At 68.0% G+C, this 44,128-nt stretch carries 44 protein-coding genes (1 of these 44 running past the window's edge); 19 read left to right on the top strand and 25 right to left on the bottom strand.

Annotated features, from left to right (window positions below):
- Positions 1-401 precede the first annotated feature (401 nt).
- The 13 genes from LW587_RS08765 to LW587_RS08705 all read right to left on the bottom strand — a co-directional run bounded on the left by LW587_RS08765 (position 402) and on the right by LW587_RS08705 (position 17,271).
- Complete coding sequence (locus tag LW587_RS08765) at positions 402-1,226, bottom strand: 3-keto-5-aminohexanoate cleavage protein (protein WP_232629208.1); 825 nt, start codon at positions 1,224-1,226, stop codon at positions 402-404.
- Between the two features lie 39 nt (positions 1,227-1,265).
- Positions 1,266-2,345, bottom strand: a complete 1,080-nt coding sequence (locus LW587_RS08760) for a tartrate dehydrogenase (protein ID WP_232629207.1) — start codon at positions 2,343-2,345, stop codon at positions 1,266-1,268.
- An 80-nt stretch (positions 2,346-2,425) separates the two neighbouring features.
- On the bottom strand, positions 2,426-2,866 hold the full coding sequence (locus LW587_RS08755) for a hypothetical protein (RefSeq protein ID WP_232629206.1): 441 nt from the start codon (positions 2,864-2,866) through the stop codon (positions 2,426-2,428).
- 128 nt (positions 2,867-2,994) lie between these two features.
- Positions 2,995-3,876: an aldo/keto reductase gene (locus LW587_RS08750; protein ID WP_232629205.1), complete on the bottom strand. Its 882-nt coding sequence runs from the start codon at positions 3,874-3,876 to the stop codon at positions 2,995-2,997.
- Between the two features lie 65 nt (positions 3,877-3,941).
- Positions 3,942-4,481, bottom strand: a complete 540-nt coding sequence (locus tag LW587_RS08745; protein ID WP_232629204.1) for a hypothetical protein — start codon at positions 4,479-4,481, stop codon at positions 3,942-3,944.
- A gap of 65 nt (positions 4,482-4,546) precedes the next feature.
- Complete coding sequence (locus tag LW587_RS08740; protein WP_232629203.1) at positions 4,547-5,788, bottom strand: hypothetical protein; 1,242 nt, start codon at positions 5,786-5,788, stop codon at positions 4,547-4,549.
- 15 nt (positions 5,789-5,803) lie between these two features.
- Complete coding sequence (locus LW587_RS08735) at positions 5,804-7,078, bottom strand: hypothetical protein (RefSeq protein WP_232629202.1); 1,275 nt, start codon at positions 7,076-7,078, stop codon at positions 5,804-5,806.
- 10 nt (positions 7,079-7,088) lie between these two features.
- Positions 7,089-8,054, bottom strand: coding sequence for an OmpA family protein (locus LW587_RS08730; protein ID WP_232629201.1), 966 nt, complete (start codon positions 8,052-8,054; stop codon positions 7,089-7,091).
- A 264-nt stretch (positions 8,055-8,318) separates the two neighbouring features.
- Entirely contained in the window at positions 8,319-9,833 is a 1,515-nt protein-coding gene (locus tag LW587_RS08725; RefSeq protein WP_232629200.1) for a Do family serine endopeptidase, read from the bottom strand.
- 119 nt (positions 9,834-9,952) lie between these two features.
- On the bottom strand, positions 9,953-13,051 hold the full coding sequence (locus LW587_RS08720; protein ID WP_232629199.1) for a calcium-binding protein: 3,099 nt from the start codon (positions 13,049-13,051) through the stop codon (positions 9,953-9,955).
- Between the two features lie 267 nt (positions 13,052-13,318).
- Complete coding sequence (locus LW587_RS08715) at positions 13,319-14,038, bottom strand: DUF2459 domain-containing protein (protein ID WP_232629198.1); 720 nt, start codon at positions 14,036-14,038, stop codon at positions 13,319-13,321.
- Positions 14,035-16,773 carry a valine--tRNA ligase gene (locus tag LW587_RS08710; protein WP_232629197.1) on the bottom strand — a complete coding sequence of 913 codons (2,739 nt, stop codon included), beginning with the start codon at positions 16,771-16,773 and terminating at the stop codon, positions 14,035-14,037. Before LW587_RS08710 ends, LW587_RS08715 begins: the two co-directional genes overlap by 4 nt.
- A 264-nt stretch (positions 16,774-17,037) precedes the next feature.
- Positions 17,038-17,271, bottom strand: a complete 234-nt coding sequence (locus LW587_RS08705; RefSeq protein ID WP_232629196.1) for a GcrA family cell cycle regulator — start codon at positions 17,269-17,271, stop codon at positions 17,038-17,040.
- Between the two features lie 357 nt (positions 17,272-17,628).
- On the opposite strand from LW587_RS08705, the gene LW587_RS08700 reads away from it, so the two are divergent.
- Positions 17,629-18,645 (top strand): NAD-dependent epimerase/dehydratase family protein, encoded by a 1,017-nt coding sequence (locus LW587_RS08700; protein WP_232629195.1) that lies wholly within the window; start codon positions 17,629-17,631, stop codon positions 18,643-18,645.
- A 10-nt stretch (positions 18,646-18,655) separates the two neighbouring features.
- Here LW587_RS08700 and LW587_RS08695 read toward each other — a convergent pair whose 3' ends face one another.
- Complete coding sequence (locus LW587_RS08695; protein ID WP_232629194.1) at positions 18,656-19,000, bottom strand: hypothetical protein; 345 nt, start codon at positions 18,998-19,000, stop codon at positions 18,656-18,658.
- A 239-nt stretch (positions 19,001-19,239) separates the two neighbouring features.
- On the opposite strand from LW587_RS08695, the gene LW587_RS08690 reads away from it, so the two are divergent.
- A complete protein-coding gene (locus LW587_RS08690; protein ID WP_232629193.1) occupies positions 19,240-19,434 on the top strand; it encodes a hypothetical protein in 195 nt (64 codons plus the stop codon).
- 334 nt (positions 19,435-19,768) lie between these two features.
- Positions 19,769-20,791, top strand: a complete 1,023-nt coding sequence (locus LW587_RS08685; protein WP_232629192.1) for a helix-turn-helix domain-containing protein — start codon at positions 19,769-19,771, stop codon at positions 20,789-20,791.
- Between the two features lie 289 nt (positions 20,792-21,080).
- On the opposite strand, the gene LW587_RS08680 is transcribed toward LW587_RS08685, so the two are convergent.
- The gene (locus LW587_RS08680; RefSeq protein WP_232629191.1) at positions 21,081-22,169 is read right to left on the bottom strand and encodes a hypothetical protein; all 1,089 of its coding nucleotides are present in this window, start codon (positions 22,167-22,169) and stop codon (positions 21,081-21,083) included.
- Between the two features lie 444 nt (positions 22,170-22,613).
- Here LW587_RS08680 and LW587_RS08675 point away from each other — a divergent pair, with 444 nt between their 5' ends.
- The 15 genes from LW587_RS08675 to LW587_RS08610 all read left to right on the top strand — a co-directional run bounded on the left by LW587_RS08675 (position 22,614) and on the right by LW587_RS08610 (position 29,660).
- Complete coding sequence (locus tag LW587_RS08675) at positions 22,614-23,108, top strand: GIY-YIG nuclease family protein (RefSeq protein ID WP_232629190.1); 495 nt, start codon at positions 22,614-22,616, stop codon at positions 23,106-23,108.
- A gap of 3 nt (positions 23,109-23,111) precedes the next feature.
- The gene (locus LW587_RS08670; RefSeq protein WP_232629189.1) at positions 23,112-23,528 is read left to right on the top strand and encodes a hypothetical protein; all 417 of its coding nucleotides are present in this window, start codon (positions 23,112-23,114) and stop codon (positions 23,526-23,528) included.
- Complete coding sequence (locus LW587_RS08665) at positions 23,525-24,328, top strand: hypothetical protein (RefSeq protein ID WP_232629188.1); 804 nt, start codon at positions 23,525-23,527, stop codon at positions 24,326-24,328. The genes LW587_RS08670 and LW587_RS08665 overlap by 4 nt, the downstream gene beginning before the upstream one ends.
- On the top strand, positions 24,321-24,443 hold the full coding sequence (locus tag LW587_RS24030; protein WP_269780312.1) for a hypothetical protein: 123 nt from the start codon (positions 24,321-24,323) through the stop codon (positions 24,441-24,443). Before LW587_RS08665 ends, LW587_RS24030 begins: the two co-directional genes overlap by 8 nt.
- Positions 24,440-24,718 carry a hypothetical protein gene (locus LW587_RS08660; RefSeq protein WP_232629187.1) on the top strand — a complete coding sequence of 93 codons (279 nt, stop codon included), beginning with the start codon at positions 24,440-24,442 and terminating at the stop codon, positions 24,716-24,718. Before LW587_RS24030 ends, LW587_RS08660 begins: the two co-directional genes overlap by 4 nt.
- The gene (locus LW587_RS08655) at positions 24,715-24,882 is read left to right on the top strand and encodes a hypothetical protein (protein WP_232629186.1); all 168 of its coding nucleotides are present in this window, start codon (positions 24,715-24,717) and stop codon (positions 24,880-24,882) included. Before LW587_RS08660 ends, LW587_RS08655 begins: the two co-directional genes overlap by 4 nt.
- Positions 24,872-25,417, top strand: a complete 546-nt coding sequence (locus LW587_RS08650; RefSeq protein WP_232629185.1) for a hypothetical protein — start codon at positions 24,872-24,874, stop codon at positions 25,415-25,417. Before LW587_RS08655 ends, LW587_RS08650 begins: the two co-directional genes overlap by 11 nt.
- Complete coding sequence (locus tag LW587_RS08645; protein ID WP_232629184.1) at positions 25,414-25,695, top strand: hypothetical protein; 282 nt, start codon at positions 25,414-25,416, stop codon at positions 25,693-25,695. The genes LW587_RS08650 and LW587_RS08645 overlap by 4 nt, the downstream gene beginning before the upstream one ends.
- Positions 25,692-26,243 (top strand): hypothetical protein, encoded by a 552-nt coding sequence (locus LW587_RS08640; RefSeq protein WP_232629183.1) that lies wholly within the window; start codon positions 25,692-25,694, stop codon positions 26,241-26,243. The genes LW587_RS08645 and LW587_RS08640 overlap by 4 nt, the downstream gene beginning before the upstream one ends.
- 4 nt (positions 26,244-26,247) lie before the next feature.
- Positions 26,248-26,619: a hypothetical protein gene (locus LW587_RS08635; RefSeq protein ID WP_232629182.1), complete on the top strand. Its 372-nt coding sequence runs from the start codon at positions 26,248-26,250 to the stop codon at positions 26,617-26,619.
- A gap of 3 nt (positions 26,620-26,622) precedes the next feature.
- Positions 26,623-27,396 carry a metallophosphoesterase gene (locus LW587_RS08630; RefSeq protein ID WP_232629181.1) on the top strand — a complete coding sequence of 258 codons (774 nt, stop codon included), beginning with the start codon at positions 26,623-26,625 and terminating at the stop codon, positions 27,394-27,396.
- Between the two features lie 40 nt (positions 27,397-27,436).
- Complete coding sequence (locus LW587_RS08625) at positions 27,437-27,643, top strand: hypothetical protein (RefSeq protein WP_232629180.1); 207 nt, start codon at positions 27,437-27,439, stop codon at positions 27,641-27,643.
- Positions 27,644-27,909: 266 nt separating this feature from the next.
- Positions 27,910-28,365, top strand: coding sequence for a hypothetical protein (locus LW587_RS08620; protein ID WP_232629179.1), 456 nt, complete (start codon positions 27,910-27,912; stop codon positions 28,363-28,365).
- A gap of 2 nt (positions 28,366-28,367) precedes the next feature.
- A complete protein-coding gene (locus LW587_RS08615; RefSeq protein WP_232629178.1) occupies positions 28,368-28,967 on the top strand; it encodes a hypothetical protein in 600 nt (199 codons plus the stop codon).
- Between the two features lie 186 nt (positions 28,968-29,153).
- Positions 29,154-29,660: a hypothetical protein gene (locus LW587_RS08610; RefSeq protein WP_232629177.1), complete on the top strand. Its 507-nt coding sequence runs from the start codon at positions 29,154-29,156 to the stop codon at positions 29,658-29,660.
- 123 nt (positions 29,661-29,783) lie between these two features.
- Here the strand turns inward: LW587_RS08610 and LW587_RS08605 are convergent, their stop codons facing one another.
- Genes LW587_RS08605 through LW587_RS08590 form a run of 4 tightly spaced genes read right to left on the bottom strand, consistent with a single transcriptional unit; the run spans position 29,784 to position 31,666 of the window.
- Positions 29,784-30,359, bottom strand: a complete 576-nt coding sequence (locus tag LW587_RS08605; RefSeq protein ID WP_232629176.1) for a hypothetical protein — start codon at positions 30,357-30,359, stop codon at positions 29,784-29,786.
- A complete protein-coding gene (locus tag LW587_RS08600) occupies positions 30,356-30,655 on the bottom strand; it encodes a hypothetical protein (RefSeq protein WP_232629175.1) in 300 nt (99 codons plus the stop codon). Before LW587_RS08600 ends, LW587_RS08605 begins: the two co-directional genes overlap by 4 nt.
- 14 nt (positions 30,656-30,669) lie before the next feature.
- A complete protein-coding gene (locus LW587_RS08595; protein WP_232629174.1) occupies positions 30,670-31,098 on the bottom strand; it encodes a hypothetical protein in 429 nt (142 codons plus the stop codon).
- 4 nt (positions 31,099-31,102) lie between these two features.
- Positions 31,103-31,666, bottom strand: coding sequence for a hypothetical protein (locus tag LW587_RS08590; RefSeq protein WP_232629173.1), 564 nt, complete (start codon positions 31,664-31,666; stop codon positions 31,103-31,105).
- Between the two features lie 82 nt (positions 31,667-31,748).
- On the opposite strand from LW587_RS08590, the gene LW587_RS08585 reads away from it, so the two are divergent.
- A complete protein-coding gene (locus LW587_RS08585) occupies positions 31,749-31,985 on the top strand; it encodes a hypothetical protein (RefSeq protein ID WP_232629172.1) in 237 nt (78 codons plus the stop codon).
- A 280-nt stretch (positions 31,986-32,265) separates the two neighbouring features.
- On the opposite strand, the gene LW587_RS08580 is transcribed toward LW587_RS08585, so the two are convergent.
- The 6 genes from LW587_RS08580 to LW587_RS08555 form a co-directional block, all read right to left on the bottom strand.
- A complete protein-coding gene (locus LW587_RS08580; protein WP_232629171.1) occupies positions 32,266-33,135 on the bottom strand; it encodes an N-acetylmuramidase family protein in 870 nt (289 codons plus the stop codon).
- Between the two features lie 448 nt (positions 33,136-33,583).
- Positions 33,584-34,156, bottom strand: a complete 573-nt coding sequence (locus LW587_RS08575; RefSeq protein WP_232629170.1) for a hypothetical protein — start codon at positions 34,154-34,156, stop codon at positions 33,584-33,586.
- An 11-nt stretch (positions 34,157-34,167) separates the two neighbouring features.
- Complete coding sequence (locus LW587_RS08570; protein WP_232629169.1) at positions 34,168-35,379, bottom strand: hypothetical protein; 1,212 nt, start codon at positions 35,377-35,379, stop codon at positions 34,168-34,170.
- Positions 35,379-36,242, bottom strand: a complete 864-nt coding sequence (locus tag LW587_RS08565) for a hypothetical protein (protein WP_232629168.1) — start codon at positions 36,240-36,242, stop codon at positions 35,379-35,381. The genes LW587_RS08570 and LW587_RS08565 overlap by 1 nt, the downstream gene beginning before the upstream one ends.
- Positions 36,242-37,963: a hypothetical protein gene (locus LW587_RS08560; RefSeq protein WP_232629167.1), complete on the bottom strand. Its 1,722-nt coding sequence runs from the start codon at positions 37,961-37,963 to the stop codon at positions 36,242-36,244. Before LW587_RS08560 ends, LW587_RS08565 begins: the two co-directional genes overlap by 1 nt.
- Positions 37,963-44,128: the 3' portion of a tape measure protein gene (locus LW587_RS08555; RefSeq protein WP_232629166.1), read on the bottom strand. Its footprint extends 3,791 nt past the window's final position; 6,166 of the gene's 9,957 nt are visible here — the last part of the coding sequence; the start codon falls outside the window, past its right edge — the gene reads right to left on this strand; the stop codon is at positions 37,963-37,965. The genes LW587_RS08560 and LW587_RS08555 overlap by 1 nt, the downstream gene beginning before the upstream one ends.

Here is a 44,128-nt window from a genome sequence, read left to right as displayed (position 1 = left end):
GCCCCGCCGCCGACGCCCGCTCCACTGCCGGCACCCCCTCCGGCACCGCCGCCTGCACCTCCGCCGGCGCCCCCGCCCTGGGCCAGGGCCGTCGCCGCGCCGAGAACGAGGATTGCCGCGGTGGCCGTGCTGCGCATGAATTTCGTCATGATCCGTCCCTGTCCTGTTCCCGACACCGTCGCAGCGTCGAAACCGGCCTCGCAACGGTCGGAGCGAAGAAACCGTTCCCACGGACAGTCCAGCCACGCCCTCAACGCTTGATGCGCTTGGGCTGATCTTGGCTCTTCGCTCGACCTCGCCCGGGACGGCTGGATCGGCCTCAGGTTCGGACTTTTTTCTCCGTTCAGGCGCGGTTCCTCGGCGCAGCCGCGGGGCGGGACCGCGAGTCCCCTCGCCTCCCCTCAGGCGAGGTGCAGGCGCGCCCGCGCTTCGTCGGGCGTCGCCGGACGGGCGCCGTGCTCGGCGCAGAGGGCGGCGGCGAGGCGAACCAGGGCGACGTTGCCCTGGGCGAGCTGGCCTTTCGCGAGACGGATATTGTCCTCGAGCCCGGTGCGGATGCCATCGGCGCCGCGGGCGAGCGCCCAGCCGATCACCTCGCGCTGATGCCGGCCGATGCCCAGCGCCCCCCAACTCGCCCCCGGCAACAGGCGCCGCGTCTCGGCGAGCAGCAGGTCGAGGCAGTGCGGGTCGGCGGGCATGGCGTCGCTGATGCCGAGCACGAACTGCACGTGGGGCCGCTCGTCGATCACGCCCGCCTCGACGAGGCGGCGGGCGTTGTGGATGTGGGACAGGTCGAAGATCTCGACCTCGGGGCGCACGCCGTTGGCCCGCATGCGCCCGGCGAGGCCGGTATAGAGGGCGGACGGGTTCTCGTAGATGCCGCCGGAGAAATTGGTCGAGCCCGTGGTGAGCGAGGCCATGTCCGGGCGGTGGTCGAGGCAGGCGCCGCGCAAGGCCGCGTCGCTCCCCGCCCCGCTCGTGGAGAACTGGACGATCATGCCCGGGCAATGCCGGCGGATCCCCGCCTGCACCGCGGCGAAGCGGTCGGGATCGTGGGAGGGGCTCTCGTCGTCCTCCCGGACGTGGAGATGGGCCAGGCTGGCGCCCGCCGCGTAGGCGGCCCGGGTCGATTCGATCTGCTCGGCCGGCGTGATCGGAACGGTCGGGTTGTCGGCCTTGCGGGCGACCGAGCCGGTGATCGCCACCGTGACGACGACGGGCCTCATGCGGGGGGCCTCACGATGTGGGCTTCATGGCCGGATCTCCTAACCGAGCGCCGCCTCGACCGCCCGGCCGCAGGTCTCGGTGCCGGCGCTGCCGCCGAGGTCCCGCGTACGCAGGGCCTTCTCGGGCAGCACCCGCTCGATGGCGGCGACGATTTCGGCCGCCGCCGCCCGTTCCCCGAGATGCTCCAGCATCATCGCCGCGGACCAGATCTGGCCGATCGGGTTGGCGATCCCCTGTCCGGCGATGTCGGGGGCCGAGCCGTGCACCGGCTCGAACACCGAGGGGTGGCGGCGCTCGGGGTTGATGTTGCCCGAGGGCGCGATGCCGATCGTGCCGGTGCAGGCCGGCCCGAGGTCGGACAGGATGTCGCCGAAAAGGTTGGAGGCCACCACCACGTCGAACCGGTCCGGGTTCAGCACGAAATGCGCGGTCAGGATGTCGATGTGGTACTGGTCCCAGGTTACGTCGGGGTAGTCCCGGGCAACCGCCCGCACCCGCTCGTCCCAGAAGGGCATCGTGATCGAGATGCCGTTCGATTTCGTCGCCGAAGTGAGGTGGCGCTTCGGCCGGCTCCGCGCCAGCGCGAAGGCGAAGCGCAGCACGCGGTCGGTGCCGTGGCGGGTGAAGACCGATTCCTGCACCGCGAATTCGCGCTCGGTGCCGGCGAACATGCGTCCGCCCGCGTTGGAATACTCGCCTTCCGTGTTCTCGCGGACGACCCAGAAGTCGATGTCGCCGGGCGTCCGGCCGGCCAGCGGGCTGGTCACGCCCGGCATCAGGCGCACCGGACGCAGGTTGACGTATTGGTCGAACTCGCGCCGGAACTGGATCAGCGAGCCCCAGAGCGAGACGTGATCGGGCACGCGCCCCGGCATCCCGACGGCGCCGAAAAAGATCGCGTCGTGGCCACCGATCTGCGCCTTCCAGTCCTCGGGCATCATCCGCCCGTGGGCCTCGTAATAGTCGCAGGAGGCGAAGCCGAACCAATCCAGGGTGAGGGCGAAGCCATGCCGCGCGGCCGCCCGCTCCAGCACGCGCACGCCCTCGGGCACGACCTCACGGCCGATCCCGTCACCCGGGATGACCGCGATCCTGTAGCTGCGCTCGCCCTCGGCCAAAGCGCCCTCCGCCGCTCGTGTCCTCGGCTTCCCTCGCGCCGGAGGAGGCCCGCGTCAATGGCGGCGGGCGGGAAGGGGTGTCAGTGGATCGATCCCGTCGTCTCGCCGGGGCAGGCCTCGTGGGCGCGCGAGCGCAGGACGCGCTTCAGGCGGACGGGCTGTGAGCCGGCGGCGCTGTCGATCGTGCCGACCAGGGCCTCGGGCCCGGCGGTGCCGCGGAAGCTGACGAGGCCGGCCTCGGTCTCGACCCGGAACGCCACGTCCTTGGTCGCGTCGTCGACCGTGACCGCGGTCGTGACCGGGGCCCGCAGGCCCGCGCCCTCGTAGGTCAGGCCGTCGCCGTTGGGCGACCGCCGAAGGGTGATGCTGCGGCCGATCCGGGAGCCGTCGTCGGGCATGGTGCAGAGATCGGCGTAGACCCAGGTTCCGGAGACCCAGCCTGGCCGGGCCGAAGCCGGGCCCGCGGCCGTGAGGCCGGCAGCGACGACACTGGTGAGGAGCACGCGGCACAGGATCGTCATGTCGGTCCTCTTCCCGGGGGAGCGGCGCCGGGCGCCGCGACGGAAAACCGAAGCGCGCCGGGCGCCGCAGGTTCCGCCGGCCTTGCAAGAGGCGTGCGCAATGACACCCGCCGGGCCCGGGTGCCTCCTCAGGTCGCAGCCCCCTCGTTCCAAGCGGCCCGCCCCTCCCGGTCGAGGGCCTCGAATTCCTCCGCGCTCAGGGTGAGCCCCGCGCCCGCGGCATTCTGCGCGAGATGCTCGGGATCGGCCGTGCCGGGGATCGGCAGCATCACCGGCGAGCGCTGGAGGAGCCAGGCCAGGGCCACCGCCCCCGGGGCGACGCCGAGGCGCCCGGCGATGGCGGAGAGCGCCGAATCCGGCCGGGCGAGCGTGCCCTTGTCGAGGGGCGCCCAGGGGATGAAGCCGATGCCGTGGGCCTCGCAATGGGCGAGCACCGCCTCGCTGGTGCGGTCGACGAGGTTGTAGCGGTTCTGCACGCTCGCCACGGGGAAGAACGCGCGGGCCGCCTCGATCTCCTCCACCGAGACCTCGGAGAGGCCGACATGGCGGATCAGCCCCTCCTCCCGCATCCGGGCGATGGCCTCGAACTGCGCCTCGCGCGGGCTGTCGGGGCCGATCCGGTGCAGCTGCCAGAGGTCGATGCGCGCGAGGCCGAGGCGCCTCAGGCTCATCAGCACGCATTGGCGCAGATAATCGGGATTGCCCACCGGCCGCCAGATGTCGGGCCCGTGCCGCGTCAGGCCGCCTTTCGTGGCCACGACGAGGCCCTCGTAGGGGTGGAGCGCCTCCCGGATCAGGTCCTCGCTGACGAAGGGGCCGTAGCTGTCGGCGGTGTCGATCAGGTCGATGCCGAGGCCCGGCACCGCCCGCAGGGTCGCGAGGGCCTTCTCCCGATCCGGCGGGTCGCCCCAGATGCCCGAGCCGGTGACGCGCATGGCGCCGAAGCCGAGCCGGTGAACGGTGAGATCTCCGCCGATCGCGAAGGTGCCGGATCCCTGGGCGCTCGCCATGCCTGTCTCCCTCCCGGGTCGTCCCCGATGGGGGATGAACCCGGGAGCGGGCCGCCGGGTCCCGCTCAGGCTGGCAGCCACTCGCCCTTGTCGGTGCGGCAGACCTTGGCCGGGGGCAGGTCGGCGGCGCCGCCGTCGATCGTCGCGGAGGTGTCGAGCACCCGGCACAGGCGCCCGGTCTCCGCGGTCGGCGCCGCCGCCTGCGGGCGCACGGTGATCTGGCGCGTGCGGCCGTCGCCGCCCTGATAGGTGAGGTAGCGCGGCTGGTTGGTCGCTGCCGCCGCGATCTGGGCGTTACGGATGCGCTCCTTGTCCTGGGCATCGAGGGCGGTGATCACGGCGCAGCCGACGCCGCCGACCGCGCCGCCGATGAGGGCGCCGGCCCCTGCCCCGCGATTGCCGCCCGCCGCCGCGCCGATCAGGGTGCCGACGACGGCGCCGCCGAGGGTGGCCGCGGCACAGCGCCCGATCGCCTCCGCCACCGGATCGGCGGCGATGGCCCCGGGCCCGGCCGGCCGCGAACTCACGCATCCGCCGAGGAGGCCGCCCACGAGGAGGCCTGTGCAGGCGGCGGCGCCGGCTGCGTGGAAGGAACGTCGCGCCATGTCGAGAATGCCCCCGGGCCGTGTGGTCTGGTGGGGAGCGGCCCGGCCCGTGCCGCCCCGATCCGTCAGAACTGCCCGTCCTCGACCCGCTCGATCTCGAAGCGCAGGTCGTCCCGCTTCGGCGCGTTGACGCCGCCGAAGACGACGCTCGGATCGGAGATGCGGCCGGAGGCGGTCTTGTCCTTGAGGGTCAGCTCGAGGTTGCGCGCGCCGCCGAACGGAAGCTTCGCGCGGTTCTTCGGCTCGCCCTGCGGCTCGAGGAACCAGACCTGGGCGAAGCGTCCGTCGCCGCGCACCTCGCAGGCCGTGCCCCGGCACAGCATCTTGCCGGCGACCGGCGTCGCGGTGCTCTTGGAGAAGGTCGTCTCGATCCAGCTGTTGACGAGGTCGCCCTGGGCGGTGGCGGCGAGCCGCAGCTGGAGCGGCACGCGCTGATCGACATAGTCGATGAAGCCCGCATAGGTCCGCAGCGAGACCGGCTCCGGCTGGAGGCGCGGAAGCCCGTCCGAGCGGGACGCGACCAGCACGCCCTTGGCCCCCAGGACGAGGGCGCGGGCGAAATCGAGGCTCGCCCCGTCCCCCAGCTGGGCGCCCGCGAGGTAGATCTCCGCCCGGCCGAAATCGAGGCCGCTGCGCTCGGCCAGGGCGAAGCCCTTCTCCCGGGCGCCCGCCGCCTCGGCCGCCTCGCCCTTGGCGATCACGGCAAACGGGCTGACCAGGATGAAGCGCGGCAGGCCGTGGTTCGGGTCGGCGAGGCGCCCGGCATTCTGCAGGGCGCGCAGCAGGGCGCCGGGCGGGGCCGGCACCGCCGCGATCGCCTCGGCGCGTTTGGCGATCTGGGCCATGGCCCGGGCGAGGCCGTTGGCGAAGGCCTCGCGGGTCTTCTTGTGGCGTGCGCCGCTGTCGTCGCCGGTGAAGACCTGCCATTGCGTGTCCGCCGCCCGCGCCCGCTCGATCTCCTCCGCGGGGAGGTTGGGCGAGCAGCCGACGAAGAGCGGCAGCATCTCGCTGCCGTCGCGGCGGGCGACCAGGAGGGTCAGGCGCTCGCGGGGGCTGAGGGTGCCGGTCCCGACCTCCCGGGCATCGGCCGCCTCGACGACGATGCGCTTCCACAGGGCGTTGGCCTCGGATTTCGCCTCCACGATCGCCTCGTCGAGGACGATCACGGTCTGGCGCAGGGGCTTCGGCTCCCGGTCGCGGGGGCAGGCCGCCTCCTGGCGCATGGCGTCGTAGCCGCCCGGGGCCGCCGCACAGGGGGCCGCGAGCCCCAGGGCGAGGGCGAGGATCGGGAGAAGGGGCGCACGCATGGGAGCCGTCCCGGGTCAGACGTAGCCGAGGTGGAGGCGCAGGCGCAGATAGGCCTCGCCGTCGAGTTCGCGCCGCGTGTCGACATCGCCCGAGGTCAGGTCGTGGTAGACGAAGCGGGTGTGGAGGCCGCGCTGCCGGGCGGTGGCCAGGAGGCGGCTGCGGTGGCTCTCCAGGAGCGCCTTCACCCGGTCGTCGGCCTTGAGCACCTCGGCGAAGCGGGCGCGGTGGCGGGTGTGGTTGCGCAGGCTCTTGGCTTGGTCCGCCTCGCGCCGCTCGGCCTGCTCACGGGCGCGCTGGGCCTCTTCGATGCGCTGGCGCTGCTTCGGCTCCAGCAGGGTGCGGTAGCGCTTGCGCAGCCGGGACCGCAGCACCTCCAGCCGGTGGCGCTCCTCCATGAAGTTCGGCACCGGATCGTGGAACACGATCGCCCAGGCGAGCCCGATCGCGTAGACGAACACGTTCATGATCAGCGCCAGCCCGTAGATCGAGACGGTGCTGGCCCCCTCCTCGCCGAGCGCCTCGGAGCGGGCGACGGCCTCGGCCACGAGGTAGGTGCGGCTGAACACGATGGCGGCGGCGCCGATCAGCAGCAGCAGGAGGCCGACGCCGAACAGCCGCACGCTCTCGGCCTTGAGCCGCCCGGTGACGTTCTCGCCGAAGCGCTCGCTCCACTGGCGGACCACCTGACCGATCAGGTGGCTCGAGAAGGCCAGTCCGAAGGCGATCAGCGTCACGCTGATCGTCGCGAAGGCCGGCGTCAGGAAGTCGATCTTGAGGAAGGCCGAGAGGTTGATCGGGTACTCGGCCATCACGAACAGGAACAGGCCGAAGAAGTACATGCCGGGCCGCCACGCCTGAGCGTCGCGGCCGTGCTCGGCGCGCTTGCGCTCGTACTCGGTATGGAGGCGCCCGATCTCGACGTTGAGGTCGCTGATCTCCTTGCGCTGGAAGAAGTTCGCCCGCTCCGTGGCCAGCGCGGTCTGCTTGGCCTGCTCGATGCGGTCGCGCTCGGCCTCGACGAGGAAGCCCTCGTTGCCGGAGGACGTCTTCTCGTCGGCGAAGCTGCTCAGCACCTCGCCGAGCGCCGAGCGGCGCGCCGAGGAAACGTTCTGCAGGTACCACGCGCTCATGGCGCTGGTGAGGAGCGCCGGACCCCCGGCATCGGCGCCGTGGGGCGGGGACAACGACAGGATCGGCTGATCCGCCTCGGCGTCGAGCCGAGCCGCGAGATCGCGGGCGAGCGCCCCCTCGGCGGAAAAATCCAGGGCTTGGTACTCGGCCAGACTCATCGGGTCACACTCATCGCTCAAGCGTCTCGACGAGGACGCGCTGCTCGCGCAGGTCGATCAGGACGGGGGTGTTGCGGGCGATGGTCACCTCGGCCGGCGGCGCCTGGGGCAGCTCGACCGGGCTGCGGACGACCGGGGGCGGCGCGACGGCGGCGGTCGGGGAGGCCGGCGCCGTCACCGTGCGGCGGGGCTCGATCGGCACGAAGACGCGATCCTCGATCACCACCGGAGCCCGGGCGATCGTCGGCGGCGGCAGGGGCGGCGGGGCCACCGGGGCGGCCTGCTGGACCGGCGTGGCGACGACGCCGGGCAGGCGCTCGAAGGCCGCGAGGCAGACCTCCCGCTGCGCTTCGCTCGCCCCCAGGCAGACGAGATCGCGCTGGCGCGAGAGCCAGACCCCGACGGCCTCGGCCTTGCGCCCGAACAGGAACTCGACCCGGCGGTTGCGGGCCATGCCCGCCTCCGAGGTGTTGGGCGCCAGCGGAATCGCCTCGCCGAAGCCGACCTGCCAGATCTGCGCCTGCCGGACCTTGCGGGCATGAAGCGCCAGGGCGACGCTGCGGGCGCGGCGCACCGAGAGGGCGTAGTTGTAGTCGTCCTCGGAGCGGGAATCGGTGTGCCCGGCCACGAACACGGCGGTGTCGGCGGCCTCGCCCCGCAGCACCTCGGCCACGACATCGATCACCGCCTGCCCCTCCGGACGGAGCACGTCGGACGCCGTGTCGAAGAAGACCTTCTGGTCGAACACCCAGCGGGAGATCGGGATGGCGACCGGGATCGAGCGCGGAAGCGACGACGGGTCGATGCGGTAGGTCTCGATCCGCGGAACCGCGCCGAGGCGCCGGCCGGCGAGGGAGCGCAGCCGTGCGAGGCGGTCCTCGTGCTCCATCGTGACGGTGTCGGTCCAGGACAGGATCCGATCCTGTCCGCCGGCCGGAAGCGGGCCGAGCAGCAGGGCGGCCAGGGCCGCCCCCATCGCTCGTTTTCCCCCGCGCCGCCCAGACACCACCGGATCACCCCCGACCCAACCTCAGGTCGCGAGATAGATCGTGAGTTAACTCAACGTCAACAAATCGTAAGAGATTTACCTGAGGTTAAAATCTGCCGCGCCAGGGCGTTGCATCAGGGTCACACCGGGCGGGACCGCAGGACAAAAAACGCCCGCTCGGGCGAGCGGGCGCGAAGGGGGGAGGCGAAGTCAGAGAGCGGCGGGGCCGTGGCGGCCCCGCGCGTTCGGGGATCAGCCCTCCTTCTTGGCGAGCGCCACCGCGACGAAGCGGGTCTGGCCCTTGGCGCTCTTGACGCGCATCAGCACCGCCTTGCGCCCATTGGTTTCCGCGGTGCGGATCTGCGCCTGGACCTCGGAGGGCTTCGAGACGCTGGCGCCGGCGACATCCAGGATCACGTCGCCCTGCTCGATGCCCTTGGCGGCGGCCGGGCCGGTCGGATCGACCTCCATCACCGCCACGCCCTCGCCGAGGCCGACATCGCCCGCCGGGGCGAGGCTGAGGCCGAGCCGGGCCTGTCCGCTGCCGATATCGCTGTCGCTGTCGCTGCGGCTCGCGACCCGGCTGTCGGTCGGCAGCGTGCCGAGCTCGACGGTCGCGGTGTCGCTCTTGCCGTCGCGCAGGTAGGCGAGCTTCACCGCGGTGCCGGGCTTCAGGCCGGCGATGCGGCGCGACAGCTCGCGGGCGTCGTTGACGGGGTTGCCGTTCACCGACTCGATCACGTCGCCCGATTTCAGCCCCGCCTTGGCGGCGGGCGTGCCGTTCTCGGCGTGATCGATGAGGGCGCCCTTCGCCTTGGCCAGGCCGAGGCCCTCGGCGATGTCCTTCGTCACCGGCTGGACCTGCACGCCGAGATAGCCGCGCACCACCTTGCCCTCGGAGCGGAGCTGCTCGACCACGGTCTGCACGGTCTCGGCGGGGATCGCGAAGGCGAGGCCGACCGAGCCGCCGGAGGGGGAGGCGATCGCCGTGTTCACGCCGACGACCTCGCCGTTGACGTTGAAGGTCGGCCCGCCGGAATTGCCCTTGTTGATCGGCGCGTCGATCTGCAGGAAGTCGTCATAGGGGCCGGCGCCGATGTCGCGTCCGCGGGCCGAGACGATGCCGGCCGTGACCGTGCCGCCGAGGCCGAACGGATTGCCGATCGCCACCACCCAGTCGCCGACCCGCGGTGCGCTCTTGCCGAACTGGACGTAAGGGAGGGTGCCGCTCTCGTCGATCTTGAGCAAGGCGAGGTCGGTCTTGGCGTCCTTGCCGATCACCTTGGCATCGACGGTGCGGTTGTCGTCGAGGGTCACCTGCACGGTCTTGGCCTTGTCGACGACGTGGTTGTTGGTGACCACGTAGCCGTCCGCCGAGATGATGAAGCCCGAGCCCACCGCGCCGCGCTCGCCGCGCTGCTGCGGCGCGCCGCGGCCCTGCGGGCCGTTCTGGCCGAAGCGCTTGAAGAACTCGCGCAGCTGCGGCGGCACCTGCTGGAGGTTGCCGCGGCCGGGCGTGTCGTCGTCGTCGTCGCTCGCATCCGCGTCGAGCTTCACCTTCACGGCCACCACGCCGGGCTTTACCTTGTCGACGACGTCGGCGAAGGAGCCGGGCGGATGCTGGGGGGCGGTGATCGGGGTCTGCGGCAGGGCCTGGGCATAGGCCGGGCTCGCGGTCTCGGCGAGCCCGAAGCCCGCCGCCCCGCCCGCGACCAGGGCGGCCGCGGCGACGGAGGCGAGGGCGCGGCGGCGAACGGTCAGGGTCATGGAACGGTCTCTCCGGACAATGGCTCGGGGCCGCAGGGAAGCGGCCCGTGAGCACAAGTCCTAGAGAGGAGCGCCTGACGCCCGGGTGGCGCGCAGGTTACGGTTTGGACAGATTTGGCTCACACGACGAACAGGTCCGCATGGGTGAGCGCGGCGCGGTTGTCGAGGACGGCGAAGGTGACGGCCTTCGCGCCGGTACCGCTGCCGTCCGCGTCGTAGGCGAGCGCGCCGGTGCGGGCGTCGTAGAGGATGCGGTCGTCCGCATCGACCGTGGCGCCGACCGTCGCAAGGTCCTTGAAGGCGTGCTCGGCCAGGGAGCCGACGTCCAAGGTCGCAAAGACGGCCTTCGACAACTGGATCGCGTCGTGATCCGGCAGGGAGGAGACGGTGAAATCGGCGATGCGATCGACGTTGCGCGCGCTGAGGGTGGCCTGGAACAGGAAGGTGTCCGAGCCGCCCAGCCCCTTCAGGATGTTGCTGCCGGCATTGCCAGTGAGACTCTGCCCGAACGCATTGCCCGTCAAGTTCAGAGCCGCCGTGCCGGTCAGGCTCGCCGCCGCGAGCGCCTCGACCTCCTGACCGGCCTGGAGCGCGTAGCTGATGGAGGTCAGCACCGTGTCGCGTCCCTGCCCCATGGCTTCGACGATCCGGTCGCCCGCTTCGTCGACGACATAGAGATCGTCGCCGTCGAGGCCTGCCATCGTGTCGGCCCCGCCCCGGCCGTCGAGGGTGTTGTGTCCGGCATTGCCCGTCAGGGCTTGGCCGAACTCGTTGCCGACGAGCGTCAGGGCCGCCGCATCGGCCTTGTCCGCAGCGGCGAGGGCCTCGATCTCCTGCTCGGCCTGCAAGGTGTAGCTGATCTGGGTTCGTACTGTGTCGCGCCCCTGGCCGACCGCCTCGACGACGCGGTCGCCGGCATGGTCGACGTAGTACGTGTCGTTGCCGAACAGGCCGACCAGCTTGTCGGCGCCGCCGCCGCCGTCGAGGCGGTTGTCGCCCGCGTTGCCCGTGAGGGTCTGAGCGTAGGCGTTGCCGGTGAGCGCGAGGGCGGCCGTGCTGCCTGCCTCCGCGGTGGCGAAGGCCTCGATCTCCTGATCGGCCTGCAGCGCGAAGCTGACCCGGGTCAGCACGACGTCCCAGCCCTCGCCCGCGGCCTCGACGACGCGGTCCCCAACATGGTCGACATGGTAGGTGTCGTTCCCACGGAGGCCGGCCATCGTGTCGGCGCCACTGCCGCCGTCGAGCCGATTGGCGCCGGCATTGCCCGTGAGGGTCTGAGCGTAGGCGTTGCCGGTGAGCGTCAGCGCGGTTCGGCTGGCCTGGTCCGCGGCGGCGAGCGCCTCGATCCCCTGACCGGCCTGCAGGGTGTAGCTGACGCTGGTCAGGACGGTGTCCTGCCCCTGGCCGAACGTCTCGACCACGCGGTCCCCGGCGTTGTCGACAAGGTAGGTGTCGTTGCCGCCGAGACCGGTCAGCGTGTCGGCGCCGCCGCCGCCATCGAGGCGGTTGTCGCCGGCATTGCCCCTGATGGATTGGGCATAGGCACTGCCCGTGAGGCTGAGGCCCGCCGTGCCGGCCTTGTCCGCGGCGGCGAGCGCTTCGATCTCCTGGCCGGCCTGCAAGGCGTAGCTGACGCTGGTCAGGACGGTGTCCTGCCCCTGGCCGAACGCTTCGACGACGCGGTCCCCGGCGCTGTCGACAAGGTAGGTGTCGTTGCCGCCGAGACCGGTCATCGTATCAGCGCCACCGCCGCCGTCGAGGTGATTGTCGCCCGCATTGCCCGTAAGACTTTGGGCGAAGGCATTGCCGGTGAGCGCGAGGGCGGCCGTGCCGGCCCTGTCGGTGGTGGCGAAAGTCTCGATCTCCTGGCCGTCCTGTAAGGCGTAGCTAACGCTGGTCAGGACCTTGTCGCTGCCCTTGCCCGCGGCCTCAATGACGCGGTCACCAAGGGTGTCGACATAATAGACGTCGTTGCCGCCGAGGCCCTTCATCGTGTCAGCCCCAGCCAGCCCATTGATGATGTTGGCTGTCTCGGTGCCCGTGAGGGCATCGTCGCCGCTCGTGCCATTGATTTTCGTCACGTCGGTGACGGTGAAGGAAGTTTGGAAGCCGAGCCGGATGAGGTCGTCTCTGTCGTAGATCGTGTAGTTACCGGCCTTGTCGTAGACGGTGACCGTCTCGATGCCGTAGGTGCCCGGCGCGGTGTCGCGTGTAAACACCTCAGTTGTCGATGACCGGCCATCTGAGAAAGGGTCGGTGCTGCCGGAAAAGTAGAAGGTGCTTGAGCGTCCGTAGGTGGACTGATAGCTGCTGCTCAGACGAATCGAAACAAAATCGACCCCGAGTCCTGAATCCGTCGCGCCAACGCTTGCTGTAACTTCGGTGTTGCCCTGCGAGATATCGACTGTCTTCGGCAGTACGAGCGAGGTCAAGACAGGTTTTGTTGTATCGGCCACGGCTCCCTTAACCGTGAAGGAGGTTTGAAAGCCGAGGCGGATGAGGTCGTCTTTGTCGTAGATCGTGTAGTTTCCGGCCTTGTCGTAGACGGTCACCGTCTCGATGCCATAGGTGCCCGACGCGGTGTCGCGTGTGAACACTTCGGTTGTCGATGAACGGCCATCTGAGAAAGGGTCGGTGCTGCCGGAAAAGTAGAAGGTGCTTGAGCGCCCATACGTGGACTGATAGTTGCTGTCGAGGCGTATCGATACAAAATCGACCCCGAGCCCTGCGTCCGTCGCACCCACCGTTGCCGTGACACTCACATCGGTCTTAGTCACGTCGATTGTTTTCGGCAAAGCGAGCGACGTCAGGACCGGTTTGGTTGTATCGGCCACGGCACCTTTGACCGTGAAGGAGGTCTGGAAACCGAGGCGGACAAGGTCGTCTTTGTCGTAGATCGTGTAGTTTCCGGCCTTGTCGTAGACGGTCACCGCCTCGATGCCGTAGGTGCCCGACGCAGTGTCGCGTGTGAACACTTCGGTTGTCGATGACCGGCCATCTGCGAAAGGGTCGGTGCTACCGGATAAGAAGAAGGTGCTTGAGCGCCCGTAGGTGGACTGATAGTTGCTGTCGAGGCGTATCGAGACAAAATCGACCCCGAGCCCTGCGTCCGTCGCGCCCACGGTTGCCGTGACTCTTACATCGGCCTTGGTCACGTCGATTGTTTTCGGCAGAACGAGCGACGTCAGGACCGGCTTGGTGGTGTCGGTTGTGGCCATGACTGGAACCTGCGGGACGAATAATCGCTCGTCCTATAAGGCGTCATATCTGTAGGTTGAAGTCGGGGGCGCGAAAAAGCGAGAAGGTTTCAGCGATGGCGTGAACATGCGATCAATCTGCAACAGACGGTGTCGCTAAAAAGACAATCTAACTATAATATAATCGAGTAATCAGCTTTTCCGAGGCATGTTTCTTGAGTTCGACTGTGTTTGCAAATAAAGTATCCTGAATAGATTGGACTATGGACGGGTCCCAGGTAATCGACTCTAATTCATTATAAGATGATTGGAATTAAACGCCGCCCGCCACCGCAGATCCGCCAACAACCCCAGTGGATGGGTGGCGAGCACCGGGGTCACCGGCACGCCCGCGGCGTTGAGCAGGTTCGCGGACCAGTGGTTGCAGACATTGGCGTAGGAGAAGCGTCCCTCCGCCGCGTAGAACAGGCTCGGCCCATAGAGGCCCGGCCCCACATCCACGGGCTGGCCGTCGGTGAGGCGGAAGCTCGCGTCGAGGCGTGCGATCAGCCGGGCGAGGCCGGCGCGCGACACGCGCACCGGCACGATGTCGGCGCTCGGAAAGCTCGCGCGGGCGGGGCGTTCGAGGCCGACCACCTGGATCACGCCGTCGCGGCCGCCCAGCGTGAACAGGGCCTTCAGGGCGAGGCTCGCATCGAAGGCCGCGAGCGTCGGGGTCGCGCGGTAGAAGCGGGCCTCGCCCCAGCCGACCTCGATCTCCGGGAAATCGCGGAAGCGCGTCGCGATGGTGCGCAAAGCGGCGCCGGCTCCCGCCCCGGTCAGGCTGTCGCGGCGCAGCACGAGGCCGGAATGCCAGCCATGGCTGACGAGGAGCACCGTCTCGGCGTCGGGCTCCCGCGCCGGGTAGAGCGCCGGGTCGCCGGGCTTCGCCGTCCAGACCGTGACGAGCACGAGGAGGACGGCGAGCGCGGCGATCCCGAGACCGGCGAAGCGGGCGAGCCGCCTCACGCGTCGGAGAGGCGAGCCAGCGCTTCCTCGATCTTGGCAAGGCGCGCGGCCTCGGCCTCGCGGCGCTCGCGCTGCTCGTCGACCACCTCCTCGGGGGCGCGGGCGACGAAGTCGGCGTTGTTGAGCTTGCCGTCGAGCTTGGCGATCTCGCCCCGGGCCTTGCCGGCCTCCTTCTTAAGGCGCGCGACCTCGGCGGCGAGATCGACGATGCCCTCCAACGGCAAGGCCGCCACGCTGCCGCGCACGAGGAGCTGCACCGCGTTCCGCGGGGCGGACTCGGCGAAATCGATGCCCGAGAGGCGGGCGAGGCGGGTCAGCGTCTCGCTCCAGCGCTCGGCGCGGGCCCGCACGGCCGCGTCGGCGGCGATCAGCACCAGCGGCACCTGGGCGCCGGCCGGCACGTTGGTCTCGGACCGGGCCGAGCGCACCTCGGAGATCAGCTCGACGAGCCAGCCGATCTCGGCCTCGGCCTGCGCGTCCGCGAGGCCGGACAGGTCGGGCCAGGATTCCAGCGCCAGCAGGCCGCGGGTCTCCGGCAGCGCCTCGCCCTTGATCGCCCACAGCTCCTCCGTGAGGAAGGGCATGAACGGGTGCAACAGCCGGGCGATCTGGTCGATCAGATAGGCGACCGTGGCCTGCGTCTCCGCGCGGGCGGCGGGATCGACCCCCTCCCCCTGGAGCACCGGCTTGGCCAGTTCGAGGTACCAGTCGCAGAAGACGTTCCAGACGAAGCGGTAGGCCGCGGCCGCCGCGTCGTTGAAGCGATAGACCGTGATGCCCTGCGCCACCTCGGCGACCGCCTTGGCGGCTTCGGTCAGGGCCCAGCGGTTCAGCGTCTCCGTGACGGCGTCGGGGCGGAACTCGGCCTTGAGCTCGCAGCCGTTCAGCTCGGCGAAGCGCGCGGCGTTCCAGAGCTTCGTCGCGAAGTTGCGATAGCCCTCGACCCGCTGGGGACCGAGCTTGATGTCGCGGCCGGGCGCGGCCAGCGCGGCGAGGGTGAAGCGCAGTGCGTCGGCGCCGAACCGGTCGATGAGCGCGACCGGATCGACGACGTTGCCCTTCGACTTCGACATCTTGGCACCCTTCTCGTCGCGCACGAGGGTGTGCAGGTAGACCGTGTCGAAGGGCACGCGGTCGGTGAGCTGCAGGCCCATCATCATCATCCGGGCGACCCAGAAGAAGATGATGTCCTTGCCGGTCACCAGGGTGTTGGTCGGGTAGAAGCGGGCGAGTTCGGGGGTGGCATCGGGCCAGCCGAGCGTCGAGAACGGCCAGAGGGCCGAGGAGAACCACGTGTCGAGCACGTCCGGGTCGCGGGTGAGCGCGACCGGCCGGCCGTGCTTCGCGTCGGCCTGCGCCTGGGCCTCCGCCTCGCTGTTCGCCACGAACCACTGGCCGTCGGCATCGTACCAGACCGGAATCTGGTGGCCCCACCAGAGCTGGCGCGAGATGCACCACGGCTCGATGTTCTCGAGCCACTGGAAGAAGATCTTTTCGTAGTTCTCGGGGACGAACTGGGTCTGGCCGTCGCGCACGGCCTGGAGCGCGCGCTCGGCCAGCGGCTTGACGTTCACGTACCACTGGTCGGTGAGGTAGGGCTCGATGACGACGCCCGAGCGGTCGCCATGCGGCACCGCGTGGGTGTTCGGCTCGATGGCGCGCAGGCGCTCGCGCGCCTCCATCAGGGCGACGACGGCCTTGCGCGCCGTCTCCCGGTCGAGGCCGTGCAGCGCCATCGTCTCGTCCTCCGGCGCGGCGCCGTCGAGGAAGGCGGTGTTGCCGGCGATCTGAATGCGCGCCTCGCCGTCGAGGATGTTGATGGCGGAGAGGTCGTTGCGGCGCCCGACCTCGAAATCGTTGAAGTCATGGGCGGGCGTGATCTTGACCGCGCCGGTGCCCTTCTCCGGGTCGGAATAGCTGTCGGCGACGATGGGGATCAGGCGGCCGACGAGCGGCAGACGCACGCGCTGGCCGACGAGCGCCGTGTAGCGCGCGTCGTCGGGATGGACCGCGACCGCGGTGTCGCCGAGCAGGGTCTCGGGGCGCGTGGTGGCGACGGTGATGACTGCACCGGTCTCGGCGCCGGACGCGTCCACGACCGGATAATCGAAGTGCCAGAGATGGCCCTTGGTCTCGATCTGCTGGACCTCGAGGTCCGAGATCGCGGTCTGGAACTTCGGGTCCCAGTTCACGAGGCGCTTGTCGCGGTAGATCAGTCCCTGGGCGTAGAGGTCGACGAAGGTTTTCGTCACCGCGCGGACCATGGGGTCGTCCGGTGCGCCCGTCGCGCCCATGGTGAAGCGCTCCCGCGACCAGTCGCAGGAGGCCCCGAGCCGCTTCAGCTGGCCGAGGATGGTCCCGCCCGATTCCTCCTTCCAGGCCCAGACGCGGCGCAGGAATTCCTCACGGCCCAGGGTGCGCCGGTCCGGCTGCTGCGTCTCGGCGAGGCGGCGCTCGACCACCATCTGCGTGGCGATGCCGGCATGGTCCATGCCGGGCTGCCACAGCACGTCGCGCCCGCGCATCCGCTCGAACCGGGCGAGGATGTCCTGGATCGTGTTGTTGAGGGCGTGGCCCATATGCAGCGAGCCCGTCACGTTCGGCGGCGGGATCATGATGCAGTAGGGCTCGGCGCCCGCCCGCTCGGGGCGACCGGCACGAAACGCCTCTGCCTGCTCCCAGGCCGCGGAGACGCGCGCCTCGACGGCAGCGGGGTCGAAGGTCTTGTCCATCATGGGCGGAGCAGGCTGTTCGAGCGGGCGGCAAAGCCGAAAGGGTTGCGGCCGCTATCGGCCCGCGGCCCCGCCGCCGTCAACCTCGCGCGCCCGCGATGGGCCCGGCACAGGCATCGGCGACCGCGCCCCGTGGAGAAGCGGGCGTGTTCCATCGACGAACAACGTCCGGCGCGGTCGAACCGGGCCGGACGGGCAGGGATCGTCAGGGTAGGAATCGTCGAGGGATGGACGCTGCGCACGGGCGGTCTCCCGCCCGGCAGGGTCTCAGCGGATGCGGCCGGGCCGGGTCGGCTCGAAGACGACGCGGCGGTGATAGGCGCACCAGCTCTTGCCGTCGGCCACCGGCGCGCCGCAACACACCGCCTGATCGCTCGGCTCGCCGATGATAAACTTGCAGACGAAGGCGCCGGATTGTGCGAAGGGCACCCGGAAGTCGGCAGACGGCTCCGCGATCGGAGCGGCCTCACCGATCTGCGGCAGACGGAAGAGCTGATTCATCAGGTGGACACTCGGTGTTCGGGCTCGCTCGACGTCGGTGCGAGGGGCGGCGCGGCGCCCACAGAGAAAAAGGGCGGACCGTCCCACTCCGGGGCTCCAGGCGTGGGACGAGGCCGCCAGGAGGCGGCCGCGATCAGGCTGGACGGGGGGAATCAGGTCGGCCGATGATCGGTTGTAAGTAAGCCGCTTTGCCGATCTGGCAAGCCCTTGCGCAGTCTGGCGCCCTGCGCCGAGAGCAGGGGCGCCCCGCTCCCCTGCGGTCCGCCGCGCGTCGCCCGCCGCGCCACCCTCCGAGTTGCGACGCGGTCAGGGGGGGAGTATCCGGCGAGGGCGACAGAGAAGGCCAGCGAAATCGGTATGCACGCTCTCGTCACCGGCTCGGCGGGCTTCATCGGCCATGCCCTCAGCCGCCGCCTTCTCGCGGACGGACACAGCGTGACGGGCCTCGACGGCTTCTCGCCCTACTACGACGTCGCCCTGAAGCGGGCGCGCCACCAGGATCTCGCGGCCTTCGACGGGTTCGAGGAGGTCGAGGCGCAACTGGAGACGCCCGGCCTCCTGATGGATCTCCTGGCGCGCACCCGTCCGGACGTCGTGTTCCACCTCGCCGCACAGGCGGGCGTGCGCTACAGCCTGATCAATCCGGGGGCCTATATCGCGGCCAACCTCGTCGGCTTCGCCAATCTGCTGGAGGCGGTCCGGGCCCATCCGGTCCGGCACCTGATGATGGCCTCGACCAGCTCGGCCTATGGCGGCAACACCGCGATCCCGTTCCAGGAGACCGACCGGGCGGTCACGCCGCTGACCCTCTATGCGGCCTCGAAGCTCGCTAACGAGGCGATGGCGCATTCCTACGCGCATCTGTTTTCGATCCCGACGACGGCGTTCCGGTTCTTCACCGTGTACGGCCCCTGGGGGCGGCCGGACATGGCCCTGTTCCATTTCACCCGCCGCATCCTGGCGGGCGAGCCGATCGAGATGTTCGCCGAGGGCGCGGCGGAGCGCGACTTCACCTTCATCGACGACCTGATCGACGCCATCGTCCGGCTCGCCGCGCACGCCCCGCCCCTGCCCTCCGCGGGCGGCCCGGTCTCGCCGGAGGATACGTTGAGCGGCGTGGCGCCCTACCGCCTGGTCAATATCGGCGGCGGGCGGCCCGTGCGGGTCGACGCGATGGTCGAGGCTTTGGAGGCGGCGCTCGGGCGCCGGGCCCAGCGCGTCCTCAAGCCCCTGCCGCCGGGCGACGTGGTTCGCACCCATGCCAGCACGGACCTGCTCCGGTCCCTGATCGGCCGGGTCCCCGAGACGCCGCTCGCCGAAGGGATCGAAGCCTTCGTCGCCTGGTACCGGGGCCACTACCCCGACCCATCCTGAGGGCCGCGCGTCAGCGCACCGCCCGGAGGGCGAGCACCGCGTGAACCGCCCGGGCGCCGAGCCCCCCGAGCACGGCGGCGGTGCCCTTCACCGAGAAATCGAAGACGCGCCCGTGCCGGCTCGCGGTCAGGCCCTGGGCGAGTTCGAGGAGGCCGGCCAGCGCGACCCCCGCGAGCAGCGCCGATTTCCAATGGCGCGGATAGGACAGGACGAGAAGGAAGCCGAACAGCCCATAGGCGGCGGCGCGCTCCAGATGGGGCGAGGCCACCACCGGACGGGCCTCGATCGGCGAGAGCGTCACGAAGACGAGGATCGCGGTCACGATCCACGCCGCGGAGCGAACAACAGTCAGCATCGGTCCGTCGTGGCGCAGCCGCGCCCCGCCGGTCAAGCCGGCCGCTCGCCCGGGCGCAACCGCGCCGTCGGGGCGCCACTGATCCGGGCTCCGCTTGATCAAAGCGGAGCCCGGATCAGGCAAGCCCGCGCGGCGTTTGAGCGAAGCCCACATCCGCCATCCCGAAGGGATCAACCGGATTTGGTATGACTGGCCGTCGATTGACTTGCCGTCGGCGGCGGTGGAGCAATGTAGGGGTTATGGTCCAGGCGCGCATGCAACACGCAAACCCACCGGCCGTCACGGAACCGGCCCTGGATGCCCAAACCCGTGAACGGCTCGGGCGGCAATTGCAGGCGCTCTACGATCCGGTGCTGGACGAAGCGCTCGACCCCCGGCTCGCGGCCTTGATCCGACAGCTGGAGACCGACCGTCGCGAGACGGATTCCCACTGACCTCCCTGCGGCGTTCCGGCCCGTCGCGCCGCGTCGAGGCGCTTGTGGCTGGACCGGTGTCGGAGCGGCGTGGCGGAGGCCTCGCCGCGGCCGAAGCTCCGAAACGGGGCTGGTCCCCTGAGGCCGGTCGGCCCTGGAACCCCGAGTCACGCATCGCGCCGCGGATCCGAGGTGGGCCGGCGGCCGGCGACGCCTGCGCGGGGCGCGGCTCGATCCGTGGGGATCGCGGCGCTTTCACGCAGCCCGGACCGCACCCGATCACGCGGCTTGTTCCGTCTCGGGCCGCATGGATAACATCCGTTGGCGAACACGCCGGATACGGACGATTTGGCGGTTGGGTGCGGACGACATGACGGCTGATGCGGGCCTGCCGTATTTCTACCTGACGACGTCGGGCTTGCCCCCCGGAGAGGCCTTCGAGCGGTGGCGCACCCTCATGGCCCCGATGTACGAGGTCGGACCGACCACCCCATCGGCCGTCCTGCCGTTCGGCCGCAACATCGCGTACCAAGTTGGTGACCTCGTCGCCCACCGCACGATTCTCTCGGCCCAGCGGATCCAACGGGACCGCCGGCGCGTCGAGGCCGGCCCCGACCACGTGCTGTTCCAGCTCTGGCGAACCGGCCGCTACCGGGGCACCATCGCGGGCCGTTCCGCCTCGGTCGCGTCCGGCACCGTCGCGCTCATCGCACGCCGAAACCTGCTTGATGGGATGCTGGATCGCTCCGATACGACCGGCTTCGTCGTCCCCTGCGCCCGCCTTCCCGCCCTGACGCGCGAGGGGCACGGCCTGCTCTTCGATGCAGCCCGCAACCGCCTGCTCGCCGCGCAGATCCTCAGCGTCTACCGCCGCTTGCCCACGACCTCCCCGGACGCCGCCGCGCGCCTCGCCGATGAGATCGTCGCCTTCCTGCACCGCCTGCTCGATAGCTCCCAGGCCTCGGACGTGCTGGAAGGCCAGGAACTCGACGGCGGTCTGCGCGCGCTGGCCCGGGCGATCGTGCACGAGAACCTGTCGCGGGCCGATCTGTCGCCCGAGTTCATCGCCGGGCAGATGCAGGTCTCGCGCGCCACCCTCTACCGGCTGTACGAGCCGGAGGGGGGCGTGATGCACTTCGTGCAAGGCGAGCGCCTGAAAGCGGTGCATGCCGCCCTGACGGATCCGATGGAAACCCGGACCCTCAGCCGGTTGGCGGAGGTTTTTGCCTTCAGCAGCGTCTCGCAGCTCAGTCGCAGCTTCCGCAACCGCTACGGTGCCGCACCGCGGGCCTGGCGGGCCTCCCGCCGGGTGTCCCATCCCGATGACAGCCAGGGGGCGTTGCAACAGGTCTGGACGTGGCTGCGCGAAACGCGGTGAGGATTGATTTTTTTGGGAGATTTGTTGTCAAGACCGGATCCGGGACGTTTTTCTGAGATTGAGAGTGCCTCACAAAATTTCGGGTCGCCGATCGTTCCCCTTGGGCAGTGACGGCGCAGCGGGAGTTTTGTGAGAAACACTTATGCGAGGCCGCAGCATGAGCACGGGTGATTTCCGCAACGACGCGGATCACGGCTGCCACTCCATCGCGCCGGGCTGGCTCCACCTCCACTGGACGGCACGCGAATTCATGCCGAGCTTAGCCAATCCCTCATGTGAATCGCATTTTCTATTTAACTAAGTTCTTGCCATCATGAAACGACTTGACGCGACGCCTCAGCTTCTCAATCCATGCCGAATTATCGCCATGCGCAATGGCATACTCAAGGAGTGTGCTAAGCTCCATCGTCGCCGCCTCGCTATGAGAGCGCAACTGATCGATTAAGTCTATGTTGAGCGGCTCCTTGAATGCCCCAATAGGTCCAGCGCCTACTGCGAGAAAATTCAATTGCGTTAAGATGCATTTTAAGCAGCATCCACAATTTTCAGATTTGTCCGGACCTTGCCAGCAAACCTGAAGACGATCAGTGCAAATTTTTATATGCGAGATTGCCGCTGCTTTCTCTGTGCGCGACAACGCTGCTCCATCGTGTACAAAATCAAAATTATTGCCCGATAGTAGATAGTCGAGCTGAGGCTGAGATCCGACCGAAATGACCGGGTGCGTGTAAGGATCAGTGCTCCCAATAAGTCCGAAGCCAAATTCATGTGAGAAATTATGCAGTATTCCAGCCAGTTCCGCAGCATGGCTCAGGTGCCAATTCGAAAGACCTGATCTGATAGTATGAACGACTCGGACTTCCAGGCCGAAAAATTCCGGAATGGCCCGGACGCGTTCGAAAATACGCTCGAAAGCCCGTGTTTCATTGCCAATAATATCTACATTCACAAAGGCCACAGCTTTCAAGTCATGCATATTTGCCCGCCCTTGACTGTGGCGGTAGGCAGTCAAAATTCCATCGAGTCCTCCGGAAAATAATGAGATTGCATCTGTCTTCTGCTGATCACAATCGACAATATTGATCGCCTCAACGTGTATGCGTTTGAACAATTTAGGCCTAAGAGCATGCCATGCTTCGCAATAGGCATCGATATTTCGGAAGAACTTTCGGCTCAGATTGCCATGGACTTTTATATTACTTCCTGCATGCATGGCGTCAAATATTGCAGAACAAACCGCCCCATCGAGTATTTGTGCCTCAGGCAATTGCCCACTGAAGATGCTGCTTGTTTGTGCGCTTAATGCACCCTCCAAATTGACGATTCTTGTTGTTTGACCATCGTGATAATTTTGATCAAGCCGCAAATGAATTGTCATGTCAGGCTCCGTTTCACAACGGTCTCTCACAGGTTCGTTTTGGATGAGCGGTGAGCATCGTCAGTGTTGGGGACGTGTCTGACGCTCACCCCGCATCGCCGATGCGGACAGCCACCGCCGGCGCCGAGATTGCGCGCGAGAACCGTCTTTACGCAAGCAGCCTGACTGAGGATGAGCGAACTTGCGACGCTGCATAGGGCGCCTCCGATTTCACCATCACACCCAAACCGGGTGTCCGTGAAACCGGCAGCAGGTCAGTCCGCATCATGGGATCGGAGAGCAACTTGCTTAGGACGCTGGTGGCCCCACAGGGAGGGAAATCGGCGGGAATCGGCGTGCCCAGCTTGGGACTGAAATGGCGGAAGGGGTGTCCGCTCATTTACACAGGGAGACGGGGCGCTTTTTGCGTCCTTCCCCACCACCTTCCCCACCACGAGACATTCCATGGCCTCAGCGTTGATCGGCCGTTGGGCGATAATGCCGGGAGGAGATCGACGGGACAAGCGGAAGTGCCGGCCGGGGATGGGCTGGCGGACGCCCGGGTCCGCAACCGGAGTCTCGTTCGTCTACGCCATACAATGCGGCGATTTTCACAAGATCGGCGTGTCGGACGACCCTGACGAAAGGTGCCGGTCGCTTCAAGCCTGCAACCCGTACCCGCTCTGCGTTGCCGCCCGATGGCGCGTCCCGAAAGGACTCCGGGAAGAAATCGAGAGACTTGCCCACGACCTTCTGCACACGCGGCGCGCTCGCTACGAATGGTTTCGCGTCAACCTTGAAGAGGCTCAGCTGGCCGTTGACGGAGCGATAGAACTTCACGCGCGGATGCGCGCCGATCCAAGGCTGCGGCAGGCCCTCAAGTGGCCGCTCGACCTTTTGGATGACGTGCTCGTTGAGCCCTCTCGCCCCTGCCCTCTCTCGCTCACCGGGAGGGGCTGAGCCATGGGTTGGAATCTCTACGACGTATCGGTCCAAGGCTACGGGACCGAAGTCATCACGGCTCCCAGCCGCGGGAAGGCACTGGCAGCGGCGTGGCGGAGCGATGCATTCAGCCACATCAGCTTCGGCGCATTCTTGCGGATCACCTCGTTGCGACGCCGAGAAGTCCCGCCGACCGATGATGGTTACGGCTACGTGCGCCAGCGCTATGAAGTAGATCCACAGGTCGGCCAGCGTGTGACGTACACCGGATGCGGTTCGTCCCAGGGGCAGGCCGGCACCATTCTCTATCCCGGCAAATGCACGGCGCACGTCCTCGTGCTGATCGACGGCCGCGAGCATCCCGTCGGTGTTCACCCGACCGATCTGGCTTACTCCGCCCCCGCGCCTTCCCTCCCCTCAATCGGGAGGGCGGGATGAGCACAGAGAACACAGGGCGCGTGCCTCCGGCACCGGGCTGGTCGGCTTCGCCCGAGTCCTCCGGTCTCGGCCCTGCGGGCGACCATCCCTCGCGCGGCGCCGCACCTTCAGTCCGATGGCACGATCAAACCGTGCTCCACGGCGAAGGCCGCAAGGGCAACTGCATGCAAGCGGCAGTCGCCGGACTCCTGGGCCTCCCGATGCGGGACGTGCCGAACTTCGTCGAACGACCGGACGGCAAGGCCCACCTCGGGCTCATCAATTTCGCGCAGAGCCACGGCTTCGACCTTGTGCGAGACGACGGCGCGAAGTCGTTCGACGGGCTGTATCTCGCCTGCGGCCCGACCGACCGAGGCATCCACCACATGGTCGTGATGCGCGACGGCGCGCTCTATCACGATCCGCACCCGAGCCGATCCGGGCTGCTCAGCATCGACTTCGTCTACACGCTGCTGCCGCTGGATCCGGCCATCCATGTCGCGGCCTGCGACGGGGCTCAGCGCCTCCGGCCGCTCGCCAGGAAGGCATCCGAGGGCCCGTGGAAATCTGAGAGCTTCGACACCGCAGATGGCTACGGAGCCTGCGAGTCGTCGCAGCTTGTGGGACCGCATGGGAAGGTCGTGCTGGATGCCCTGAACAGCGGCGTCGCCTGCATGGCGGAAGAGAGCGACGAGGACGGCCGCCGCCGCTGGGATGAGCAGGGCGAGGCTGACGCCGCCTACGTCGAAGCGCTGGACGCCTTCGGCCGGCGGCTGATGTCGTTCACCGCACCCAACTCACAGGAGAAGCACCATGGCTGAAACCCTTGGCATCCTCATCCTCTGCGCGTGCGGGCTTACCTGCGTGGTGATCCCGTGCCTGATCTGGCTCGCCTTCATGGTCGGGCTTCTCTGCGAAGCATGGGGGATTCGATGAGCGTTCTACCCCTCACCCTGGACGAACGGATCGACGGCGAGGGCGAAACCATCATGTACACCTGCGCGCCGCAGGCCGTGAAAGCGGAAGCGCGTAAGCGGCGCGATGTCCTCCTCCGACAGCGAGACGCTGCGAGGGCCCAGCAGATCAAGCCGCCGCGGGCAGCTAACCCGTACTGCGTCAGGTGCGGCGGCTTTGGCTACCTGATCTTCGCAGTCGATGACTGCCAGTGGGACGAATGCGGCTGCACGCCTTCAAAGGAGGCTCGCCCATGATCTGGCTCGCTCTCGCCGCAACGTGGTGGGCCGGCATCGGCCTCGTGGTTGGCGCCAATCGCGCCCGCGTCCTGCCCGGCCCCTTCGATCTGCTCTCGGCTGCCGCCTGGTGGGCCTTCGCTTGGCCCGGGCTTTTGATTGTGGAGGCGACAAATGGCGACTGACACCGACATCGCGCAGGCCGATCTGGCCGAACTCCTGACCATCCTCGGCATGGGCGACCACGCCCGGCCACAGAGCCCGCACGAGGTGTTTCAGGATGCGTTGAGCGTGCTGCGTCGGCGGTTGGGGGGAACGCAACGCCAACCTGAAAGCGCTGTGGCGGCGGACGAGGAGGACGACCGCGAGGTCGACCGCATCCTCGCCATGAGCGGCGATGATCTGCGCGCCGAGCTTGTCACCGAGGGACATGACCCCGACGCGCTGGTCCGGCAGATGAAGCAGGGGCTCGACGGCACCCTGCGCCTCGCGGCCGATCGGCAGCGCTGGCGGGAAGAAGCGGCTTCGTGGCGCCGCGTCGCCGAACGGCTTCAAGAGCGCACGAACGCGCTTGAGACTGGGCTGAAGCCGTTCGCGGCCATTCTGTCTCAGGGCGAGCCGGTGGGGCCGATACCGCGTGGCCTACTCGATAGCCGGATCACCCGAAACGACTTGCGCACCGCGACCAAGCTTCTCGCCACCCAGGGGACGCGCGGATGACAGATCTCCGCAAAGCCCTCGGTGATCCCTTCCTTGCCGGCCACTCCGGCTGCCCGGAAGGCCCGCACGTCAAACTAATCTACGAGACCGTCACCGAGGCGATGGCCGCCCATGACGCGCTTGCGGAGTTCCTGCGGACACGTCCCAAGCCCCCGCCGGAAACGCAGCTTGAAGCCCTGATCCGGCTTCGGGCGGCAGTGGTCGAGAAGGGCGGGCCGCAGTCCCGCATCGACTGGATCGACAAGGGGATTGCGCTTGAGAGAGAGGCTAACCGATGATCTTGCACCTTCCCGGCCTATCGAACGACGACTTCGTAGCCCTCGTCCGCAAGGAGGTCGCCAGCGCCGGCCTGTGCGGCTTCGACAGCCTGGACGACGCCCGCAACCTCTTGGCCGAAGCCGCGACGCGGATCGAAGAGGTGCGCGCCACCCTCCGGCGGGAGATCGGCTACAAGGTCGTCGCCCAGCGCGACGCGGCGAACGCCGAGCGCGACGTGATCGAGACGCTTCGCGCTAAAGCCGACGGCCAGATGGCCTACTGGCGCCACCGCATGGCCGCCGAGAAGTCGCCCGATGACGGGATCAGCGAGGACGGCGAGACCTACACGCCGATCGGCGACGAAGCAGCATGGTCCGGCGGCTACTGCAACGGGCGGCTCGGCGAGGCCGAGTGGTGGCAGTCCACGCTCAAGCATATGGCGCCCGCGTCAGCGACCGAAGCCCAGAGGGCCGAGACCGGCACGGGCTCGGTTCACGAGGGCGCGGTCGGCACAGCCGAGACGCCAGATCCTCTCCCCCACCCCTTACCCGCAGAGCAGGAGGCGTAGGCCCATGGGCTTCAACACGGTCGCCGTCCTTTACAACGACTACATGGCCGATCTCCGGCGCGACGGTCCGATTGGAGAACAAATCGCTGCCGCCATGCTGCAATGGTCTGTTCGGAGCCGCGATCCGCTGGCAACGCACTTCGGCGCGGGGATGGTAGTCTCTCAGGCGCACGCCGATTGGTCTCAAGTCGTGATCGTCAGCCGGAACAGCGGCGTCCGAGCGTGCGACGCGAACGACCTCGACTTCGTTGCCTTGTCCGAGATGGCCGAGTGCCTTGAGCGCCACGGCTACAAGGTCACCAAGCCTCGGAAGCGAAAGCCCTCCCCCACCGCTCCCGATCCCAGCCCCTCGGCTGGAGATGAGGGGAGGTCTTGAGACATGCGCCTCCACGTCTTCTCCGATCTGCACTTCGACGCCCGAGCGCTGTCCTGGGAGCCCTCGCTGGCGCCCGGCGCGGATGTCGTCGTGTGCGCGGGCGATGTCTGTGAGGGGATGCCGGAGGCGTTCGCCTTCCTGCGCTCCTTCTTCCCGCGCCCAACGCCGATCGTCACGGTGGCGGGCAATCACTCGTTCTACCAGCGCGAGATGCGGGAGGAGCTGGCGCGCGGGCGGGTAGCCGCCGCCGATCACGGCATCACGTTCCTCGAAAACCAGGCCGCGACGATCAGCGGGGTGCGCTTCATCGGGGCGACGCTTTGGACCGACTACTGCCTCGACCGTGGGGAACCGGGCGACGAGGTGCTGACCCAAATGGTCGCCAGTCGGCAGATGAACGACCACGCCTTGATAGCGCTCGGGCCTGATCGCCGGAGGTTCACGACCACCGACGCCTTCACCCTGCACGACGAGACGCTGGTGGCATTCGATAGCCTGTTCGCCGAGCCCTTCGACGGCCCGACCGTCGTCATAACTCACCACGCGCCGCATCCCGGCTCCATCGCCCCGCACTTCCAGGGCGATCCGCTCAACCCCGCTTTCGCCAGCGACCTGACGTGGCACATCAAGTCGTGGGCGCCCGACCTATGGATCCATGGGCACACTCACGCCTCGTGTGACTATCGGGTCGGCCGCACGCGGGTGCTCTGCAACCCCCATGGCTACGGCCGGGAGAACGTCAGCGGCTTTGATCCGGCGCTCGTGATCGAGGTCTGATCCCCTCGCCTCCCCGCCCTCCCCCAGGTAGGCTCCGGGGATGCCCGACTCTGCCGCGAGCCTCGACCTCTCCACCAAGCCGGCCGCGGCCTTCACGTCAGCCGATATCGAGGAACTGGCCCGGCGGATCGCGGCCCGACGTGACACCGGCATCGCCATCCCTGGCAGCCAGGTCGATCTCTACGCCGAAGCCATGCGGGCGCTTGCTCGCGAGAGAGCCGAGCGGGCAGCGGAACGTGAGCGATAACCCCACCGTCGCCGACTGGCTCGCCTCAGGCGATACGTCGATCGTGGTTTACTGCAACGGGCTCCACTGCCCGCACCGCGCGGTGATTCGGCTCGACACGCTCGACCCCCGCATGACCCGGGACGATCTCGGGAGGAAAGTCCGGTGCGCGGCCTGCGGTCACCGCGGCGGTCACGTCATGAAGGACATGCACGCGCATTACGAGCGGCTGCGAGCCGAGGGCTGGGATTGCTCGCCGGGGTCGTGGGGGCCGGCGCCGGGCGGGCTTGACGCGCCACAATCCGCACCTTAAACAAGGTGCATCGGAGGGCCACGGGGCCGCCGACACTCAGCCTCCGGAGGCGATCATGAACATTACCGTTTCCCCCAAAACCGCCGGCCAGAACAACGATATGATCGTCGGCTTCGCGATCGATCTGATCGACGCGCCGGCCCTGACCGGCTCCGAGAAGCAAATCGCCTGGGCGTCCGAGATCCGTGCTTCGGCGATCCAGAATGCCATTGAGATCGGCGCCCTGCGATCGGTCATGATCGACGGCAAGCCCCTCGCCAATGCGAGTTTTGCGAGCCCCGCGGTCGATGCGGCCCTTGCCCAGGTGGCGCGCGGATGCACCAGCATGGCGGCGGCGCTCGCCACGAAGACCTCGGCCAAAGCGTGGATCGACGCGACCGAGGGCGGCAAGCCCAGCGCCCGCACCATCCAGACGATCATGCGGGGCTGACGATGCCGCTCGACCTCGACTCCACAGACCCGATGTATCTCCTCGGCCGCGTCGTCGGTCGCCTTGAGGGCGCATTTTTGCGCCGCTCCGACCGCCGCGTCTCCGATACGGGGCTCCTCGACGTGCTGCTGACGCGCCCGGCCGTCGGGCTCCCGCTGCTACTCAAGGCATTCCCCGACGCGAAAGGGGACGGCATCCTGGCGATCCTGCCGGCCGGCGGCTTGCCCAAGGGCCCGGTCAAGATCGAGGACCAAGGCCCGTACTGGATGGGCTATTACCACCAGCGCGGCCAGGATCAGCGCGATCTTGCTCTGACCACGCAATTCACCCCGACGGTGCTGCGCCAGATCGGCGAGACGCTTTACGGTCCGGATCACTGGCAGGCCGAGATGGCGCGAGCGCTGGGGCTCGGAGACACGGCGCGAGTCCGAGCGTGGATGGCCGACGGCAGCTCGAGGCGGCGACGCGTCCCGCCCGGGGTCTGTCGCGATCTGCTGGCGCTCCTGCGCCAGAATGCGGCCGAGGCCAAGCAGATCGCCGACAAGCTCGACGAGGCGATCAAGAAACAGCAGGACGAGGGTGAGGGCGAGCAGATCGGATAACCGGATGGCGCCGGGCGGAATGCCCCCCCTGCGTCATCCCCGCGTCGGAACATCTGCCGGGGATCTGAGATCCCATTCGGTCGGTAGCTACCGCGTTCAGGTTGTGACAGCGAGAGCGCCGATCCGCACCCTCCACCCCCGCATGGGAGGGTGGCGTCTGTTGGCTTTGATGCGGACGGATTGCCGATGAACGATAAGCCCGATGCCAATTTGCCCGCAGCCCGCAGCCTCGACGAACTGCTCCTACGAGGCATCGCTCCGGATATTCGATCCCCCGACGGCCGAGCCCGAGTCGCCCATGAGATCAAGAACCGGCTGGAGGAGGGCGGGCACGTCATCCACGGCCGCGGCGCTTCGCGCGGGCGGATCAGCGCGGACGGCGTGACGGTCATCGCCGACGCCATCGCAGCAGCGGTGGGCGCGGCGCCCTCCGACAACCTGTGGCGCCGGCCTGACGGGTCGCCGGTCCCAGACGATGAAGCCCGGACCCTGGAGCTTGAGGCCATTGACGCTCTCAAGCGCCGCGACCTGCACGCTCGTCCCTACAGCCTGGAGGAGGAGCGCGTTGCCGCTGCGCTCCGGCGCCTCGTGCCGGAAGGCGGCTGGCCGGACGATCCGATCGGGTACGCCCTCGTCGCCTTGGACAGGTACATCCACCTCTGGAAGGCTGGGTATTTTCCATCGGCACGGTAGGTCGGGAAGAGCGCTGCTCTCGACATGAAAAAGCCCCGCCGCGGTTTCCCGGGCGGGGCTGAGTCTGTCGAGCCCTCTGGAAGGGATCACAGGGTCAACGGGTGAGCGGGGGCGGTTCGTCCCTCATGCCGGCGGCGGACCACCTAGGCTTCCTGTTTTGAACCAATCCCCGATCCAAGGCCGGGCCCGCTCGATCACCGGGGCGACGTCGGGCCTGGTCGCGATGATGGCCCCGACCATGATGACGGCGCAGCCGACGCCGAGCCCGAGAGCCACGCGGCTGCGGCGCGGCACGCCCTCCTTGATCCCGCCGGTCGCCGCGACGTGCAGGATCGCCGCCACCATCGAGACCCCGACGATGAACGGCACGACCTCGGCGTTCAGGAGCCACTTCGGCGCGTCCGCCAGCCGGTAGATGATGGCGTAGGTGGTCTGGGCGAGGTGCGAAACGAACGACAGCCAGATCCCGAGGATGAGGTAGTCGCTCTTGTCGGGCTCGGGCTTGCGCACCGCCTCCCAGGCGTCGCGGGCGTAGGCATAGACGACGGTGCTGTAGATGCCGGCGGCCAGGATGCGCGTCGAGACGATCATGTCGGCGTTCGGGACGAAGACGTTGATCGTCTGGTAGCCGACGACGAGCAGCAGCGACGTCAGGTACAGCACCTGCCGGATTCCCTCGGGTCCCTGGTTGTAAATCACCGCGCCCTCTCCTCGGCGCGCTCGGCGCGCGTCCTCATTTGTCGAACGGCGGCATCGACCACGGCGCGAGGCCCGCTGGTGGATGGCTCTTGCGTGCGGTGGCGGACCCGGGCGGCGGTGCGGGCGTTGAAGCCGCCCACGGCGGCCTCGACGTGCTCGCGATTGTCGTCGGCTGCGGCGGTGACGTCCTCGGCGGCATTGGCTGCCCTCTGCTGGGCCTGGATGTTCTGAGCCAGGATCGCGTCGAGCGCGGAGGAATCCGGCATCTCGGGCGGGCGAGGGAAGAACCACGACATGACGCGCCTCCAGATCATGGGCGCCCCCGGGCGGCCTGCGTGGCGAGGCCGTTGATGGCGGCCAGGATGTTGCCGACGGCGTGCCGGGTCTCCTGTGCCGCAAGCTCGACTTGCTTCGTGAGGTCTTCGCTGGCGTCCTTGTTGGTCTCCAGGGCGGCGGCGAGGCTGCTCTGCGCCGTCGCGGCCTTTTCCGCTGCCGAGGCCGCCGCGTTGATGGCGAGCACCACCTTCTCGCGGTCGGCGACCTGAGCAGCGAGCGCAGCAGTGTGGCTCGCCTTCAGGTCCTTGTAGAGCGCCCGGATGACGAGGCAGGCGCCAAGAAACAGCAGGATGAAGACGACGCAGGTCGTACCGAGGACGCCCTGGTTGATGTAGACGTCAGCAGCCTGGGCAGCGGCCTTGGCGGCCTCTGCCGTCTGCGCTTGGGCCTCGGCGAGAAGCACCGGATCAGCCGCGGGTCATCCGGTCCGCGTCGCGCAGATCCTCTTCGGTGGGCGGCGCGAACCCGCCGATCCGGTCGAGCGCCGGCACCAGCACGTTCGCCTCGTTGGCGTGGTCGTCGAGATCCAGCTTCCGGAACATCCGGGCCGCGATGCCGTCCGCCCCGCCGGCCGCCTTGATGACGGCGGGCGGGGCGCTATCGATGACGTACTGCGCGCCCTTGGCGATCACCGGCACCGCGACGTTGGCCGACAGTGTTTTGCCCTTGGCGGCGCCTTGGACCGCGTTGAGCCCGTAGCCGACGGCGGCCTCCAGCATCATCTCGACGCGCCGCTGCGAGAGGAACAGGGCCGCCCACGGGTACACCCGGCGGATGGCCTGGATGACGTAGCCGGCGACGATCGGCAGGAGGATCGTCAGGATCGGCTCGCGCAGGGCGACCGCCAGGGCCGCGATGTAATCGCCCCAGGGCAGGACGACGACCGGCTGGCCATTGACGGTGACGGTCTCGGCGAGCGCGGGAGAGCAGACGCAGGCGAGCGCCAGCGCCGCGAGAAGGATGCGGGTCATGGTCTCTCTCGATGTGGGAGGGGGCGCGGCTGGCCCGGCCGGCGCGGGTGCGGTAGCCTGAGCGCAATCAGGAGCCTCAGAGATGCTCGTCGATCACGCCGCACTGTTGAAGCGCTACATGGCCCATGTGCGGGCTTGCGAAGGTACGGATTTCACGGCGAAACTTCCGCAGAACTACTCGGACGATCCTCGGCTCACCGATGACGAGTGCGAAGTGCTCTACCGGCTGTCGAGGGAATTGGACGCCGAGAGCACGGCTGAAATCCAAGGTGTCAGAGGCAGGCTTGGCTTGCCGATGCTCGGCGCCAGAACGAGGTAGAAGCCCGAATAAGCGGTTGAAGTGCGCTGCTATTGCCGGCCAAAACCGACGCCAGACGCGCGCCGCGTCGGTTTGGGCCGGCCGGAGAGGGCCGACAGCGCGGGGCTATGGCTCCCGAGGCGGCTTCGGCGGCTGGCCCGGCCAGCGGCGGGGTTGGGTTAAGCGAAACCGGCTTCTGTGAGAGGCAAACCCGGTTGCGTAAGGTCCGTGAGGGACTACGCCTCGCTCACGCCCGACCGCGCTCCCGCGATCGTCGCCGGCAGCTTGTGCGGGGCGCCCATCACCCGAACCACGGGCGCGACAGCAGCGACGAGAGCCAGGCGCCGAAGGACTGCCGCGGTGCCGGCGCGACAGTCTGGGGCGGTGCCGGCGCCAGCGCGGGCGGAGAGCTGGGGTTGCGCGCCGCAGGGGCGAACGCCGGCCCAGCGGACGGCGGCGGGATGAAATCGATCGTCACGGGCGGGACAGGCACCGGCTTGCCCACCGCGTCCTGATCCGGAGACCACGGCGTGTCCTTGATCTTCCGCCACTTCGCGTAAGCCGCCGCGAGCTTCGTGTGATAGCCGTGCTGGGCGTAGGCCGATCCGTTATAGCCGCGGGCGAAGCCGGCCCAGTTGTGGGCGCGCAGCTCGTCGTCCAGCCGCTTGTCCACGATGAAGCGCATCATCGCGGCCAGGTGCTCGCTCTCGCCGCCCTCCACGAACGCCAGCACCATCTGCTGGGGGCTCTCGTAGCCGGCCGCGACGTAGTTCTCGCCGAGGATCTGTCCGAGCCCCCAGGAGGCCGCCTTCAGGGCCGCGGTCTCGCTGATCGCCATCGCCGACTTGAGGCGGGGATAGCTGTCCTTCGGGTAGCTGCCGGGCTTCCACGAGGCGTAGGCGAGGCCCGCCTGCACGGCTTGCGCCCGGGCCGAGCCGGTCAGGTTGCGGTAGAAGACATGCGGCTCGAACAGCATCTTCGGCCGGCCGAGCGCGTCGAAGCCACCGCCCGACGCCTCGACTTCGATGACAGCGTGGATCTCGTCCTCCCCGACGCCGATCGTGTGACCGATGCGGGGAAGGTCGAGGTCGCTCAGCTTGGTCGCGCGGCCCGTGAAGCCGGCAAGGCGCACGCGCGCGAACGCGTCCGCGACCGCGGATGACGAGGTCATGGTGCTCTCCAGATTGTCAGGGGTGTCGGGCTCGGGCCGGGTGGCGAGGCGCGCTGGCCCGGTCGGCGCGAGGCGTGTTACGAAGGCACTTCGCGAAAGGGGTCGTGAATTGCCCGTGGCGGATCTTGAGCTTTGGTTCCCGCCCGAGTCGGCGCCGAGAACGGGGCGCCCGTTTCTTGCCTCCTGCGTGTGGCAGGACGCGCCCGACGAGTGGGCCGGCGTCCAAGAGGTTGCCTGGTGTCGAGACCGCGGCGCCTTCGCGTATTTCGACGCTGAGGATGGCGGGCCCAGCGCGTCGCTCCATTGCGACGCAGATCCAAGCGACGGCATGACGATCTATCTGTGGCGGCACCGCACGATCGATGACCCGATCGATCCCCAGGAAATCGCTGGTCCGAAACCGTCGCTCAACGATGCTGAGCCCAGCGGCACAGCGAGCGGGTCGGGGCTACAGCGCGGCCGCGCGGCGCCAGAGGTCGTCCATCTGCGCGGATGACCAGCCGAGGGCCTGAGCGAGCGCGAGGGTGCTCGGGTGGGAGCGCTCGAACACCGTCGCGCCGCTCACCTGCATGTCGGCGGCGAAGCGGTCGGCCTCCCCGGGAATGGCGTCGATGGCGGCCTGAAGCGCCGCCGGCACGTCGCCGCGCTTCACGAAGGCCAATGCCTCGTCCCGGGTGATGATGCCGATCTCGGCGAGCCGCTGGGCGAACTGCCGGTCCGAGATGATCGGCGGGACAGGCTGATCCTCCACCCCGCCCGCGAACACCCGCCGCGGCGTTGCCGGCTCGACCCGGAACGGCTCGGCGGCGGCGAGGATGGCGGCACGATCGGGGTGCCCGTCCAGCAGGCGGAGGTTGGCGTGGTAGCCCGGCGCGTCGGGGAATTCGAAGCCGGCATCCATGGCGTGGTGGAGCCCTGCGCTCTGCCAGACGTCGCCGTGCTTGTCGTCATGGACGCGCAGCATCGGCAGCGCCGCGGCGAGGTCCGCCTCGGATGGCGCCGTGAGGTACAGGTCGAGCATGGGTGGCGTCCTCAGTAGACGGTCTGCGGCACGGCCGAGATCAGGGGGAGGTAGGTGGAGGGCAGGCGGCGCTGCGCGTAGCCGATCTGCAGGATCGACCCGTTCCAGGTCCGGGCGCCGCCCGCGCGGTCGCCGACGCGGAACACCGTCGCCAATGGCAGGGCCGTACCCGGCACGCTGAGCTGCGTGAAAAAATCTCCGTTCAGCGAAACGTTGAGCTGCCCGCCCGCGGCCACGGCGAACGCCAGCCGGAAGCGGGTGTTGTCGGGGATGAAGCTGTTCGGAGGGCTGGTCTGATAGACGGTACCGCCGATCACGACCTGAACCGAGAGTGCGCCGGTCGGCTGACGGAGGACGGAGACTCGATTGTTGGTGGTGGTGTCGCCGAACTCGAACGCGAACTGGGAGTTCACGGGGGCCTTGCCAGGTGCCGTCACCGCATCAAGATAGAAGGTGCCCTCGGTGGGGTTCCAGAAATCGGTCGGGAGCGTCCACTGGTAGGCGTCGGCCGCCCGGGTCACTGCCGCTGTGGTGGTCGGGATGTACGTCGAGCGGAACGAGCCCGTCTCAAGCTGATAGCGCGTCAGCGTGCCCGAGACCGTGACCGTGACGGAGGTCGTCGATGCGAGGGTGAAGGTGACGGGGGTAGCCGCGGTCGCCGTTCCGCTGGCCGTTCCGCCCGACAGCGCCGCCGATCCGGTTCCCTCGACCCAGAGAGTATAGGTGCCGGCCGCCAGCGAGACCGTCCGCGTCGCCGGGGTGTCGCTCTGGAGGAGAAAGTTGGTACTGGCCTCCTCGATCAACGCGCCGAGGTTTTCGCCCGTCGAGCGATCGGAGGCGAACCGGAGCGCTCCCGAGGCGCCCGTGCGCAGGATGCCGCCCGCGTCGAAATAGGTGCCGGTGGACGCTCGCGAGAAGGCGCCGCTCTCCGGCACGAAGCCAGGTCGGAACAGGCTGTTGAGCACGGGCGTGGCGAGCACCACGTCCATCGGGTCGAGGGCCACAACCCCGACCAGGGCCCGGCCGCGGCGGCGGACGCTCGCGACCGGCCCGGCCTTCATGACGTCTGCGAGCTGCCTCGCGGTTCCGACCGCCGCGATGAGGGTCTGCGCCTCGTTGACCATCTCCTCGGCGATGAGAGGGAAAGTGCCGGTATAGTTGAAGCCTTCGGTGTCGGCCTCGGTGAAAGTCTTGCCGTTGGTGAAAACGAGGGGCCAGCCCATCAGATCAACTCCTCAACTGCCAGCGTCCAGGCGTATGGCGTGTCCGCCGTCTCATTGGCGGTGACGATCTCGGACAGCTCGGTCAGCGAGCCGTAGATCGTTCGGCGCAAGATGACGTCGGCGCTGTCCTCGGGGTCGTAGATCACCAGCAGATTGCCGGAGAGGCCGACGCGCTGCTGCATATCGTAGACCGCGCCAAGGGCTTCGCCTTGGGTCGCGAAGTTGAACGAAGCACGGAAGCTGCGAAAATTCGGGCGAACATCGAACCATTTCTGGCCGCCCACGGATTTGCTGACGCGGGTTTCATCGATCCATTTCAGCGCCGCCCCATAGGCCATGTTGTAACGGGGGACGAAGGCCGCCGCCCCCATGAACCGCCCGATCTGAACGTAGCCGGCCGGGTTGTTCGGGTCGGTGATGTTGACGAGGACGTAGCGGCCGAAGACGGATTTTGAGGCCTGGAAGAAAGTCACCTGCCCGGCCGGCAGCGCGTCGTCACGGTACCCGTTCCACGGGAACTGGCCCCATGGGAGCGACCCCCATGCGATGTTGGGCGGCACCCCCGGCACGGTCACGTCGAGGATCGGATCATAGCCGTCGGCGTTGTTGGACACCCTGATCCGCACCTTGGAGGAGCGGGTCAGATTGGAGTTGATCAACGCGAAGGACGGCACCAACCACTGCGAGCCGAGGTCGATGGCGAAGCGGGTTGCCGAGGCGTCCAGCGAGGTCGAGCGGGCCACCTGCTTGGGCTGTTGGGTCTTGAGGTTGGCAAGCGGCAGGCTGGGCACCCAGTCCCCTATGCCTGGCAGGAAGGTGCCCGCGTCGCTGCGCGGGTTGGTGAGGATGTGGATGCGCGCCATCAGCCCCAGAGCCCCAACTCGACCTCGTAGGCATCCATGTCGAAGGTGACGTCGATCGCCCGCAGGGCCTTGCCGGCGGCGAGCCCGTAGCGTGGGTGCATGATCAGGGTCGTGTCCCCATTCTCGGTCGCGAGCGGCTGCACCTTGAGGCGGGCGCGGAAGTAGTCGCGGCGCGCGGCGAAGAGCGTGAGCAGCCGGGCCGCCTCGGCCTGCGCAGCGGCCGGCTCATCGAAGAGGCTGTCCACTTGCAGCGGCTTGGACAGCGGGTAGGCGGTCTGGACCGCGGCGCTCTGCGCTGTGGCCGTGCGCCACTCGGTGACGAAGGCGGTCTGGTTCGCCAGGGCCACGCCCGCGAGTTGGTCGGTGGAGAGCGGGCGCCAGTTGCGGCGGTAGCGGACCAGCACCTGCCACGACGGCTCCTCGGTCGCGAGGCGTTCGAGGGAGAGCACCTGCGACGCGTCATAGGCGGCGAGCGGCGTGCCCGGCACGTCGACCCGGCCCGCTTCGAACTGGCCGCCGCGGTCGAAGCCCCAGTAAGCGCCCGTGCCGTCGGCGATGGCGTCGAGGATCACCCCGCCCGTGCCGCCCTCGGGGATCCAGTAGCCGATGGTCGCCGGCTGGACGGTGTCGAGCGCGGCGAGCGCCGCCGTGTCGAACACGGTCACGCCCATGCCGACGGCGATGTCCCGCAGGATGCCGGCCACCGTGCCCCAGGGGCTGATCGTCCAGTCCGTATAGGTGCCGGAGCCGCGCGAGCCGTCCACCGTGACGGTCAGGCTGGTGCCGCTGTAGGCGGTGATGAGCCCGTCCATCGACGTGCCAGCGAGATCCGCCGTCCGGGCGATCCGCAGCCGCATCCCGACCGCGAGAGCGAGCCCGGTGGCAACGGCGAAGGTCTTCGATCCGGTCCCAACGGTGTTGCTCGTGCTGCTCGTCGCGGTGAGGTAGCGCCGGCCGATCACGTCCGCCGTCAGGGGCCCGTTCGCGGTGCCGCCGAGCGTGATCGTGCTGGTCGCGAGATCAACGCTCCACTGCCCCGGCGCCGGCGAGGCCGCATAGGTCAGCGGGACACCGCGGTCGTAGACGGCGAGGACGCCGACGCTCGCCCCCGTGCCGAAGGCGTATCGGTTGAGCCCAGCCGAGGCGCCGAGAAAGATCGGCTCGACGTTGCGGAGGATGCCGTAGCCGAGCGGCTTGCGCTTGCCGGTGAGGTCGCTGGAGCCCTCGGCGCCGCCCGTGCCGGCAAACTGGCTGGGCTGGATCTCGCGCTCGAAAACGTAGGCGAGGTCCCGCAGATTGACCGTGATCTCGCCGTCCGCGTAGGCGAGTCCCTGGGCGGTGCCCTCGAAGATCAGGCCGTAGTCGGCGAGGGCGAACCCGTCGCCGCCGAGATAGACCCGCACCCGCCGGCCGCCCCAGGCATAGGTCGCGAGGATGTCCAAGCCGCCGTCGCCGTTATTGAGCACCACCGCCCCGGCGCCGGGCAGGGACCGCCCCCCGAGCTTCCCCGAGGAGAACAGCGAACGAGTGAAGCTGTAGGGGCGGTTCAGGCGCGGCTCGAAGTAGGTGTTCGCGGGCGTCTCCCCCGGCTCCGTGATGAAGCCGTGGGTCGAGAGGTAGATCGTCCGCACGGTGCTGGCGGCCGGGTCGTAGGGCTCCAGGATCGCCAGAAAGCGCTTCTCGGCCTTGGGGTCGCCGAGCAGGTCCGTGAAGCGCGACATCAGCGGCGCCCCCCAGCGACGGCCATCTGGCGGGCTTCGCGCTTCTTGTCGTCGCCGCGATGCTCGGCGACCTCCTCCGTGTTCTCCTCGACGGCGGAGACGACCTTCTCGGAGCCCTCCTTCGCGATGCGGTTGCCCGCCTGGAGGAGGGCGACCGTCTGGGTCAGCAGCGCGATCTGACGCTGCATGCCCGCCACCAGCGCGCCGTTGTCGTTGGCGATCGGCACCGGCATGGCCATCGCCTGCATGGGCGCCGCCCCAAGCCGCAGCGCCTCGACCGCGGCGACGCCGCCGGCCCGTGCGATGTCCGCCTGCGACCACACGATCTCGCCGCGGTGAACCGTGCCGGCCGCCTCGTACATGCCGCCGGGGCCGGTGTAGCCGCCCGAGGCATACGACCAGGCGCCATACTTCTCGCCGCTCTTAATGGCGATGACGGTGTTCGCCGTATTGAACACGATCTTGTTCAGCGCCGTGATCATGTTGTTCTGCAGGGTCTGGTCGCCCAGGATGATTGGCTTGGTCGGGTCCAGAGTGTTCTGCGAGGTCAGCAACTCAAGCTGCTGCTTCTGGAGATCAGAGGACCCCTTCAGCTCGCCGAGGATCCTGTTCTGGCTGCCGGACAGGCTCTTGATCGCGTCGAGCGCCATCTTGGAGAGCTTGGCGTACTCATTGCCGCCCTTCACGTTGGTGTTCGTGTTGCCGGTGTTGTTCTTGACTTCGGTGATGTCCTTGGTGTTGAGCTTCACACCATGCAGCCGGCCCGCGATGGTCTCCGTCTTGGTGAGCATTCCGTCGTTGTCGGTGTCGATCAGCTTGAGCCACTCGTTCGCCGCCTTGATCTCGGCATCGGTGGACAGCCCCTTGATCGCGGCGGCCAGTTCCGTCTTGTCCAGCACGCCGTTGACCGACGTGTCGAGTGTCTTGAAGTTGTCATCGAGCGCCGTGGCGAAAGCCTGGGCGTCGTTGGCTTTCACCGCGTCGGTGATCGCGGCGTTCGCCGCCTCAATGGCGCTGATGACCAAGTTGCCGTCCGCGTCGATGCTGTCGAACACCGCCTTGAGAGCAGTCCGCTCAGCTTCCGTCTCGGGCTTCACGACATTCAGGAATTCACTCCAGTCGATGGCGGCGTTCGCGTTGAGGTCGATCTCGGTGAACGACCGGGCGATCTGGTATGCGACCTTCGACGGGCCGTTGTGCTTCAACTGTTCGACGATTTGAGCGCGAGCCGCCTCCAGCTGCGTGACCGTGCGATCGCCGTTCTTGTCGAGTTCCCGGAACAGGGTCTCGGCCTTCAGCTGCTCGGCCTGCGTCGCCTTCCCGCCCAGGGCTCTCACCATCTCCTCATAGCTGATGCCGCCATCGGAATTGACGTCAATGGTCGGGAAGTCGTTTTTGAGCGCGGTCGCGAACGCAGACGCGCTGTTGGCCTCGATCGCCCCTTTGAGGTCGGATTGTGTCAGCTCCAATCTGGTGAGTAGATTGTTGCCATCCTGATCAATGTTGTCGAAGACAGCCTTGAGAGCCTTGCGCTCCGCTTCCGTCTCCGGCTTCACCGCGGAGACAAATTCCTCCCAGTCGATCGCGGCGTCTGTGTTTAGGTCAATCTCGGTGAAGGACCGGGCGATGGCATATGCCATCTTGCTCGGACTGTTGTGCTTCAACTGCGCGAGAAGCTGGCTTTGGGCCGCCTCTACCCTAGTGACAATCTTGTCGCCGTCCTTGTCGATCCTGTCGAAGAGCAGTTTCGCCGCCGCCTGCTCCTCCTTCGTGGCAAGCGGCAGAAGCGCCTTCACCATCTCGTCATAGCTGATCCCGCCATCGGAATTCACATCAATGGTCGGGAAGTTATCTTTCAGCGCCGTCGCGAACGCGGAGCCGCTGTTCGTCTTGATCGCCTCTTGGAGGTCAAAGCGCGTCGTCTCCATCTTATCAAGGAGATCGTTCCCGTCTTGGTCGATGTTGTCGAAGACCTTCTTCAAGGCGATCCGCTCGGCCTCGGTCTCCGGCTTCACGGCCGAGACGAACTCTTTCCAGTCGATGGCAGCGTTGGCATTGAGGTCGATCTGCTCGAACGAGCGGGAGATAGCAGAGGCCACCTTAGAGGGGCCATTGTGCTTCAACTGCTCCAGCAACTGGCCTCGGACCGCTTCGAGCTTGGTGATTGTGCCGTCGCCGTTCTTGTCCAACTCCCGGAACAGGCGCTCGGCTGCCAGCTGCTGCGCCTTGGTCGCCGTCGGGCCGAGCGCCGTGACCATCTCGGCATAGGTGATCCCGCCGTCCGAGTTAACGTCGATGGTGGGGAAGTTGTCCTTCAGCGCAGTCGCAAATGCGGAAGCGCTGTTCAATTTGATCGCATCCTCCAAGTCAGAGCTGGTCGTCTCCAGCTTCGTGATGATGTCGTTGCCATCCTTGTCGATGCTCTGGAAGATCAGCTTCGCTGCGTCCTGCTCCGCCTTGGTCGCGAGCGTCCCGAACGGCTTCAGGAACTCTGTCAGGCTCAGGCCGCCGCTGCCGTCCTCGTCCAGCGTCCGGAAGTTGTCGTTGATGGCGGACTTCACATCGCCGATGTTCGTGTTCGCGGTCCCGATCGCCACAAGCGCGGCTTCGAGCTTGGTGATGACCTTGTCGCCGTCCTTGTCGATGGCGTCGAACAGCTTCCACGCGTCCTCCTGCTCCTTCTTGGTCGCGAGCCCCTTGATGGTCTCGCTGTATTCCGAGAGCGTGATGACGTTGTCGTCGTTGACGTCGAGCTTCGGGAAGTTCGTGTGGATCGCCGTGGCCATGGCCGAGGGGCTGTTGGCCGCGATGGCAAGGGCCAGCTGCCCGTGCATCAGCTCGGTCTCGTCGAGCAGCCGGTCACCGTTCCGGTCGAGCGTCCGGAACAGGTGCGCCGCGTCCCGCTGCTGCTTCTCGGTGGCGAGCCCCTTCAGGCCGTTGACGAACTCGGTCTCGGTCAGGCTGCCGGAGGTATCGAGGTCGATACCCGCGAAATCGGCCTTCAGGGCGGCCTGGATCAGCCCGGGCGAGTTCGCTTCGATCGCCGCCTTCAGCTCTGCGTGGGTCAGCTCCAGTTCTGAGAGCAAGCCGTTTCCGTCGCTGTCGATCGAATTGAAGACCGCAAGGGCATCCTTTTGCTGCTGCTCGGTCGCGAGGCCGCCAAGTGCCGACTTGTATTCTTCGAGTGAGACGAAGCTGTCTTTGTTGAGGTCGATCGCGGGGAAGTTCTTTTTGATGACGGCCGCCATCTTGTGCGGGCCGTCGACCCGCATGGCGGTCAGGAGCTGACCGCGCATCAGTTCGGTCCGATCGAGGAGCTTGTCGCCGTTGGTGTCCAAGACGCGGAAGAGGTGGTTGGCATCCTTCTGCTGCTTCTCGGTCGCGAGGGGGCCGAGGCCGGCGACGAACTCATCCGCCGTCAGCGACCCACTCGTGTTCTTGTCGAGCGCATCGAAGTCCATCTCCAGGGCCTTCTGGATGGCCGCGGGGGAGTTGGCTTCGACGGCATCCTTGAGCTGCGTGTGGAACAGCTCGACCGCCGTGATGACGCCGTTGCCGTCGAGATCGATCGCCTTGAAGACGTCCAGCGCATCCTTCTGCTGCTGCTCCGTCGCGATCCCGGACAACGCGGACTTGAACTCCTCCACCGAAAGGACGCTGTCGGCATTCAGGTCTAGGGCCGGGAAGTTGGTCTTGATCGCCTCCGCCAGCGCGGCAGGGGATTTGGTTTCGAGCGCCAGCAGGAGCTGCCCCCGCATCAACTCGGTGCGGTCGAGCAGCTTGTCGCCATTCTTGTCGAGCACGCGGAACAGGTGCAGCGCGTCCTTCTGCTGTTTCGCACTGGCGAGACCGCCCAGCCCAGCCAGGAATTCCGTCTCGGTGAGGCCGCCCGATGCGTCGAGGTCGATCTTGCCGAACTCGGTCGAGAGGGCCGCGCGGATCAGCTCCGGGCTGTTGTCCTCGATGGCCTTCTTCAGTTCGGCGTGTGCCAACTCCAATTCATCCAGCAGCCCATTACCGTCAAGATCGATGGCGTTGAAGACCTTCAGTGCGTCTTTCTGTTGCTGCTCGGTGGCGAGGCCGGTGAGCGCGGACTTGAACTCGTCGAGCGAAACGAAGCTGTCCTTGTTCAGGTCGAGCGCGGGGAAGTTGGTCTTGATCGCTGTCGCCAGGGCCGCAGGCGACTTCGTCTCGACCGCCATCAGAAGCTGGCCCCGCATCAGCTCCGTCTTGTCCAGGAGCTTGTCGCCGTTTCGATCCAGGACCCGGAACAGGTGGAGCGCATCCTTCTGCTGCTTGGCGCTCGCAAGGTCGCCGAGGCCGGCCAGGAATTCCGTCTCGGTGAGCGAGCCGCTGGTGTTGGCGTCGAGCTTGGAGAAATCCAGGGCGAGGGCCCGCTGGATCAGGTCGGGCGAGTTCGCCTTGATCGCCTCCTTCAGCTCGAACCGGGCCAGTTCCAGCCGGGAGATCGTGCTGTCGCCATTCTCGTCGAGCACCCGGAAGAGGTGGTTGGCATCCTTCTGCTGTTTCTCGGTGGCCAGGGGGCCGAGCGCCGCCTTGAACTCGTCGATCGTGAGCAGCTCGTCGCTGTTGACGTCGATGGAAGTGAAGTTCGCCTTGAGCGCCGCGGCCATGGCGGCGGGGGTGTCCACCTGCAGGGCCATGAGCAGCTGGCCGCGCATCAGCTCGGTCCGGCTCAGCAGCTTGTCGCCGTTGGTGTCGAGCATCTTGAAAAGGTGCTGGGCCTCGCGCTGCTCCTTCTCCGTGGCGAGATCGCCGATCCCCGCGAGGAACTCAGCCTCGGTGAGGCCGCCGGACGCGTCGAGGTCGATGCTGGCGAAGTCGTTGGCGAGGGCCTTCTGGATCAGAGCCGGGCTGTTGGCCTTCAGCGCCGTCTGGAGATCCTTCGTCTGCCCCTTGATGGCATCGACGATCAGCTGCTCGGCGGACACCTGCTTCGGCAGAGCCCCGAGCTGCTTCGTCACCGCGCCGAGGATGTCCTGGTAGCCCTTGCCGCTCGCGAAGTTCGCCTGGCCGGCGTCGAGCAGCCGATCGGCGTACTGCGTGATGGACCCCAGCGCGTCGCGGTCGCCGCCCTTGGCGAGCTTCATCTGCGCCGCGAACTGCTTCTGCGCCTCCGCGAGGCGGGCGCCGGGCGACAGGTTCGTCTCCGGCCCCGCCTTCAGCCCGTCGAGGTAGCTCTTGATGTTCTTGGCCGCACCGTCGAGGAAGGCCTGCGCCTCCTTCAAAGCGGCGGCCTGCGCCTCGCCGGCCTCCTTGTACAGCTTCAGCCGCTCGGCAGCCTGCGCCTTCTCCAGAGCCGCCAAAGCCTGCCCACCAGCCGCGACCTCTTCCAGGCGCTCCTGGGCGTGCTGACGGGTCATCTCGGCCAGCTTGCCTTCGAAGGTCGAGGTGTCGTTGAGGGCGGCGAAGAGCCGGTCCTCCGCCGACAGCACGCGGCGGGCGCTCGCCTCGGCCGTGGCCTTCTCGGCCTCGAGCGCCTGGGCTGCGAAGTCGCGGATGATCGCGGCGCGCTCGGCCGCCAGGGCCTTCTCGAGGTCGGCCATGGCCTGACCACCGGCCTTGACCTCCGCGGCCCGCTCCTGGGCCTCCCGGCGGGCGAACGCGGCAAGGGCGCCGGCTTGGGTGCTGGTGTCGTTTCCGGCCGCGAAGGCGCGGTCCTGATACCCGAGCGCGCGGGCCGCCGCCTCGGCCTTGGCCGCCGCGGTGTCGACCGCCTGCCCGAACTCGACGACGGCGCCCTGGAGCGCCGGGAACTGGGTCACCAGCGCGTTGAAGGCGTCACCCGTCAGCTCGGAGCCGTTGATGATCTCCTGCGCCGCAGCCCGGAAGTAGGCGGAGACCTGATCGGTGCCGGCGCCGATCGCCTGCGCGTCCGCCAGCAGGCCGTCACGCTCCTTGATCAAGTCGGCGACCTCGTTGAGGTAGCCCTTGCCGGTCGCCTCGTTGATCTTGGCGCCGAGGTCAGCGGAGAACTGCGCGCGCAGGGCTTCCATGGCCGTCGCGGTCTTGTCCCGGATCGCCACCGCCGCGGCCTCGGCCGACATGCCGAGATCCCGCAGGACGCGCTCCAGCCCCGCGGCCGTGCCGTTGATCCGGGCCATTTCCTGCTGGGTGTCGGACAGGGCCTCGGGCGGATCGATC

Origin of the sequence: Methylobacterium sp. Leaf118, assembly GCF_920984675.1 — a bacterium.
In the GTDB taxonomy this organism is placed as follows: Bacteria; Pseudomonadota; Alphaproteobacteria; order Rhizobiales; family Beijerinckiaceae; genus Methylobacterium.
The sequence above is the reverse complement of the archived record's forward strand: the minus strand, read 5'-3'. Positions and strand labels throughout refer to the sequence as shown.

Bases quoted from the DNA above. Each gene is read 5' to 3' on its own strand.
- LW587_RS08735 (WP_232629202.1), bottom strand. From the start codon at position 7,078: ATGAGTCTGGCCGAGTACCAAGCCCTGGATTTTTCCGCCGAGGGGGCG.
- LW587_RS08675 (WP_232629190.1), top strand. From the start codon at position 22,614: ATGGCCTCAGCGTTGATCGGCCGTTGGGCGATAATGCCGGGAGGAGAT.
- LW587_RS24030 (WP_269780312.1), top strand. From the start codon at position 24,321: ATGGCTGAAACCCTTGGCATCCTCATCCTCTGCGCGTGCGGGCTTACC.
- LW587_RS08690 (WP_232629193.1), top strand. From the start codon at position 19,240: ATGGTCCAGGCGCGCATGCAACACGCAAACCCACCGGCCGTCACGGAA.
- LW587_RS08665 (WP_232629188.1), top strand. From the start codon at position 23,525: ATGAGCACAGAGAACACAGGGCGCGTGCCTCCGGCACCGGGCTGGTCG.
- LW587_RS08610 (WP_232629177.1), top strand. From the start codon at position 29,154: ATGAACGATAAGCCCGATGCCAATTTGCCCGCAGCCCGCAGCCTCGAC.
- LW587_RS08680 (WP_232629191.1), bottom strand. From the start codon at position 22,169: ATGACAATTCATTTGCGGCTTGATCAAAATTATCACGATGGTCAAACA.
- LW587_RS08740 (WP_232629203.1), bottom strand. From the start codon at position 5,788: ATGCGTGCGCCCCTTCTCCCGATCCTCGCCCTCGCCCTGGGGCTCGCG.
- LW587_RS08580 (WP_232629171.1), bottom strand. From the start codon at position 33,135: ATGACCTCGTCATCCGCGGTCGCGGACGCGTTCGCGCGCGTGCGCCTT.
- LW587_RS08570 (WP_232629169.1), bottom strand. From the start codon at position 35,379: ATGGGCTGGCCCCTCGTTTTCACCAACGGCAAGACTTTCACCGAGGCC.
- LW587_RS08625 (WP_232629180.1), top strand. From the start codon at position 27,437: ATGCCCGACTCTGCCGCGAGCCTCGACCTCTCCACCAAGCCGGCCGCG.
- LW587_RS08700 (WP_232629195.1), top strand. From the start codon at position 17,629: ATGCACGCTCTCGTCACCGGCTCGGCGGGCTTCATCGGCCATGCCCTC.
- LW587_RS08590 (WP_232629173.1), bottom strand. From the start codon at position 31,666: ATGACCCGCATCCTTCTCGCGGCGCTGGCGCTCGCCTGCGTCTGCTCT.
- LW587_RS08660 (WP_232629187.1), top strand. From the start codon at position 24,440: ATGAGCGTTCTACCCCTCACCCTGGACGAACGGATCGACGGCGAGGGC.
- LW587_RS08560 (WP_232629167.1), bottom strand. From the start codon at position 37,963: ATGTCGCGCTTCACGGACCTGCTCGGCGACCCCAAGGCCGAGAAGCGC.
- LW587_RS08730 (WP_232629201.1), bottom strand. From the start codon at position 8,054: ATGGGGGCGGCCCTGGCCGCCCTGCTGCTCGGCCCGCTTCCGGCCGGC.
- LW587_RS08765 (WP_232629208.1), bottom strand. From the start codon at position 1,226: ATGAGGCCCGTCGTCGTCACGGTGGCGATCACCGGCTCGGTCGCCCGC.
- LW587_RS08670 (WP_232629189.1), top strand. From the start codon at position 23,112: ATGGGTTGGAATCTCTACGACGTATCGGTCCAAGGCTACGGGACCGAA.
- LW587_RS08630 (WP_232629181.1), top strand. From the start codon at position 26,623: ATGCGCCTCCACGTCTTCTCCGATCTGCACTTCGACGCCCGAGCGCTG.
- LW587_RS08695 (WP_232629194.1), bottom strand. From the start codon at position 19,000: ATGCTGACTGTTGTTCGCTCCGCGGCGTGGATCGTGACCGCGATCCTC.
- LW587_RS08745 (WP_232629204.1), bottom strand. From the start codon at position 4,481: ATGGCGCGACGTTCCTTCCACGCAGCCGGCGCCGCCGCCTGCACAGGC.
- LW587_RS08705 (WP_232629196.1), bottom strand. From the start codon at position 17,271: ATGAATCAGCTCTTCCGTCTGCCGCAGATCGGTGAGGCCGCTCCGATC.
- LW587_RS08600 (WP_232629175.1), bottom strand. From the start codon at position 30,655: ATGTCGTGGTTCTTCCCTCGCCCGCCCGAGATGCCGGATTCCTCCGCG.
- LW587_RS08725 (WP_232629200.1), bottom strand. From the start codon at position 9,833: ATGACCCTGACCGTTCGCCGCCGCGCCCTCGCCTCCGTCGCCGCGGCC.
- LW587_RS08650 (WP_232629185.1), top strand. From the start codon at position 24,872: ATGGCGACTGACACCGACATCGCGCAGGCCGATCTGGCCGAACTCCTG.
- LW587_RS08640 (WP_232629183.1), top strand. From the start codon at position 25,692: ATGATCTTGCACCTTCCCGGCCTATCGAACGACGACTTCGTAGCCCTC.
- LW587_RS08710 (WP_232629197.1), bottom strand. From the start codon at position 16,773: ATGATGGACAAGACCTTCGACCCCGCTGCCGTCGAGGCGCGCGTCTCC.
- LW587_RS08750 (WP_232629205.1), bottom strand. From the start codon at position 3,876: ATGGCGAGCGCCCAGGGATCCGGCACCTTCGCGATCGGCGGAGATCTC.
- LW587_RS08565 (WP_232629168.1), bottom strand. From the start codon at position 36,242: ATGGCGCGCATCCACATCCTCACCAACCCGCGCAGCGACGCGGGCACC.
- LW587_RS08720 (WP_232629199.1), bottom strand. From the start codon at position 13,051: ATGGCCACAACCGACACCACCAAGCCGGTCCTGACGTCGCTCGTTCTG.
- LW587_RS08755 (WP_232629206.1), bottom strand. From the start codon at position 2,866: ATGACGATCCTGTGCCGCGTGCTCCTCACCAGTGTCGTCGCTGCCGGC.
- LW587_RS08575 (WP_232629170.1), bottom strand. From the start codon at position 34,156: ATGCTCGACCTGTACCTCACGGCGCCATCCGAGGCGGACCTCGCCGCG.
- LW587_RS08645 (WP_232629184.1), top strand. From the start codon at position 25,414: ATGACAGATCTCCGCAAAGCCCTCGGTGATCCCTTCCTTGCCGGCCAC.
- LW587_RS08585 (WP_232629172.1), top strand. From the start codon at position 31,749: ATGCTCGTCGATCACGCCGCACTGTTGAAGCGCTACATGGCCCATGTG.
- LW587_RS08635 (WP_232629182.1), top strand. From the start codon at position 26,248: ATGGGCTTCAACACGGTCGCCGTCCTTTACAACGACTACATGGCCGAT.
- LW587_RS08615 (WP_232629178.1), top strand. From the start codon at position 28,368: ATGCCGCTCGACCTCGACTCCACAGACCCGATGTATCTCCTCGGCCGC.
- LW587_RS08655 (WP_232629186.1), top strand. From the start codon at position 24,715: ATGATCTGGCTCGCTCTCGCCGCAACGTGGTGGGCCGGCATCGGCCTC.